The organism is [Clostridium] colinum, from assembly GCF_940677205.1.
Lineage (GTDB): Bacteria > Bacillota > Clostridia > Lachnospirales > CAG-274 > Tyzzerella > Tyzzerella colina.
The window spans coordinates 1,729,448-1,787,118 of record NZ_OW712331.1 but is presented as its reverse complement, the minus strand read 5'-3'; the positions used below and the strand labels follow the sequence as shown (position 1 = coordinate 1,787,118).

The 57,671-nt window shown below is 27.0% G+C and carries 44 protein-coding genes, 6 tRNA genes and 4 rRNA genes (2 of these 54 running past the window's edge); 43 read left to right on the top strand and 11 right to left on the bottom strand.

Translation table 11 applies throughout. From position 1 onward, the window contains the following. The 4 genes in view from NBW53_RS08690 to NBW53_RS08675 are tightly spaced (at most 27 nt apart) and all read right to left on the bottom strand, a layout consistent with a single transcriptional unit that may run on beyond the window. On the bottom strand, positions 1–436 hold the start of the coding sequence (locus NBW53_RS08690) for a siderophore ABC transporter substrate-binding protein (protein ID WP_250277873.1). 551 nt of this gene lie to the left of the window's left edge; 436 of the gene's 987 nt are visible here — the first part of the coding sequence; it begins with the start codon at positions 434–436; the stop codon falls past the left edge of the window. A 27-nt stretch (positions 437–463) separates the two neighbouring features. Beyond that, the gene (locus NBW53_RS08685; protein WP_250277872.1) at positions 464–1,222 is read right to left on the bottom strand and encodes an iron ABC transporter ATP-binding protein; all 759 of its coding nucleotides are present in this window, start codon (positions 1,220–1,222) and stop codon (positions 464–466) included. Beyond that, entirely contained in the window at positions 1,222–2,172 is a 951-nt protein-coding gene (locus NBW53_RS08680; protein WP_250277871.1) for an iron chelate uptake ABC transporter family permease subunit, read from the bottom strand. The genes NBW53_RS08685 and NBW53_RS08680 overlap by 1 nt, the downstream gene beginning before the upstream one ends. A gap of 15 nt (positions 2,173–2,187) precedes the next feature. Further along, positions 2,188–3,144: an ABC transporter permease gene (locus NBW53_RS08675; RefSeq protein ID WP_250277870.1), complete on the bottom strand. Its 957-nt coding sequence runs from the start codon at positions 3,142–3,144 to the stop codon at positions 2,188–2,190. Positions 3,145–3,337: 193 nt separating this feature from the next. On the opposite strand from NBW53_RS08675, the gene NBW53_RS08670 reads away from it, so the two are divergent. The 20 genes from NBW53_RS08670 to treR all read left to right on the top strand — a co-directional run bounded on the left by NBW53_RS08670 (position 3,338) and on the right by treR (position 19,703). Then, positions 3,338–4,705 carry an SCP2 sterol-binding domain-containing protein gene (locus NBW53_RS08670; protein ID WP_250277869.1) on the top strand — a complete coding sequence of 456 codons (1,368 nt, stop codon included), beginning with the start codon at positions 3,338–3,340 and terminating at the stop codon, positions 4,703–4,705. Between the two features lie 17 nt (positions 4,706–4,722). Further along, positions 4,723–5,562, top strand: coding sequence for a diaminopimelate epimerase (dapF, locus tag NBW53_RS08665; RefSeq protein WP_250277868.1), 840 nt, complete (start codon positions 4,723–4,725; stop codon positions 5,560–5,562). Next, positions 5,562–6,062, top strand: coding sequence for a phosphatase PAP2 family protein (locus NBW53_RS08660; protein WP_250277867.1), 501 nt, complete (start codon positions 5,562–5,564; stop codon positions 6,060–6,062). The genes dapF and NBW53_RS08660 overlap by 1 nt, the downstream gene beginning before the upstream one ends. Positions 6,063–6,074: 12 nt before the next feature. Continuing rightward, positions 6,075–6,644 (top strand): RNA polymerase sigma factor, encoded by a 570-nt coding sequence (locus NBW53_RS08655; protein ID WP_250277866.1) that lies wholly within the window; start codon positions 6,075–6,077, stop codon positions 6,642–6,644. Between the two features lie 50 nt (positions 6,645–6,694). Then, entirely contained in the window at positions 6,695–7,498 is an 804-nt protein-coding gene (locus tag NBW53_RS08650; RefSeq protein ID WP_250277865.1) for an anti-sigma factor family protein, read from the top strand. Between the two features lie 176 nt (positions 7,499–7,674). Then, positions 7,675–7,762, top strand: a tRNA-Ser gene (locus NBW53_RS08645). A 109-nt stretch (positions 7,763–7,871) separates the two neighbouring features. Beyond that, positions 7,872–8,084 (top strand): DUF896 domain-containing protein, encoded by a 213-nt coding sequence (locus NBW53_RS08640; RefSeq protein WP_250277864.1) that lies wholly within the window; start codon positions 7,872–7,874, stop codon positions 8,082–8,084. Positions 8,085–8,550: 466 nt separating this feature from the next. Further along, a 16S ribosomal RNA gene (locus NBW53_RS08635) occupies positions 8,551–10,070 on the top strand. Positions 10,071–10,191: 121 nt separating this feature from the next. Next, positions 10,192–10,309: ribosomal RNA gene (rrf, locus tag NBW53_RS08630) — 5S ribosomal RNA — on the top strand. A gap of 7 nt (positions 10,310–10,316) precedes the next feature. Then, positions 10,317–10,390, top strand: a tRNA-Ile gene (locus NBW53_RS08625). Between the two features lie 37 nt (positions 10,391–10,427). Beyond that, positions 10,428–10,500: transfer RNA gene (locus NBW53_RS08620), tRNA-Ala, on the top strand. A 214-nt stretch (positions 10,501–10,714) separates the two neighbouring features. Then, positions 10,715–13,611: ribosomal RNA gene (locus tag NBW53_RS08615) — 23S ribosomal RNA — on the top strand. A 70-nt stretch (positions 13,612–13,681) separates the two neighbouring features. After that, positions 13,682–13,799: ribosomal RNA gene (gene rrf, locus NBW53_RS08610) — 5S ribosomal RNA — on the top strand. The 16S, 23S and 5S rRNA genes sit together here with 5 tRNA genes alongside, the layout of an rRNA operon. 7 nt (positions 13,800–13,806) lie before the next feature. After that, positions 13,807–13,879 (top strand) — tRNA-Thr (locus tag NBW53_RS08605). A gap of 15 nt (positions 13,880–13,894) precedes the next feature. Next, positions 13,895–13,976, top strand: a tRNA-Tyr gene (locus NBW53_RS08600). A 25-nt stretch (positions 13,977–14,001) separates the two neighbouring features. Further along, positions 14,002–14,075, top strand: a tRNA-Met gene (locus NBW53_RS08595). Positions 14,076–14,255: 180 nt separating this feature from the next. Next, on the top strand, positions 14,256–14,720 hold the full coding sequence (gene tnpA, locus NBW53_RS08590; RefSeq protein WP_250277863.1) for an IS200/IS605 family transposase: 465 nt from the start codon (positions 14,256–14,258) through the stop codon (positions 14,718–14,720). Positions 14,721–15,833: 1,113 nt separating this feature from the next. Beyond that, positions 15,834–17,252: a PTS system trehalose-specific EIIBC component gene (gene treP / locus NBW53_RS08585; RefSeq protein WP_250277862.1), complete on the top strand. Its 1,419-nt coding sequence runs from the start codon at positions 15,834–15,836 to the stop codon at positions 17,250–17,252. Between the two features lie 21 nt (positions 17,253–17,273). Continuing rightward, positions 17,274–18,938: an alpha,alpha-phosphotrehalase gene (gene treC / locus NBW53_RS08580; protein ID WP_250277861.1), complete on the top strand. Its 1,665-nt coding sequence runs from the start codon at positions 17,274–17,276 to the stop codon at positions 18,936–18,938. A gap of 48 nt (positions 18,939–18,986) precedes the next feature. Beyond that, positions 18,987–19,703: a trehalose operon repressor gene (gene treR / locus NBW53_RS08575; protein ID WP_250277860.1), complete on the top strand. Its 717-nt coding sequence runs from the start codon at positions 18,987–18,989 to the stop codon at positions 19,701–19,703. Positions 19,704–19,927: 224 nt separating this feature from the next. On the opposite strand, the gene dnaB is transcribed toward treR, so the two are convergent. The 6 genes from dnaB to NBW53_RS08545 form a co-directional block, all read right to left on the bottom strand. After that, complete coding sequence (dnaB, locus tag NBW53_RS08570) at positions 19,928–21,280, bottom strand: replicative DNA helicase (RefSeq protein ID WP_250277859.1); 1,353 nt, start codon at positions 21,278–21,280, stop codon at positions 19,928–19,930. An 8-nt stretch (positions 21,281–21,288) separates the two neighbouring features. Beyond that, positions 21,289–21,738 carry a 50S ribosomal protein L9 gene (gene rplI / locus NBW53_RS08565; RefSeq protein WP_250277858.1) on the bottom strand — a complete coding sequence of 150 codons (450 nt, stop codon included), beginning with the start codon at positions 21,736–21,738 and terminating at the stop codon, positions 21,289–21,291. Beyond that, positions 21,739–23,439 (bottom strand): DHH family phosphoesterase, encoded by a 1,701-nt coding sequence (locus NBW53_RS08560; RefSeq protein ID WP_250277857.1) that lies wholly within the window; start codon positions 23,437–23,439, stop codon positions 21,739–21,741. It abuts the gene before it with no gap. Between the two features lie 54 nt (positions 23,440–23,493). Further along, positions 23,494–23,805 (bottom strand): MazG-like family protein, encoded by a 312-nt coding sequence (locus NBW53_RS08555; RefSeq protein ID WP_250277856.1) that lies wholly within the window; start codon positions 23,803–23,805, stop codon positions 23,494–23,496. A 165-nt stretch (positions 23,806–23,970) separates the two neighbouring features. Continuing rightward, complete coding sequence (locus NBW53_RS08550) at positions 23,971–24,798, bottom strand: YihY/virulence factor BrkB family protein (RefSeq protein ID WP_250277855.1); 828 nt, start codon at positions 24,796–24,798, stop codon at positions 23,971–23,973. A 121-nt stretch (positions 24,799–24,919) separates the two neighbouring features. Further along, positions 24,920–26,107, bottom strand: a complete 1,188-nt coding sequence (locus tag NBW53_RS08545; RefSeq protein ID WP_250277854.1) for a D-alanyl-D-alanine carboxypeptidase family protein — start codon at positions 26,105–26,107, stop codon at positions 24,920–24,922. 216 nt (positions 26,108–26,323) lie between these two features. Between NBW53_RS08545 and alaS the strand changes: the two genes are divergently transcribed. The 15 genes from alaS to NBW53_RS08470 all read left to right on the top strand — a co-directional run bounded on the left by alaS (position 26,324) and on the right by NBW53_RS08470 (position 49,247). Further along, positions 26,324–28,963: an alanine--tRNA ligase gene (gene alaS / locus NBW53_RS08540; protein WP_250277853.1), complete on the top strand. Its 2,640-nt coding sequence runs from the start codon at positions 26,324–26,326 to the stop codon at positions 28,961–28,963. A gap of 391 nt (positions 28,964–29,354) precedes the next feature. Continuing rightward, entirely contained in the window at positions 29,355–30,851 is a 1,497-nt protein-coding gene (locus NBW53_RS08535; RefSeq protein WP_250277852.1) for an amino acid adenylation domain-containing protein, read from the top strand. Between the two features lie 17 nt (positions 30,852–30,868). Next, positions 30,869–31,093 (top strand): acyl carrier protein, encoded by a 225-nt coding sequence (locus NBW53_RS08530; RefSeq protein WP_250277851.1) that lies wholly within the window; start codon positions 30,869–30,871, stop codon positions 31,091–31,093. Positions 31,094–31,095: 2 nt separating this feature from the next. Beyond that, positions 31,096–32,124 carry a hypothetical protein gene (locus tag NBW53_RS08525; RefSeq protein ID WP_250277850.1) on the top strand — a complete coding sequence of 343 codons (1,029 nt, stop codon included), beginning with the start codon at positions 31,096–31,098 and terminating at the stop codon, positions 32,122–32,124. Positions 32,125–32,146: 22 nt separating this feature from the next. After that, on the top strand, positions 32,147–33,628 hold the full coding sequence (locus NBW53_RS08520; protein WP_250277849.1) for a formyltransferase family protein: 1,482 nt from the start codon (positions 32,147–32,149) through the stop codon (positions 33,626–33,628). A gap of 204 nt (positions 33,629–33,832) precedes the next feature. Continuing rightward, a complete protein-coding gene (locus tag NBW53_RS08515) occupies positions 33,833–34,207 on the top strand; it encodes a hypothetical protein (protein WP_250277848.1) in 375 nt (124 codons plus the stop codon). 105 nt (positions 34,208–34,312) lie between these two features. Continuing rightward, positions 34,313–35,194: a 16S rRNA (adenine(1518)-N(6)/adenine(1519)-N(6))-dimethyltransferase RsmA gene (gene rsmA, locus NBW53_RS08510; RefSeq protein ID WP_250279029.1), complete on the top strand. Its 882-nt coding sequence runs from the start codon at positions 34,313–34,315 to the stop codon at positions 35,192–35,194. Between the two features lie 688 nt (positions 35,195–35,882). Further along, on the top strand, positions 35,883–37,601 hold the full coding sequence (locus tag NBW53_RS08505) for a sensor histidine kinase (protein WP_250277847.1): 1,719 nt from the start codon (positions 35,883–35,885) through the stop codon (positions 37,599–37,601). Positions 37,602–37,604: 3 nt separating this feature from the next. Continuing rightward, positions 37,605–39,083 (top strand): response regulator transcription factor, encoded by a 1,479-nt coding sequence (locus tag NBW53_RS08500; protein ID WP_250277846.1) that lies wholly within the window; start codon positions 37,605–37,607, stop codon positions 39,081–39,083. A gap of 229 nt (positions 39,084–39,312) precedes the next feature. After that, the gene (locus tag NBW53_RS08495) at positions 39,313–40,275 is read left to right on the top strand and encodes an ABC transporter permease (protein ID WP_250277845.1); all 963 of its coding nucleotides are present in this window, start codon (positions 39,313–39,315) and stop codon (positions 40,273–40,275) included. Positions 40,276–40,292: 17 nt separating this feature from the next. Next, a complete protein-coding gene (locus tag NBW53_RS08490) occupies positions 40,293–41,246 on the top strand; it encodes a carbohydrate ABC transporter permease (protein WP_250277844.1) in 954 nt (317 codons plus the stop codon). 22 nt (positions 41,247–41,268) lie between these two features. Next, the gene (locus NBW53_RS08485; RefSeq protein WP_250277843.1) at positions 41,269–44,397 is read left to right on the top strand and encodes an alpha-mannosidase; all 3,129 of its coding nucleotides are present in this window, start codon (positions 41,269–41,271) and stop codon (positions 44,395–44,397) included. Between the two features lie 73 nt (positions 44,398–44,470). After that, positions 44,471–45,925: an ABC transporter substrate-binding protein gene (locus tag NBW53_RS08480; RefSeq protein ID WP_250277842.1), complete on the top strand. Its 1,455-nt coding sequence runs from the start codon at positions 44,471–44,473 to the stop codon at positions 45,923–45,925. 82 nt (positions 45,926–46,007) lie between these two features. Beyond that, entirely contained in the window at positions 46,008–48,248 is a 2,241-nt protein-coding gene (locus tag NBW53_RS08475; protein WP_250277841.1) for a glycoside hydrolase family 31 protein, read from the top strand. A 3-nt stretch (positions 48,249–48,251) separates the two neighbouring features. Next, positions 48,252–49,247 carry a glycoside hydrolase family 130 protein gene (locus NBW53_RS08470; RefSeq protein ID WP_250277840.1) on the top strand — a complete coding sequence of 332 codons (996 nt, stop codon included), beginning with the start codon at positions 48,252–48,254 and terminating at the stop codon, positions 49,245–49,247. 279 nt (positions 49,248–49,526) lie between these two features. Here the strand turns inward: NBW53_RS08470 and dpsA are convergent, their stop codons facing one another. Then, a complete protein-coding gene (gene dpsA, locus NBW53_RS08465) occupies positions 49,527–50,381 on the bottom strand; it encodes a dipicolinate synthase subunit DpsA (RefSeq protein ID WP_250277839.1) in 855 nt (284 codons plus the stop codon). A 162-nt stretch (positions 50,382–50,543) separates the two neighbouring features. Between dpsA and nrdR the strand changes: the two genes are divergently transcribed. From nrdR to NBW53_RS08425, 8 genes are all read left to right on the top strand, one after another. Next, positions 50,544–50,996 carry a transcriptional regulator NrdR gene (nrdR, locus tag NBW53_RS08460; protein WP_250277838.1) on the top strand — a complete coding sequence of 151 codons (453 nt, stop codon included), beginning with the start codon at positions 50,544–50,546 and terminating at the stop codon, positions 50,994–50,996. A gap of 144 nt (positions 50,997–51,140) precedes the next feature. After that, positions 51,141–51,383 (top strand): hypothetical protein, encoded by a 243-nt coding sequence (locus NBW53_RS08455; RefSeq protein ID WP_250277837.1) that lies wholly within the window; start codon positions 51,141–51,143, stop codon positions 51,381–51,383. Between the two features lie 129 nt (positions 51,384–51,512). After that, positions 51,513–52,586: a tyrosine-type recombinase/integrase gene (locus tag NBW53_RS08450; RefSeq protein WP_250277836.1), complete on the top strand. Its 1,074-nt coding sequence runs from the start codon at positions 51,513–51,515 to the stop codon at positions 52,584–52,586. After that, positions 52,583–53,179 (top strand): 4'-phosphopantetheinyl transferase family protein, encoded by a 597-nt coding sequence (locus NBW53_RS08445; RefSeq protein ID WP_250277835.1) that lies wholly within the window; start codon positions 52,583–52,585, stop codon positions 53,177–53,179. Before NBW53_RS08450 ends, NBW53_RS08445 begins: the two co-directional genes overlap by 4 nt. A gap of 78 nt (positions 53,180–53,257) precedes the next feature. Then, positions 53,258–54,637 (top strand): aminopeptidase, encoded by a 1,380-nt coding sequence (locus NBW53_RS08440; RefSeq protein ID WP_250277834.1) that lies wholly within the window; start codon positions 53,258–53,260, stop codon positions 54,635–54,637. Positions 54,638–54,848: 211 nt separating this feature from the next. Then, complete coding sequence (locus tag NBW53_RS08435; RefSeq protein ID WP_250277833.1) at positions 54,849–55,436, top strand: hypothetical protein; 588 nt, start codon at positions 54,849–54,851, stop codon at positions 55,434–55,436. A 247-nt stretch (positions 55,437–55,683) separates the two neighbouring features. Then, positions 55,684–56,529, top strand: coding sequence for a BglG family transcription antiterminator LicT (gene licT / locus NBW53_RS08430; RefSeq protein ID WP_250277832.1), 846 nt, complete (start codon positions 55,684–55,686; stop codon positions 56,527–56,529). A gap of 91 nt (positions 56,530–56,620) precedes the next feature. Continuing rightward, on the top strand, positions 56,621–57,671 hold the 5' portion of the coding sequence (locus tag NBW53_RS08425) for a beta-glucoside-specific PTS transporter subunit IIABC (RefSeq protein ID WP_250277831.1). The gene runs 812 nt beyond the window's last position; 1,051 of the gene's 1,863 nt are visible here — the first part of the coding sequence; its start codon is at positions 56,621–56,623; the stop codon falls past the right edge of the window.

The following is a 57,671-nucleotide window of genomic DNA, read 5'->3' as shown; positions in this document are numbered from 1 at the left end:
CAGTAGGAGCTATTTCATTTAATTTATCATAAAAATCTGCCTGTCTACCGCTTATGAATATTACATCTGGTTTAAATGTATAAATGCCTTCTAAATCTGGTTCTTTTAAGCTACCTGCATTTATACTATTTTCATATCCAGTCAAATAAGAAGGAACATTTTTTAACGGTAAAGCAAAGTCAGCTTCTACCCCTAATTTATTCATAGTATCTAATGTAGCCATATCAAATACTACTACTTTTTGAGGATTAGTTTTAACTTTTGTTTCTCCTTTTGAATGAGAAATAACTATTTCTTGTTCTACACTTTCATTTGTATTTTGTGAGTTTGCTTCAGTTGATGTATTGTTTTGTGGTTCACTTTTTTTGAAAAGCTCACAACCAAAAAGGCTAGATGCTAATAAAAATGTTAATGACAATGTTAATAATTTTTTCATATTTATTCTCCTTTATTTTAAATTTATTTATGAATAATATAGACATATATCTTGCCCATCTATATTTTTAACTTTTATATCCATACTATATATTTCTTTTAAAACAGGCTCTTTAATAATTTCTTCTTTTTTACTATTTTTTATTATTTTACCATCTTTCATTGCTATAATATGGTCGGCATATAATGATACAAAATTTATATCGTGTATAACAATTATAATTGTTTTACCCATTTCTTCGGCTAATTTTTTTACATTTTTCATTATTTTTACACAATGATGCATATCAAGATTATTAAGAGGCTCATCTAAAAATATATACTCTGTATCTTGAGCTATAATCATAGATATAAAAGCCATTTGTTTTTGTCCACCAGACAATTCGTCTAAATATCTATCTTGTAAATCTTCTATGCCCATATATTTTATAGCATTATCTATATGTTCTTTGTCTTCTTTTGTTAATTTTCCTTTAGAATAAGGAAACCTACCAAAGCTAACAAGCTCTTTTACAGTAAGCCTAATATTTAAATTATTAGATTGTTTTAATATAGATATTTTTTTTGATAAAGTATTATTATCCCATTTAGAGAGCTCTTTTTCATCTATATAGACTTCACCACTATTTTTAGATAAAGTACGGCTTATTATAGATATTAATGTGCTTTTCCCAGCACCATTAGCACCAATAAAAGCTATAACTTTACCTTTTGGAATATCTAACGAAACATTATCTATAATTGATTTTTCACCATATTTTTTTATTATATTTTTTAATTTTATCATTATTTTTTGGCCTCCTTTAATATTAAATATATAAAGTAAATACCGCCTATAAAGTTTATTATTGTACTAACTGTTGTATTAAAATTAAATACTTTTTCTACTAAAAATTGTCCAAAAACTAATGCAAAAAATCCTATTAATATAGCACAAAATATTCTATATGTATGTTTATATGTTTTCATAAGCTCCCTTGATATACTAGCTACTAATATACCTAAAAAAGTTATAGGACCTGTTAAAGCAGTGCATACAGATATTAAAACACTTGTTATAATAAGATTTTTTAATACAAATCTATTATAATTTATACCAAGATTTATAGAATGGTCTTTCCCAAGAGATATAACATCTAATTTAGTATAGTCTTTTATAGTAATTAAAAATAATACTAATATTATTAGTACACTTATGAAGAGTAAATCTTCATTTATATTAGAAAAACTTGCAAACATTTTACCTTGTAAAACAAAAAATTCGTTTGGATCTAGTATAACTTGCATAAAAGTTGACATACCACCAAAAAGATTACCTATAATCATACCTGTTAGTATTAAAAAATATAAATTTCTATTTTCTTTTAAAAACAAAATAAAAAATAATAGCAGAGAAAATAATATCATAAATCCAATAGATAAAAAATAATTAGTATATCCACTCATCATAGCTAAAGTTTTTGAACCAAAAAAATAAACTATAACTGTTTGTACAAACATATATAAAGAATCTAAACCTAAAACACTAGGTGTCAATATTCTATTGTTAGTTATACTTTGAAAGCTAACAGCCGAATATCCTATACAATAACTAGATATAGCTATTGCTAAAATTTTTGTAGCTCTTTTAGGTAAAAAATAACCTATATTATCTTTATTTATTCCTAAAAATAAAGATAATGAACAAGCAACTAATACTAATATTAGTAATATTAACAGTTTCTTTTTATTAGACATAATATACTTCCTTTATTATTTTTCTTTTTTAAATAATATAAATAAGAAAATAATGCTACCAATAACACTTATTATAGTGCTAACATTTATTTCATACGGGTAAATTATAACCCTTCCTAAAATATCACAGATTAATACAAATATAGCCCCAGTTATTCCTATATCAAAAATGGTATTTTTTATACTATCGCCTTTTGTCATAGAAACTATATTAGGTATAATAAGTCCAACAAATGGAATACTACCAATAGTTACAACTACTAGTGAGCTTATAAAAGAAACTATAATAAGCCCAATAGTTACTATTTTTTGATAGTTTATACCTAAGTTTATTGAAAAATCTTCTCCCATACTTGCTATAGTAAATTTATTAGCATACAAATAAGCAATTATTGCAAAAGGTATACCAAGATAAAGAATTTCATAATTACCTTTTATTACAGTGGAAAAGTTACCCTGTAACCAAGATGATATATTTTGTATAAGTTCATATTTATATGCTATAAAGCTAGTAATAGAAGAAACAACACTACCTAACATCATACCAATAAGAGGAACTATAATATTATTTTTAAATTTAATAGTTTTTAAAATAATCATAAATAAAAAGTTGCCACTTAAAGCTATTATAAATGCTATTATTATTTTAATTAATTTGTGCTCTCCACCAAAAAATAATACAGATATTAAAACTCCAAATTTACACCATTCCATAGTACCAGCAGTAGATGGGGATACAAATTTATTATTTGTTATTGTTTGCATTATAAGCCCAACTATGCTAAGACTAGCACCAGTAATAATAATAGCTAAAAGGCGAGGTAATCTACTAATAGTTATTAAAAATACATCATCTGGATTTTTAAATAATGCACCTATTAGGCTAAAATCTTTCACACCTATTTGTATAGAAACTATGCTTAAGGCTATAAGTAAAAAAATATATGTAAGTTTTTTATAGGTTTGTTTCATAATACCTCCATAAAATAAATAAAACAATTATAAAATTACTTATAGCTAACGCTAGTTAGTTTATCACAACTATATGTATTTGTCAATATAAATTTTATAAAAAAATTAAATTTTTAATCTTTATATATATATCATTATATGGTATAATTAAAATAATTTACAATTTAAGAAAAACTTTAACAGGAGGATTATTATGCAAATAATTTGTATATATTCTGGTGTTTCTCCTTTTGAGCAAAAGCTAGATTATGTTTTTAATATATTTAAAAATACTTTAAATGAAATAGGGGTTAAAGTAAGCACTTTAGATATAACAAAAGTTGATATAGGTTATTTTAATGGTATAAAGCAACCTATAATTGAAAACATATTTAATCATATGAAAAATGCTCAAGGACTTATATTTGCAACAACAGCACAAAGGTTTTCTATTAATGGTGCTATGCAAGTATTTTTAGAGCATATGGACTATAATTTATATAAAGATATTTTAAAAGATAAGCCTTGTACATCTATAATAACATCTTCAGATGGTAGCGAATATATGGCGGGGAATTATATAAACTTATTAATTGGTGCTTTAGGCGGAATAAATATTAACAATATATTAATAGGTAAAGAATATTTAAACAACATAGAAATATCTGATTCTAAAGAAATTATAGAAAAATATGCAGAAGATTTTTATAGAATAGTTAAACAAAATCGTAAATTTTTTATTGCTAATCCTTTTAAAGACAGCTATGTAAAAAAACAAGAAAATTTATTTGATTTTAACAAACAAGATGATATTATAACTATAGAAAGCCTTATGAAAGAAAATGAAAAACCAGTAAGAAATTTAACTGGTGTTCAAGTGGCAGATTTATATAAAAAAGAAATTGATAGTAATTTAGACCGACAAGGTATAAATAATGTACAAAAAAGTAACATTAATGAACTATTAAAGCAATATAAAAATGGGCAAGGATTAAACAATAATATACAACAACCTATTAATAATCAAATTAATCAACAATATTCTAATAATATTAATAACCAGTTTAATACTGAACAACCTATGAATAGTCAATTTAATAATAATCAGCTACAAAAAAATGTGTTAAACCAAGAAGATGATATAAACTATATTGCTAAGCTATTAGGACAAAAATATGAAGAGGAGTCTAACATACAAAAGCAATTAAATGAGTATGTTAAATATAACAATCAAAATGCTACTAATATATCAGCTAGCATAAACAGTTTAAAACAAAGGACACAAAGTTTATATCATTATTTTCAACCACAGCTAGCAAACGGAATAAATATTGTTATGCAAGTTAGTATATCTGGAAAAGAAAATTTTAATGTTTTCTTTACTATAAAAAATGGGGAATGTACTTGTAATGAGGGTATATATCCTTCAGCAGATGTTACTATTATATCAGATAGTATTGTTTGGGAAGAAGTTTTAGAAGGCAAGTGTACTTTACAAAAAGCGTTTATGTTAGGAAGATTAAAAGTTAAAGGAAATTTTGTAATTATAAGCAAATTTGAACAGTTTTTTAAAATTATTTAGTTATTTGGAGGAATTTTATGAAGTTTACTAAAATGCAAGGTTGTGGTAATGATTATGTTTATATAAATTGCTTTGAAGAAAAAATAGATAACCCTAATGAGCTTGCTATAAAAATGAGTAATAGAAATTTTGGAGTAGGCTCAGACGGGCTTATTCTTGTTATGCCATCAAATGTAGCAGATTGTAAAATGAGAATGTTTAATAGTGATGGGTCTGAATCTGAAATGTGCGGAAATGGTATAAGATGTGTAGGAAAGTTTGTTCACGATAAAGATATAGTAAAAAAAGACATAATAACTGTTGAAACATTAGCAGGTATAAAAACTTTAGAATTTTTTAAAGATGAAAATAATAAAGTTTTAGATGTTAAAGTAAATATGGGAGAGCCTATTTTTAGCCCAGAAAAAATACCAGTTATTTCAGATGAAGAAATAGTAAAAAATTTAAAGCTAAAAGCATTAGACAAAGAATTTACATTTACTTGTGTATCTATGGGGAATCCTCACGCTATTACTTTTGTAAATGATTTAGACAACTTTGATGTAGAAAAATATGGAGCTATATTAGAAACAAATCCAGCTTTTCCTAAGCGAGCTAACATAGAATTTGTAGAAGTTATAGATAAAAATCATTTGAAAATGCGTGTTTTTGAAAGAGGTAGCAAAGAAACATTTGCCTGTGGAACAGGAACTTGTGCAACTGTTGTAGCATCTTTTTTAAACGGAAAAAGTGATAGAAAAAATGTATTTGTAAAATTGTTAGGTGGAACATTAAATATATCGTGGAGTGAAGAAGATAATAACGTTTATATGACTGGACCAGCAAGATTTGTTTTTGAAGGAGATTGGCTTTTATAATGCTAAACCAAAAAATATTTAATATACTATTTGATTTTGGTAATAGACATAAAAAATTGACAATTTTTATTACTATATATTCTTGTTATTTATTTTTTATTATGTATTTAATAGGTTATGTATACATTTTTTTAAATTTTGAAAAATTTGGATACAAAACTTTATTAAAATATATATTTGTACCATTAATTACTATAATTATAGCAAAAATACTTAGAAAAAATATAAACTCTAAAAGACCATTTGAAAAAATGAATATAACGAGTTTAGTAGAACACAAAGGAGGAAACTCTATGCCTAGCAATCATTCTGCTAGTGCAATGGTTTTAGCTATGGCGCTTACATATATAAGCCCTAAATATTTTTTATTTTTCATTATATTGGCAATAATAACAGGTATATTTAGAATTATAGCTGGACTACATTATCCTATAGATGTTTTATTTGGATTTTTATTGGGGCTATTGATAGGTATTTTAGGGTTTTTTATCTTATTTTAAAAGAGGTCTTGTATGGATATAGAAATTGTAGAAAAAGTTTTGAAAGGCGATGTAGATGCTTTTTCAAATATTATAGATAAATATGAAAAAATGATTTATAACCTTGCTTATAGAATATTTAACAATGTATCAGATGCAGAAGACATAACTCAGGAGACATTTATAAAAATATATAAAAATCTTTATAAATGTGAAGGAAAACAAAGTATAAAAACTTGGATTTATACAATTGCTTATAATACTTGTATAGACGAAGTTAGAAAAAGAAAAGGTAAAAATAATATATCTCTTGATATGGAAATAGATGGAAAGGATAATAGCTTTTCTTTAGATTTTCCATCTAATGAACCTACACCAGAAAATTATCTTATTCAAAAAGAAGGAATTTTAGAAATAGAACAAGCTATAAATAGTTTAAATGAAGATAATAAAGCTTTAATATTTTTAAGAGACATAAAAGGGTTTAGTTATAATGAAATAAGTGAAATAATGGGACTTAATATAGGTACTGTTAAATCTAAATTAAACCGTGCTAGAAATACTCTTAAAAATATATTAAAAAATAATTGGAACAAATCTTAATAATAACCGTTTAAACTTATATATGTTTTATTTTTTAGGAGGAACAAATAATGGATTGTAGAGAAGTTTGCGATAAAATTTATGAATATATAGAACATCAACTTTCACAAAAAGAAATTATAGAGTTTGAAGAACATATGAAAAATTGCAAACATTGTCAAGAAGAATATTATGACTTAGAAAAAATTATAGTTAGACTTAAAAATATTAAAGATGTGGAACCACCAAAAGATTTAAAATATAAAATATTAGATAATATTAAAAAAGAAAATAAAAATAAATCTAAAATAGTTTATTGGAAAAGATATTCATATGCCGCAGTTACTATAAGTATGCTTTTTGGTGGTATGTATATGTTAAAAAACATAAATAATACTCCTATAAAAAATGATATTTATACTGCTACCAAAACATCTAGAAGTATAACAAATACAGAAACAATTATAGAAGAGAATAATCATATTCCTAATGTTGCAAATGAAGATAATATAAATGAAAATGCAATTTTTAACAATTCTAGAAGTATAGATAATAGTGAAAATAAATATTTGTACGATAAATTTATAAAAAAAGAAAATAACATTAATATATTTAAACACGATATAGCTTTAAATAAAAATGAAGTTTGTAATATATATTTTGAAAATAAAAGCGATAAAAGTATTAATTTATATGTAGAAGATATAGATGGTAATAAAGTTAGTGAAGATACTATAATTAATGGAAATTCTAGTGATAATATTGAGTTTTTTATTTTAGATGAAAATATAGAACAAAATGTATATACAGTTACTATTGACGGAAACGGAAAAGAAATTGAAGGATATTTTAAAATAGAAATTATGACTAAATAATTGTATTTATTATAGATTTATAATATATTAAAAAAGATTATACAAATAATTAGTGTTCATAACATCTATACTATTAGTGAATGTTAAAATAAAAAATAAAAAATTTTAAAAAAAGTATTGACAAATTACAAAATATATAATACAATAAACAAGCAGTATAAATGATGCTTGCTTATGGAGGATTACTCAAGTGGCTGAAGAGGCTCCCCTGCTAAGGGAGTAGGTCGTTAACGCGGCGCGAGGGTTCAAATCCCTTGTCCTCCGTAATTACCCTAAGTTATTACTTAGGGTTTTTTGTTATATATAATTAAAATTAAAGATAAAATAAAAAATAATTGAAACCTTATCTTAAAAATTTTAAGGAGTAAATAAAATGACAAATGATAAACTTATAATTAGAATAAATGAACTTGCTAATAAATCTAAAACAGTTGGTCTTACAGAAGATGAAATTAAAGAAAGAGATGAACTTAGAAAAAAATATATAGAAAATTTTAGATCTAAGTTTAAAACAGAAATATTAGATAATATTTATATAGTTGAAGAAGACGGAACAGAAACAAAACTTACAAAAGAAGATAAATAAATTTTTATATTTATGTATAAAACAAAATTATTTGTAAATAATAAATATTGTACTAATAAAATAAAATTTATTATTTATAAAAAAGTGTTGACAAGGTTAAAAAAATATGGTAGACTAACTAAGTCGCTAAAATAAAGCAAAAATGTAAAAAAAATGAAAAAAGTTCTTGACAATGTAAAAGACAAGTGATAAAATGATAAAGTCGCTAAAACGACAATAAATTGTAAGTCAAGTAAATAAAATAAAAAAAGCTTGACAAAAATGAAAAAAATGTTATAATAGAACAAGTAACTAATAAAATTTATAAAAAATGAGATTAGTTAAAGACATTATAAAAGATTGAACATTGAAAACTAAATAATCAAAAAGTGAATTAGACAACCCGAAAAATTCAAGTGAGAAAAAACACTGAAAAAGAGAAAAAGTCAGAGTAATCTGAGCGAATAAAACTTAAAGTTTAAGGAATTAAAATGAGAGTTTGATCCTGGCTCAGGATGAACGCTGGCGGCGTGCCTAACACATGCAAGTCGAGCGGAGTTTTATGGGAGCTTGCTTTTATAAAACTTAGCGGCGGACGGGTGAGTAACGCGTGGGTAACCTGCCCTATACACAGGGATAACATTGAGAAATTGATGCTAATACCTGATAAGCCAACAAGTAGGCATCTACAAGTTGGAAAAACTGAGGTGGTATAGGAGGGGCCCGCGTCTGATTAGCTAGTTGGTGGGGTAAAGGCCTACCAAGGCGACGATCAGTAGCCGACCTGAGAGGGTGATCGGCCACATTGGAACTGAGACACGGTCCAAACTCCTACGGGAGGCAGCAGTGGGGAATATTGCACAATGGGGGGAACCCTGATGCAGCAACGCCGCGTGAAGGAAGAAGTATTTCGGTATGTAAACTTCTATCGACAGGGAAGAAATAAATGACGGTACCTGAATAAGAAGCACCGGCTAAATACGTGCCAGCAGCCGCGGTAATACGTATGGTGCAAGCGTTATCCGGATTTACTGGGTGTAAAGGGTGAGTAGGCGGTTATGCAAGTCATATGTGAAATTCTGGGGCTCAACCTCAGGGCTGCATAAGAAACTGTGTAACTAGAGTACAGGAGAGGTAAGCGGAATTCCTAGTGTAGTGGTGAAATGCGTAGATATTAGGAAGAACACCGGTGGCGAAGGCGGCTTACTGGACTGAAACTGACGCTGAGTCACGAAAGCGTGGGGAGCGAACAGGATTAGATACCCTGGTAGTCCACGCCGTAAACGATGAGTGCTAGGTGTTGGGAAGAGATTCTCGGTGCCGCAGCAAACGCAATAAGCACTCCACCTGGGGAGTACGACCGCAAGGTTGAAACTCAAAGGAATTGACGGGGACCCGCACAAGCGGTGGAGCATGTGGTTTAATTCGAAGCAACGCGAAGAACCTTACCTAAACTTGACATCCCGATGACAATCTGTGTAATGCAGACTTTCTTCGGAACATCGGTGACAGGTGGTGCATGGTTGTCGTCAGCTCGTGTCGTGAGATGTTGGGTTAAGTCCCGCAACGAGCGCAACCCCTATTCTTAGTAGCCAGCATTTAGGATGGGCACTCTAGGGAGACTGCCGTGGATAACACGGAGGAAGGTGGGGATGACGTCAAATCATCATGCCCCTTATGTTTAGGGCTACACACGTGCTACAATGGCTGTAACAAAGTGAAGCAAGATAGTGATATGGAGCAAAGCACAAAAAAGCAGTCCCAGTTCGGATTGTAGTCTGCAACTCGACTACATGAAGTTGGAATCGCTAGTAATCGCGAATCAGAATGTCGCGGTGAATACGTTCCCGGGTCTTGTACACACCGCCCGTCACACCATGGGAGTTGGAAGCGCCCGAAGCCTGTGACCTAACCGCAAGGGAGGAGCAGTCGAAGGTGAAGCCAGTGACTGGGGTGAAGTCGTAACAAGGTAGCCGTATCGGAAGGTGCGGCTGGATCACCTCCTTTCTAAGGAAAAAGGGAAACTAATTCATTGATTATTTAGTTTTGAGTGTTTAAGTGTTAATTTTATAAAATAAAATTATATATTACCTTTAATAAAAAAGGTAGAATTAAATACTGAAAAATTTACGGTGACGATGCGTTTAGGGGAAACACCCGTTCCCATACCGAACACGAAGGTTAAGACCTAAACGGCTGATGATACTTGGTGGGGGACCGCCTGGGAAAGTAAGTGGTTGCCGTATTAAATATGGGCTTATAGCTCAGCTGGTTAGAGCGCACGCCTGATAAGCGTGAGGTCGATGGTTCGAGTCCATTTAAGCCCACTGGTAAGAAATTTTAATAATGTTTAAAATATAATATGGGGGTGTAGCTCAGTTGGGAGAGCACTTGCCTTGCAAGCAAGGGGTCACGAGTTCGAATCTCGTCATCTCCACTCGGTAACGAAAGTTACCAATTATTATTAATCTTTGTAAAAAGGTTATGTAAATTTGTACTTTGAAAACTGAATAGAAAACACAACGCGATAAAGTTTGAGAAAACGATATCGTGAGCCAGACAAAAATGTTTAAGAGGTAAAAGCAAGAAATAAAAGTTTTTCCGAAAAAAGATTTAAACAATATCTCGGTGAATAAATAAAGAAACCGAAAGGTCAAGCTAATAAGAGCAAAGGGTGAATGCCTTGGCATCAAGAACCGAAGAAGGACGTAGAAAGCTGCGAAAAGCCACGATGAGACGCAAACAGTCAGCGACTCGTGGATATCCGAATGGGGAAACCTAGCAGAGAAAAGCTCTGTTACTGCATACTGAATAAATAGGTATGTAGGGGGAACGTTGTGAACTGAAACATCTAAGTAGCAACAGGAAGAGAAAGAAAAATCGATTTCCTAAGTAGCGGCGAGCGAAAGGGAAGAAGGCCAAACCGACGAGCGTGCTTGTCGGGGTTGAGGACTGCATAATCCATTGACAAAGAATAGTCGAATTGTTTTGGGAAAGCAAACCAAAGAAGGTGAAAGTCCAGTAGACGAAATTTGGAGTCAGGAGGCAGAATCCAGAGTACCACGGGACACGAGAAACCCTGTGGGAAGCCGGGGGGACCACCCCCCAAGCCTAAATATTCCTTGATGACCGATAGTGAAATAGTACTGTGAAGGAAAGGTGAAAAGAACCCCGGGAGGAGTGAAAAAGAACCTGAAACCCTTTGTTTACAAACAGTGGGAGTTACAATAGTAACAACTGCGTACTTTTTGTAGAACGGTCCGGCGAGTTACATTTGCAAGCGAGGTTAATTAGTAAGAAGCTAAGAAGCCGAAGGGAAACCAAGTCTGAAAAGGGCGACAAGTTTGTAGGTGTAGACCCGAAACCGGGTGACCTATCCATGAGCAGGTTGAAGTTACCGTAAAAGGTAATGGAGGACCGAACTCGTATCTGTTGAAAAAGGTTGAGATGACTTGTGGATAGCGGAGAAATTCCAATCGAACCCGGAGATAGCTGGTTCTCCTCGAAATAGCTTTAGGGCTAGCCTTGTGTTAATCTACTGGAGGTAAAGCACTGAATTGGTGCGGGGCCTTCGCGGGTTACCAAATCATATCAAACTAAGAATGCCAGAAAGATGATGCACAGGAGTCAGACTATGTGAGATAAGTTTCATAGTCAAAAGGGAAAGAGCCCAGACCGACAGCTAAGGTCCCAAAGTGTGTGTTAAGTGGAAAAGGATGTGAGAATTCGAAGACAACTAGGATGTTGGCTTAGAAGCAGCCACTCATTTAAAGAGTGCGTAACAGCTCACTAGTCGAGAGTTTTTGCGCCGAAAATGTCCGGGGCTAAAACACACCACCGAAGCTACGGAATTGTACGAATGTACAATTGGTAGAGGAGCAATCTGCAAGGATGAAGCCAAACTGAAAGGAATGGTGGACGAAGCAGAAGAGAGAATGCCGGAATGAGTAGCGAGATATATGTGAGAATCATATAGGTCGAATGTCTAAGGTTTCCAGAGTAAAGCTGATCTGCTCTGGGTAAGTCGGGACCTAAGGCGAGGTCGAAAGACGTAGTCGATGGATAACAGGTTTAAATTCCTGTACTACTAATAATCAGAACTGTGGGGACACAGGAGGATAGGAAAACCGAGGAAAGGAAATACTCGGCTAAGCACAAAGCTGTGGATATGATGCAAATCACATATCTAAAGGTGAAGTGTGATAGGGAGTGAAGAAAAGTAGCGAAGTTTCTGAATCCACACTGTCAAGAAAAGCCGCTATAGTGTTATTAGTACCCGTACCGCAAACCGACACAGGTAGACGAGGAGAAAATCCACAGACCGACGGGAGAAGTGTTGTTAAGGAACTCGGCAAAATGACCCCGTAACTTAGGGAGAAGGGGAGCCTACGAGAGTAGGCCACAGAGAAGAGGCTCAAGCGACTGTTTAGCAAAAACACAGGTCTCTGCTAAACCGAAAGGTGAAGTATAGGGGCTGACACCTGCCCGGTGCTGGAAGGTCAAAAGGAGAGGTTAGGAGCAATCCGAAGCTTTGAATTCAAGCCCCAGTAAACGGCGGCCGTAACTATAACGGTCCTAAGGTAGCGAAATTCCTTGTCAGGTAAGTTCTGACCCGCACGAAAGGTGTAACGATTTGAGCACTGTCTCGACAACACGCCCGGTGAAATTGAAGAACCAGTGAAGATACTGGTTACCCGCAACAGGACGGAAAGACCCCATGGAGCTTTACTGCAGCTTAATATTGGGATTCGGTATTACATGTACAGGATAGGAGGGAGACTGAGAAGCCAGTACGCCAGTATTGGTGGAGTCGATGTTGGGATACCTCTCTTGTAGTATTGGATTTCTAACCTGCTTCTGTGATCCAGAAGAGGGACATTGTTAGGCGGGCAGTTTGACTGGGGCGGTCGCCTCCGAAAGAGTAACGGAGGCGCTCAAAGGTCTTCTCAGAATGATTGGAAACCATTCAAAGAGTGTAAAGGCAGAAGAAGGCTTGACTGCGAGAGCGACGGTTCGAGCAGGTACGAAAGTAGGACTTAGTGATCCGGTGGTAACAAGTGGGAGTGCCATCGCTTAACGGATAAAAGCTACCCTGGGGATAACAGGCTTATCTCCCCCAAGAGTTCACATCGACGGGGAGGTTTGGCACCTCGATGTCGGCTCATCGCATCCTGGGGCTGAAGTAGGTCCCAAGGGTTGGGCTGTTCGCCCATTAAAGCGGTACGCGAGCTGGGTTCAGAACGTCGTGAGACAGTTCGGTCCCTATCCGTTGTGGGCGTAGGAAATTTGAGAGGAGCTGTCCTTAGTACGAGAGGACCGGGATGGACGAACCGCTGGTGTATCTGTTGGTAACCAATGCCACGGCAGAGTAGCCAAGTTTGGAAAGGATAAACGCTGAAGGCATCTAAGCGTGAAGCCAACCTCAAGACTAGATTTCCATTGCCTAGTGCAAGTAAGACCCCTTGAAGACGACGAGGTTGATAGGCCTAAGGTGTAAGTACGGTAACGTATTTAGCTGATAGGTACTAATGGTCGAGTGCTTGTCCAATGATTTTGTTTAATTCTTTTAGTTTGGTTTGTGTTTTCTATCAGTTTTGAGAGTATAAACTCTAAAAATTTACGGTGATGATGCGTTTAGGGGAAACACCCGTTCCCATACCGAACACGAAGGTTAAGACCTAAACGGCTGATGATACTTGGTGGGGGACCGCCTGGGAAAGTAAGTGGTTGCCGTATTAAATAAGCCGATGTGGCTCAATTGGCAGAGCAGCTGACTTGTAATCAGCAGGTTGGGGGTTCGAGTCCCTTCATCGGCTTTGATTTCTTAATAAGGGTGGATTCCCGAGTGGCCAAAGGGGGCAGACTGTAAATCTGTTAGCTAGTCTTTCGAAGGTTCGAATCCTTCTCCACCCACTTTAACACTAAAAACTTATAATGACGCGGGATGGAGCAGCCTGGTAGCTCGTCGGGCTCATAACCCGAAGGTCGTCGGTTCAAATCCGGCTCCCGCAACTATTTTAATTAAACGGTAAAGTTACAAATAACTTTACCGTTTTTTTGTCGCCGAATAGGCTTGATTAAACCACCAGCATAGCTGGTGGTAGGTAAAAACTCTTATAGAAAAGTAAAAACCTCCTATGATAGAATATAATTGGTCTGGCAACCAAAAATAAAATCATAGGAGGTTTTGTGATGAAAGACATAAATAGTTTATTACGTTCTAAATGGAGATGCAAATATCATATAGTATTTGCACCAAAATATAGGAGACAAGAAATATATGGAAAGATAAAAGCAGATATAGAAAAAATATTAAGAATGCTTTGTGAAATGAAAGGGGTTAAAATAATAGAGGCAGAAGCTTGTAAAGACCATATACATATGTTAGTAGAAATACCACCATATTTAAGTGTCTCACAATTTATGGGATATTTAAAAAGTAAAAGTAGCTTAATGATATTTGATAGGCATGCAAACTTAAAGTATAAATATGGGAATAGCCATTTTTGGTGTAGAGGATATTATGTAGATACAGTATGTAGAAATCAAAATGCAATAAAAGAATACATAAAAAATCAATTAGAAGAAGATATAGTAAATGACCAAATAAGTTTAAAAGAATATATAGACCCATTTATGGGTATCCAGAGTAAGTAGGCAAAAAAATAGCCACTTTTAGTGGCAGCCAAGAAATAGTAATGTAATTGTCAGACCATTCAGTGCCTCTTTAGAGGCTTACAACAAAAAAAAGCCCTTATAGGGCTTACCACCCGTTAAACGGGTGGTTTTGATTGTACACAGAATACCATCTGTTCTACAGATGGTTCCAAAAAGGCTGTGCCTATAAGTAGAAAAAATAACCTCCTGTTGTAAAATATATATGGGATATCCCGAAATAAAAAGATGTAGAAGTAATAGAAGCATAAGTTTGTAAAGATAATATACATATGTTAGTAAGTATACTATCCAAATTGAGTATTTGAACATTTATGGGATATTTTATTCAAAATATAGGAGAAAATTATATGGATAAAAATTGTAAATATGATATATTATTAATTATATTACCAAAATTTATATATTTAAAAGTAATTTGATAATATTTGATAGATATATAAGTTTAAAATATAAATAAAGGAATAAAAAAGTAATAGAGTACATAAAAAATTAATTAAAAGAAGATTAAAGTATAAAAACAAACACTTTAAGGAGTTATTTTTATATATAATAAGTAATGTTTATATTAATCTATTATTAATATAAACCACTTAATAATAGGAGGAATGTAATATATAAAATAAAAAATATTTTATGATATAATAAAGTAGGTCAATAATTAAAAATAAAATATCATAGGAGTTTTTATAATGAAATATATATTCTAAGTGGAGATATAAATTATATATAATATAATTTTTAATTTAAATCTTTATAATATATAAATAGATAGTATATATATATAATAATTAAATACTTATTTTTTATTATAATTTAACTAATTTTTATAATTGATAGATTAAAGTCAGGTTTTAAAGCCTGACTTTTTATATGTAAAAATAAAAAATAGAAAATAGGTACTCTTAAATTTAATATATTAAATTATACAAAATAAATAAAAAATAAAAATAAAAACTATATTAATTAGTATAAAATGTATATAAATAATTTTTGTTTATTTTTAAAATATCAAAAATAATAATTATATATTGACAATAATAAAATCATAGTTTATTATTAACATATACGTACAAGTTAAAAAGGAGGATTATTATGAGTAATTATATAGAAGAGTCTAAAAAGCTGTTAGAATATTTAGGTGGTAAAGAAAATATATCGGCAGTTACACATTGTATGACACGTATGAGATTTGTTTTAAAAGATACAGAAAAATCAGATAAAGAAAAAATAGAAAGTTTATCTTGTGTTAAAGGAACGTTTTTGCAAGCAGGACAATTTCAAATAATTATAGGTAATACGGTATCTCAATTTTATAATGATTTTATAAAAGTATCTGGTATAGAGGGTGTCAATAAAGAACAAGTAAAAGATGTAGCAAAATCTAATATGTCTCCTATACAAAAGTTAATGGCAAATTTAGCAGAGATTTTTTCACCTCTTATACCAGCCATTATTGTTGGGGGACTTATATTAGGATTTAGAAATATTATAGGTGATGTAAAGTTTTTTGAAGAAGGTACTAAAAGTTTGATAGAAATATCTCAACTTTGGTCTGGAATTTATAGTTTTTTATGGTTAATAGGTGAAGCTATATTTCATTTTTTACCTGTTGGGATAACTTGGGCTATAACTAAAAAAATGGGTACTACTCAAATTTTAGGTATAGTATTAGGTATAACTTTAGTATCTCCACAACTTTTAAACGCATATAGTGTGGCTACTGCTACAGAAATACCTTTTTGGGATTTTGGATTTGCAAAAGTAGAAATGATAGGTTATCAAGCACAAGTTATACCAGCTATTTTAGCAGGATTTGTTTTAGTATATTTTGAAAGATTTTTTAGAAAAATATCTCCTTCTTCAATATCTATGATTATTGTACCATTTTGTTCTTTAATACCTACAGTCCTTATAGCTCATACTGTTTTAGGGCCAATAGGTTGGAAAATTGGGGATATAATAGCTCAGTTTGTATATGCAGGTTTAACTTCTTCTATTAGTTGGTTGTTTGCAGGCTTATTTGGGTTTGTATATGCACCACTTGTTATAACAGGTTTACACCATATGACAAATGCAATAGATTTACAGTTAATGGCTCAATTTGGTGGTACTATGCTTTGGCCAATGATTGCTTTATCTAATATAGCACAAGGTTCGGCAGTTTTAGCTATGATATTTTTACAAAAAAATAATGAAAAAGAAAAACAAGTTTCTATACCAGGTTGTATATCGGCTTATTTAGGGGTAACAGAACCAGCTTTATTTGGTGTTAATTTAAAATATGGTGTACCTTTTGTATGTGGTATGATAGGCTCTGGCATAGCAGCAATTATTTCTATTACAACAGGAGTTATGGCAAATTCTATAGGTGTAGGCGGATTACCAGGTATATTATCTATACAACCTAAAAGTATGTTAATGTTTTTAATAGCTATGTTAGTAGCAATAATAGTACCGTTTTTATTAACTATTATTGCATATAAGAAAAAATATAAATTAGATAAAAAATAATAAGCATAAGGAGATTTTATAATGGATAATTTTAAAAAAAGTGTAGTTTATCAAATATATCCTAAATCTTTTAATGACTTTAATGGAGATGGAATAGGGGATTTAAAAGGGATTATAGAAAAATTAGATTATTTAAAGGAACTAGGGGTTGATTATATATGGCTAACACCTTTTTATAAATCACCTCAAAAAGATAATGGTTATGATATATCTGATTATTATAACATAGATGAGATTTTTGGAACAATGGAAGATTTTGAAAATCTTGTAAAACAGGCTAAAAATAGAAATATAAATATAATGCTTGATATGGTATTTAACCATACTTCAACAGAGCATCAATGGTTTAAAAAAGCATTATCTGGTGATGAAAAATATAAAAATTTTTATATTTTTAAAAATGGAAAGCAAGACAAACCACCTACCAATTGGATATCTAAATTTGGTGGTAGTGCTTGGGAATATGTAGAAAAATTTGATGAATATTATTTACATTTATTTGATGTTACACAAGGTGATTTAAATTGGGATAATAAAGAAGTTAGAGAAGAGATATTTAAGGTAGTAAATTTTTGGATAGATAAAGGTGTAAAAGGATTTAGATTAGATGTAATAAATTTAATATCTAAACCACAAATTTTTGAAGATGACAACATAGGAGATGGTAGAAAATTTTATACAGATGGCGAAAATATACACAAGTATTTAAAAGAGCTTAACCAAAATACTTTTGGTAAATATGAAGATATAATTACAGTTGGTGAAATGTCATCTACAACTATTGATAATTGTATTAAGTATTCTAATCCAGAAGAAAAAGAGCTATCTATGGTTTTTAATTTTCATCATTTAAAAGTAGATTATAAAGATGGTGATAAATGGACTTTAATGGATTTTGATTTTATGATGTTGAAAAAAATATTTGAAGAATGGCAAGAAGGCATACAAAAAGGAAATGGGTGGAGTGCTACATTTATGTGTAACCACGACCAACCAAGAGCATTATCAAGATTTGGTAATGACAAACAATATTATAAAGAAAGTGCTAAAATGTTAGCTACAACTATCCATATGATGAGAGGCACACCATATATTTATCAAGGTGAAGAAATAGGTATGACTAATCCATATTTTGATAGTATAGATAAATATAGAGATGTAGAAAGTATAAATTATTATAATATATTAAAAGAGCAAGGGGTAGAAGAAGAAACTATATTAGATATATTAAAATCTAAATCTAGGGATAATTCTAGAACACCAATACAATGGAATGATGAAAAAAATGCAGGATTTACTACTGGTACACCTTGGATACCTATCGCCAATAATTATAAATATATAAATGTTAAAAATGCTATTGATGATAAAGATTCTATATTTTATTATTATAAAAAATTAATATCTTTAAGAAAGCAATATGATATTATATCTGAAGGTAGTTTTAAAATGATTTTAAAAGACCATAATAAAATATTTGCATATACTAGAGAATATAAAAATCAACATTTATTAGTTTTAAATAATTTTTATGGTGAAACTATTAATCTTATTTTACAAGAAGATTTAATAAAAAACAAAGATAAATCTAAAATTTTAATATCTAATTATAATGAAGAAAATATACTACAAGAAAATATGATAATAAAACCTTACGAATCTATTGTGTATCTTATAGAAAATTGAGTATTTTAATAATAGTTTAAATATGGTAAAATTCTATTGGGTGATTTTATGAATAATAAATATTTAACTATATATAATGAATTATTAGAAAAAATAAAAACAGGTTATTATAAGCCAAATGATTTGCTACCATCTGAGAGTGAACTTATGAAAATTTACAATGTATCTAGAGATACTATAAGAAAGTCATTAAATATATTAACTCAAGAAGGTTATATACAAAAATCACAGGGAAAAGGTTCTTTTGTTTTAGATATAAATAGATTTACATTTCCAGTATCTGGTGTAGTTAGCTTTAAAGAGATTGGAAAAAAATTAGGTAAAACTTTTGAGACAGATGTTAAACAGCTAGAATGTATAATACCAGATAAATATATCTCAAAAGATTTAAATCTTAAAAAGAATGAAAAAGTATGGAAAATAATTAGAACTAGAAAAATAGGTAAAGAAAGTATTATTTTTGATAAAGATTATATTGTACAAAAATTTGTTAACAATTTAAACTGTGAAATTTGTAAAAACTCACTATATGAATATATAGAAAATGATTTAAATTTAAAAATATCTTATGCAAAAAAGCAAATAACTGTTGAAAAAAGTACAGAAGAAGATGAAAAATATTTAGATTTAAAAGAATATAATATGGTTGTAGTAGTAATAAGCTATACACATTTAGAAGATAATAATGTTTTTCAATATACAGAATCTAGACATAGACCAGATAAATTTGTTTTTGTAGACTTTGCAAGAAGAAATAAAATATAAATAAAAACCTAAATAGAATAAATTAACTTTATTATAATTAAAATTCTATTTAGGTTTTTAATATTATAAATATATATTATAGATTGTAGACAAAATATTTTATAATTAATTTTTTTGTTTTTATGCAAATCATAAAAATTTTAATCACAATAGAGGGCTTTTCCTTGTATTGTGTAAAAAGCTAGATTTTGTGTGAAAAAATTAGATTTATTTATACAGTAACCTTATAAGTCATAATATGTTTTTTCTAGATTAGCAAATTTTGTATATTGGGCAAGCCAACTAAGATATACAGTACCAACAGATCCATTTCTCTGTTTAGCAATAATAACTTCAGCTTGTCCTCTTTTTTCAGTTTCAGGGTTATAATATTCATCTCTGTATAAAAAACAAACAAGGTCGGCGTCTTGCTCTATTGCTCCAGACTCTCTAAGGTCAGACAACATAGGCTTTGGTGGTTTTCTTTGCTCTACGGCTCTACTAAGCTGAGATAAAGCAATAACAGGTACGTCTAGCTCTCTTGCTAATCCTTTTAAAGCACGAGATATAGACGAAATTTCTTGTTGTCTATTTTCATTTTTACCACTACCGCTCATAAGCTGAAGATAGTCTATAACAACAAGACCTAAATTTTGTTCTTTTTTTAGCCTTCTACATTTAGCTCTAAGCTCCGGTATAGTTATAGCCGATTTATCATCTATATATATAGGAGCTTCAGATAAAGAGCTAACGGCTTCTGCTATTTTATACCAATCATCAGACTGTATATCACCTGTTCTAAGTTTTTGTGCATCAACTAAAGCTTCTGTACAAATCATACGGTTTACTAATTGTTCTTTGGACATTTCTAGGCTAAATATAGCAGTTGTAACATTTTTATGTAACGCTGCATATTGGGCAATATTTATAGCAAATGCAGTTTTACCCATAGAAGGCCTTGCGGCTATAAGTATAAAATCTGAATTTTGTAAGCCAGATGTTTTCATATCAAAATCGGCAAATCCAGTTTCTATACCAGTAACTTTACTTTTATTTTTATATAAGTTTTCTATTTTTTCAATAGAAGTTTCTAAAACTTTACTAATAGGTGAAAAATCATCTAAATTATTATTATCACCAATACTTTCTACAATTTTTTCCGCTTTTTCTACTATATTTTCTATTGTTTCTGTGTTATCAAAAGTTAAAGCATTTATGTCTTTAGAAGCTTTTAGTATTTTTCGTCTTATGGATTTTTCTTTTACAATATCTGCATATTGTTTTGTTAAAGCACTTGTAGACACAATGTTGTAAAGTTGTACAATATATTCATAACCACCTACATTGTTAAGCATATTCATAGTTTCAAGCTTATTTTTTAATGTAATAATATCAACAGATTGATTGTTAGAATACATATCTACCATAGCATCAAATAGTATTTTATGCTCAGGACGATAAAAATCATTAGACTTTAAAAGCTCATAAGCTGTAGATAGTCCATCTATATCAAAAATCATACAGCTTATAAGCGCTTGTTCTGCCTCAAAATCGTTAGGTGGTATTTCTGGATTAATATTAGGATTTATATCGGACATAATTATACCTATTTTTGTTCACAAATAGTTACTTTTAATGTAACACTAACTTTTGGGTGTAATTTTACAGTAGCTTCTTTTTCACCTAAAGTTTTTATAGGGCTTGATAAAATAATTTTCTTTTTATCAACTTCTATGCCAGTTTGTTCTTTTAAAGCGATAGCTATTTCTTTGTTTGTAACAGTACCAAAAAGTTTACCGTTACTACCTAATTTTACACTTATTTGAAGATTTTTACTTTCTATTTGTTTACCAATAGCTACAGCGTTGTCATATTCTTCTTGTCTTTTGGCATCTTCAATTTTTTTTATGTTATCCATTTTTGTAAGATTATTTTTATCTGCCAACACTGCTAATTTTTTTGGTAATAAAAAGTTTTTAGCATAACCATCATTGGCATTTATTATTTGGTCTTTTTTACCTACACCTTTTACATCTTCAAGTAATATAACTTTCATTTATTCTTCCTCCTTAAAATATTCATCTATAGCTTCTTTTAGCATATCTATAGCTTGTTCTATTGTAACATTTTCTATTTGAGTTGCAGATATAGACTGATGACCACCGCCACCTAGCTTTTCCATTATAATTTGTACATTTATTTCACCAAAGCTTCTAGCGCTAATAGATATGATATTATCTAACTTACAAAGCACAAAACTAGCATTTATATTGTCTATATTTAAAAGCTCATCACAAGCTTGAGCAACAACTAAAAGAGGATTATCAATATAATCTTCTAAAACAGATATAGCTATATTTTCTCTATATTCTTTCATATTAGTAACAACATTTGCTCTAGCGTTGTAACAATCTAAGCTATTTTTAAATAATTTTTTAACCCTTATAGTATCTGCACCTTTTTTCTTTAAAAATGCTGCTGCCTCAAAAGTTTTAATACCAGTTTTAAAAGCAAAGTTTTTAGTATCTACTATTATTCCGGCAAGTATAGCATCAGCTTCCACTTGTTTTATAGGTATATTTTTATTAATATGCATAAGCATTTCTGTTATAAGCTCACAAGTAGAAGAGGCATAAGGCTCGTGATATGTTAAAACGGCATTTTCTATATAATCTACACCTTTTCTATGGTGGTCAAAAACTACAATTTTTTTAGCTTTATCTATAAGTTCAGGACATTCACAAAGATATGCTTTATATACATCTACTATTATAAGTAAAGTTTTTCTATTAACTAGCTTTAAAGCTTCTTCTGATGATATAAATACGTCTTTATATTTTTCATCTGCAGAAATTCTGTCATATAAATATGATACAGAAGAGGTAATATCGTTTAAAACTATTTTACATTTTTTTTCTAAAGCGGATACAATAGAATAAACGCCTATCCCTGCTCCCATACAGTCTAAATCTGTATATCTATGTCCCATAATAAGAACATTAGAGGCATCTTCTATAAGCTCAGTTAATGCGTATGCTTTAACCCTTGCTCGCACTCTTGAATTTCTGTTACCTTCTTTAGCATGACCACCAAAAAATTGATAGTTTTCACCAGATTTAATTACCACTTGGTCTCCTCCACGGCTAAGGGCAAGGTCTATAGATACTCTAGCGTATTCCATATTTTCATCTAAATTTTCTCCGTTTGTACCTATACCTATTGATAATGTAACGGGTATAGTATTTCCCATATCTATTTCTCTAATACTGTCTAATATATTAAATCGTTCTTCTTTAAGCTCATCTAGGCTTTGTTGAGATAATATAAGTATATATTTATCTTTTTCAAATTTTTTTACAACGCCTCCTAAGTCTTTTGCCATTTTTTTAATTTTTCTATCTACAATAGCAAGGATAAGAGGGTGTCTAAATTCTTCTAAAGAGTCTAAAACTTCGTCATAGTTATCAATTACAATTAAACCTACTGTTGTTTTATATTCATCTAATATTTTTATTTCAGTAAAAAATAAATCATAATTTTGTTCAGATTTTCTTACAATTATGTTATACCCTTTTTGATTAATGACACATTGTTGTTCTTCTTTATCAAAGTTAAAATTTTCTATTAAACTTTTAATATTACATTTTTCATCAACATAAGGTAAAATATTTTTTTCAAAAGTACAATTATATGAAATAAAAACGCCATCTGGTGCTATTTTTAAAACACTAAAAGGTATATTATCAAAATTTTTCATAATAAATCCTCTCTATAAAATCTTTATGAAAGATTAAGAACACAATTTTTCATATTATAATTTATTAAAATATCTTAAAAGCTCTTTAACATCTTCATTAAAAATATCTGTTTCATCTAAAACACCTATTTTTAGTTTTTTATTAATTTTTAAAAGTAAAGTTTCTGGGCTTATACCTAATTTTTTAGCTAATATATATATTAATATAGTTAAATCTGCAAATATTTCTATTTTATCTGCCTCTGTGCTATCTGGTTGTATAAAGCTATTGTGTAAATCAGAAACACCTGCTAAAATTTGCCCTTTTAATATTTCTATCATTTTAATATTTTTTGTAATATCTAACTGATTATCAAAATTTATCATAATATCCCCTCATAAAATACTATTTATTAGTCATAATAATATTTTACTAGTTTATGTATATTTTATCAAATATTATAAAAAACAAAAAATACCAAAATATATAACTTTTTAGCTTTTAGTAATATGTTTTTTTATTTTAGCACATTTTATTTCATTTTTCAACATTTATCTATTTTTAAATAGGCTAGATTTTTCTAAAATAGAATTTATTTGTCCACCTAATAAAAGTATTAAAGATACCATATTTATCCATATAACTAGTACAAATATACTACCTATACTACCATATATTTTAGAGTATCTAGAAAAGTTATTTATATATATATTAAACCCTTTAGATAATATAAGCCAACCTAAAACAGTTATTATAGCTCCAGGTAATATATTTTTTAATGAAACCTTTTTTGATATGGATATTTTATATATAACCAAAACCATAACAAGTAATATAGCACTAATAAATATATATAAAAATATACTATTTAGAAAATAAGGAATAAACTCTAATGGAGTATATTTTATTATAAGTTCTCCAATATAATCACTAAATATAAAAAGAAGTAAAGAACAGTTTACTAAAATAGCAAATATAAAAACTAACATAACACTTGTTCCTCTTTTTAAGATGAAGCTTCTAGTGTCATCTTGTTCGTATGCTCTGTTAAGCCCTTGTATTATAGAATTAAAACCAGTAGAAGCACTATATATTGTTACTAAAAAGCTAGTAGATAATAAGCTAACACTTTTTGTTTGGATAACTTCCTGAACAAATACCATTAAAATATTTTCTATTGGTTTAGGTAAAGTTTTACCAAACTCTATAATATATTTGCCTATATCAAGGTTAGAAAAACCTAATAAGGTCATAAGAAATATTATAAAAGGAAATATTGCTATAAGTAGTTTATATGTTAAAGCATTTGCCATTAACATAAGTTCATTTTCTGTTGTTTTTTTTATTAAAATTTTTATAAAGTCTAAAAATTTATTCATAACCTTCTCCTATTTTAAACAAAAGATAAAGTCTCTTATTATTTTAATTATATCATAATTATATGCAAATTAAAAGAAAGTATAAATTGATATTAACAAATTTACACTTTCTTTTGTATTTTTATATTACCCAATCAATCATAAGTTTTTTAAAAATATCATTTAAAGAGGCTTTTTTAATATCTTCTTCTGCCAAAATATCTATTCTTCCTATTTCGTTATTTTCATAGGTGTAGATAGCTTCTCCTATTTTTGTACCTTTAGTAATAGGTGCTTTTATGCCTTCTATCATTTGTATATCTTTTTTTATATCCGTTGAGGCTCCTTTTTTTATTACAAAGCTTGCAGGTTTTTCTAACACACCGTTTACTGTTGGTTTTTCACCTTTATATACATTTGTATAACCAATACTTTTACCTTCGTCATCACATTTTATAACTTGATAATTTGCAAAGCCATAGTCAAACATTTTTGCTACTTCTTGAAATCTAACTTTAGGGTCTGGAGCAGCCATAACAACTGCTATAAGAGAAAGACCGTCTCTTTCTGCACTTCCAGATAGACAATATAAGGCTTTTTTAGTAGAGCCTGTTTTTAAGCCAGTTGCACCATCATACATTTTTAAAAGTTTATTTGTGTTTGTAAGTCCAAATTCTGTTTCACCTTTTTGTGTTTTATGTGTAATAGTATCTTGCCATTTTGTTGTAAATTCTTTTATATCTGGATATTTTGTCATAAGCTCTTTACTTATTATAGCTATATCTCTAGCACTCATATAATGATTTGTTGTATCTGTATCAAGGCCACAAGCGTTTTCAAAATTGGTATTTTCCATACCAAGCTCTTTAGCCTTTTTGTTCATAAGCTTTACAAATTCTTCCTCCGAGCCAGATATATATTCGGCCATTGCTACTGCAGCATCATTAGCAGAGGCAATAGCTATAGATTTTGTTAGTGTTTTTACATCTTGTTTTTCCATAGGCTCTAAAAATATTTGTGAGCCCCCCATACTAGATGCATATTCACTAGTTGTTACTATATCATCCCATTTAATTTTACCTTGTTCTATAGCTTCATATATTAAATAAAGTGTCATTACTTTTGTAACACTAGCCGGAGATAGCCTTTCATCTGGATTTAGTTCGTATAGCACTTTTCCAGTTGTAGCTTCTATAAGAATTGCAGACTTAGCCGATATGTCTAAAGCGCTTTGTTGTTCTTTAGTTTGTTCTGTAGCAAGGGTTATAAAATTATTAGTATTAAATGTAAATATTAATAGCAATAAAAAGATTAATATTTTTTTATTCATAGTAATAACCTCCATAAAAATTACCTATAAATTTATGTTTTACTAAAATTTCATTTTTATTCATAATATAATTAAGTTTTAGTAATAAATAATTTTAAATCACTTATTTTAAATATGATAATATTTTTATAAATATGAATAATAAAATTTACAATAAGTTGACATATATAGGTGTATTTTATATAATTAATATAATATAATTTTATGGAGGAATTTATGAAAAATTTAGGTGTAAATGAAATTAGAAAAAAATATTTAGACTTTTTTCAACAAAAAGGCCATTTAAAAATGAATAGTTTTTCATTAGTGCCACAAAATGATAAAAGTTTGTTACTTATAAATTCTGGTATGGCACCTTTAAAGCCATACTTTACAGGTCAACAAATACCACCAAATAGAAGAGTTACAACTTGTCAAAAATGTATAAGAACAGGTGATATAGAAAACGTAGGAAAAACTGCAAGACATGGTACATTTTTTGAAATGCTTGGGAATTTTTCTTTTGGAGATTATTTTAAAGAAGAGGCTATCCCTTGGGCTTGGGAATTTTTTACAAAAGTTTTAGAGCTTCCAGAAGATAAGCTTTATGTATCTGTGTATCAAGATGATGATGAAGCTTTTGAAATATGGAATAAAAAAGTTGGAATACCAGCAAATAAAATAGTTCGCCTTGGAAAAGAAGATAACTTTTGGGAACACGGAACAGGACCTTGTGGCCCTTGTTCAGAAATATATTTTGATAAAGGCGAGCAATATGGCTGTGATAATCCTAATTGTTATGTTGGTTGTGATTGTGACAGATATATGGAAATATGGAATTTAGTTTTCACACAGTTTAACAGAGAAGAAGATGGAACATATACAAATCTTGCAAATCCTAATATAGATACAGGTATGGGGCTTGAAAGAATAGCAACTGTTATGCAAAGTGTAAATTCTATCTTTGATGTAGACACAGTAAAAGCTATTAGAGATAAAGTTTGTCAATTAGCTAATTGTAAATACGGCGAAGACAATAAAAAAGATATATCTATAAGAGTTATAACAGACCATATTAGGTCAGTTACATTTATGACAGCAGACGGTGTATTACCTTCTAATGAAGGGCGAGGATATGTACTTAGACGTCTTTTAAGAAGAGCTGCAAGACATGGTAAAATATTAGGCATAGATGATTTATTTTTAGCAGATTTAAGCAAAACAGTTATAGAAACATCTAAAGAGGCATATCAAGAGCTAGAAGAAAAGAAAGATTATATATATAAAATATTAACTGTAGAAGAAGAAAGATTTTATGCTACAATAGATACTGGTATGGAGCTTTTAAAACAAAAAATAAACGAATTAAAAGCTACTAATACAAAAACATTAAAAGGTGAAGATGCTTTTAAACTTTACGACACATATGGTTTTCCTTTTGACCTTATGAAAGAAATATTGGAAGAGGAAAATATGACATTAGATGAAGACGAGTTTTTAAAAGAAATGGAAAAACAAAAAAATAAGGCTCGTTCTGCTAGAGAAGAAGACACTTATATGGGAGCAAAAGAAACTATTTTCCATAAACTAGACCCATCTATGAAAAGTGAGTTTTTAGGATATGAAAATAATAGTATTAAAGATAGTAAAGTTTTAGCTATTATATGTGAAGATGAAATAGTAGAAGTAGCTAAAGAAGGACAAAAAGTAGTAATAGTTGTTGATAAAACGCCTTTTTATGCCGAAATGGGTGGACAAGTTGGTGATAAAGGTACTATACAAAATGATAACCTTTTAATAGAAATAAATGATACTACAAACTTTGGAGGCAATAAAATTTTACACTATGGTATTGTAAAAAAAGGCGAAGTAAAAGTAAATGATAGTGTTGTTTTAAAAATAGATGAAGAAGAAAGATTATCTACTGCTAGAAATCATACAGCAACTCATATATTACACAAGGCTTTAAAAGAAATTTTAGGCAATCATATAGAACAAGCAGGTTCTTTAGTTTCTAAAAGCCGTTTACGTTTTGACTTTACACATTTTGAGGCATTAACAAAAGATGAAATATTAAAAATAGAAAAAACTGTTAATATGTATATTTTAAAAGGTCTTGAAGTATGTATTAAAGAAACAGACATAGAAACAGCTAAAAAAGAAGGAGCAACAGCACTTTTTGGAGAAAAATATGGAGATATCGTTAGAGTTGTAAATGTTGGAGATTATTCTATCGAGCTTTGTGGAGGAACACATATTAAAAATTCTGCTCAAATAGGAAGCTTTAAAATAATATCTGAAAGTGGTGTTGCAGCTGGTGTAAGACGTATAGAGGCAATAACAGGGCTTAGTGCTTTAGATTTTTATGAAGAAAGAGAAAATATAATATTTAATATTTGTGAAAACTTAAAAGCTAATCCTAAAAATGTAGTTGCTAAATCTTTAGCTATAACAGAAGAAAACAAAAAACTTTTAAAAGAAATTGAAAGCTTAAAAGCTAAATTATCTTTTGGGTTATTAGATGAAATATTAAACCAAAAACAAAACATAAATGGAATAGATGTTTTAGTAACTAAAGTATCTAATATGGATATGGATACACTTAGAAATCTTGGTGATAAAATAAAAGAAAAATTATCAGATTATGCAATACTTTTATGTAGTGATAACAATGACAAGGTTAATTTTATAGCTATGTGTAGCGATAGTGCTATAAAAAATAATCTTAAATCTGGAGATATAGTAAAAGTAGCTGCTAATATTTGTGGTGGAGGCGGAGGAGGACGTCCTAATATGGCTCAAGCCGGAGGAAAAGACCCTTCTAAAATAGATGAAGCTATAAAAGCAACACTAGATTTTATAAAAGAAAAAATATAATATTTATGAGAAAATAACCGTGAAAAAAATAATTTTAGCTATATTAATTGCTATTAGTTTATTGTGATACTATTATACTAGTAATAAAATTTTATGTAAATTGGATAGATGATTATAAATTATTAAAATTTTTTAAAAAATAAAGATAATTATTAAATAGATAGTTGGTAATATATAATGTAATGTTTAGATTTAAAAATTAATAATTAATGTTTTAATAATTTTTATGACTTAATTTTGTGAAAAATTTATTAAAGGCATATTAGAAGTTTAAAAAATTATAAATAAAAGAAAAATTTAGAAATAATATTAGTAATATATATTGCCAATATTATTTCTAAATATAAAACTATTCAAATATATTTAATAAACTTAGAAAAGGTGATTTGTTATGAAAAATATAATTGAATACTTAGAAAATAGTATAAAAAAATATAGTAATAAAATTTGTATAAAACAAGATAGTGAGCAAATTACATTTAATGATTTAAGAAATAAAGCAAGAAAATTAGGTTCTTTAATAGGTAGAAAAAATTTATTTAAATCTCCAATAGTAGTTTTTATGGATAAAAGTATAAATGCTATTGTAAGTTTTTTAGGAGTAGCATATAGTGGTAATTTTTATATACCAATAGATATTGAAATGCCCTCTAATAGAATAAAAAAAATATTAAATACTTTAAATTCTAAAGTTATAGTAACAACTAAAGATAATTTTGAGAATATTAAATGCATTTCTGGAGAATATGATATAATATATATCGAGGATATAATAAATGAAATTGAAGATGAAGAATTATTAGAATATATTCAAAGCAAATGTATAGATACAGATTTACTATATGTATTATTTACATCTGGTTCAACAGGAGAGCCTAAAGGGGTAACTATTTCTCACAAATCTGTCATTGATTATATTGAGTGGGTTACTAAAACATTTAAAATTAGTGATAATGATATTTTTGGAAATCAAGCTCCTTTTTATTTTGATAATTCAATATTAGATATTTATTGTACTATAAAATGTGGTTCTACATTAGATTTAATACCTAAAAAATTATTTTCATTTCCTATAGAACTTTTAAATTATATTGAAAATAGAAAAATAAATACTATATTTTGGGTACCTACTGCTTTAATATATGTTGCAAATCTTAAAGCTTTAGATAAAGTAAATGTAACTACACTAAATAAAATACTATTTTGTGGGGAAGTTATGCCCAATAAGCATTTAAATTTATGGAGAAATAAATTTAAAGACTGCTTATTTGCCAATTTGTATGGACCAACAGAAATAACAGATGTATGTACTTATTATATTATAGATAGACCTTTTTCAGATAATGAACCTTTACCTATAGGAATACCGTGTGAAAATACAGATATTTTTATACTAAATGAAGATAATGAGTTAATTAATAATAGTTTTGAAATAGGAGAACTCTATATTAGAGGGACATCATTATCTTTTGGATATTATAATAATATAGATAAAACAAATGAAAATTTTATTCAAAATCCTTTAAATAGTTCATATAGAGAAATAGTATATAAAACAGGTGATTTGGTAAAATATAATGAATATAATGAATTATTGTTTGTTTGTAGAAAAGATTCTCAAATTAAGCATAGAGGATTTAGAATAGAATTAGGAGAAATAGAAGCTATTATAAACTCTGTTGAAGAAATAAAACAATGTTGTTGTTTATATGATGATGAACGTAAAAAAATTGTATTGTTTTACAGTAGTGATATAGATATTAATAATAGTACATTTAAGGATATTCTGCCAGAATATATGATACCTAATAAATTTATAAAATTAGATAATTTCCCATTAACTTTAAATGGAAAAATAAATAGATTAGAATTAAAACAATATTTTTAAAGAGGAGAAAAGCTGGTATGAAAGATAGAGTCAAAAAAATTTTAGAAGAAATAAATTCAGATATAAATGAAAATATAAATCTTGTTGAAGAAGGAATATTAGATTCTTTTGATATTATAAATATTATATCTACATTAGAAGATGAATTTAATATATCAGTTGATGCAGAAGATATAGTTAAAGAAAATTTTGAAAGTGTAGAAGATATAGTTAATTTAGTTGAAAGGTTAAACATTAAATAGATATGAAAAATACTATTGAAATTAGATTTTGTAATGAAAATGATATTCTAAATGTAATGAACTTTATTAAAGATAATTGGAATGAAAATCATATATTAGCAAATAATAAATTTGTTATGGAATATGAACATTTTTGGAATAATAAATTTAATTATGTTATAGCCTATGATAATTTAAATAATAAAATTTGTGGAATATGTGGAATAATACCATACACTAAAAATTATAATATTGATATATCTGCTGGTATATGGAGAGCTATAAAAACAAGTAATTTTTTAACTGGAACAAATATTTTAAAATTTATTCAAGAAAATACTAAATGTAGAAGTTTTTTATGTTGTGGTATAAATAAAGATACTATAAAGTTAAGAGAATATCTTGGGCATAAAATAGGTAAATTAAATCATTACTATAGATTAAATAATAAATCGGAGTATAGTATATGTATAGTTAACAATAAAAATATTATGCCTATAAAACAAAAAGATGAACTATATTTATTTGAAATATTTGAAATAAATGATATAAAAAATAAATTTGATATATATAAGTATAAAGATAGAATTACATTTAAAGATTGGGACTATATAGAACATAGATATTTTAAACATTTTAAATATAAATATAAATTTTTATGTATAGGGAAAAATGAGAATTTTATTAATTCTATTATTATAGCAAAAGAAATTATATTTGATAAAAATACAAAAGTTCTAAGAATAATAGACTTTATCGGAAATGAAAGTGATTTACCTAAAATATCACATCAATTAAACGATATTTTAGTTTCAAATGGTTATGAATATATAGATTTTTATTGTTATGGTATATCTAATGATATTTTTTATAAAATGGGATTTAATATAAGAGATGATGAAGATACAAATGTAATACCTAATTATTTTGAACCATTTGAGCAAAAAAATATTGATATATATTTTTCTATATATGTGGATAAAAATTATAAAAGTTTACCTATTTATATATTTAAAGGTGATGCAGATCAAGATAGACCAAATAAAATATAAAATTTAAGAGAGATGATATTTTATGGATTCCAATAATTTTAATTGTATAATAGTAGGAAATGGTATTCTTACTAAGTTATGCATAGAAATTTTAATTAAAAAATTTTTTAATATAATTTTAGTAGTAACATCTAATGAAGATGTCAAAGATTTTTGTAAATCTAAAAATATAAATATAGTTAGTGATAAGGATATAAATATTATAAAAGAATATGATTTTGATTACTTATTTAGTATAGTATATTTAAATATAATACCAGAAGATATTATTAATATAGCAAGAATAAAAGCTATTAATTACCATGATTCTTTATTGCCATCTTATGCTGGAGTTAATTCTACATCTTGGGCTATAATAAATAAAGAACAATATCATGGAATAACGTGGCATACAATGACTAAAGAATTAGATAAAGGAGCTATTTTATTACAAAAGCCAATAAAAATAGACAAAAAAGAAACTGCTTATTCTCTAAATTTAAAGTGTTTATATTCAGGGTTTAATGAATTTAAACACTTAGTTAATGATATTCTTAATAATAATTTAAAAGAAGTAAATCAAGATTTTACCTTAAGAAGTTATTTTGGAAAATATAAAAAACCTTTATATTGTGGAATCATAAATATAACTGATTATAATGATGTTAATCAAGTAGATTGTCTTATTAGAGGGTTAAATTTTGAAAAAATTAATAATATATTAGCTACTGCTAAAATTTGTATAAATAATAATTTTTATATAATAGATTCATATTATTTACAAAATGAAGATAATTTTGAAAATAATAATTATAAAATAATTTTAACTTTTAATAATAATTATATAATTATAGACAAAATAAGAGATATTTATGGAAATATTATAGAGTTAGATAAAGAATTTAAATTTGATAAATTTAAAAAATTATATGTACAAAATATAAATGAAAAAAATAATCTATTAAGTATAGGGAATTATTTTGAACAAATATGTAAATATGAAAGTTATTGGGTTCAAAAATTTAATAAAATAAAAAATATAAAAAATGAAATTTTAGAAGTAAATGATGAAATTTACATACAAATTAAAGAAATAATAAATTCTCAAAATTTAATAATAGAAGATAAAATAATTTTAGCTATAATTTTAGTAAATAAACTAATTTTTAAAAATAACACTATTTGTATAGGGTATGATATAAATTTTTCTAATTATAATAACTTATATTCAAACGTAGTTCCTTTTATTATTGAATTTGATAATAGTAAAATAAATATAAATGAAATTATATGTAAAATCAAAAAAGAAAAAGAAATGATTAAAGAAAATATAACATACTGTAAAGATATATTTTTTAGATATAAAGAGATATCTAAAAAACATGATAAATTTGAAATTAATATATGTAAAGATATTAGAAATATAAGCGGTAATTTTAATATTTTGATAAAACATGATAAATTTGAAATTATAAATTTTAATACTAATAATTTTATATCAAAAATCATTAATAAAATATTATAGAAAAAATAATTTATCTTAATATATTTCTTATTAATTGATTAAATTCTAAATTAGAATAATAATTAATTATAAAATATTGATCATTAGTATCTTAAATATATTAATAATAAATAGTATGTTTTATATAAGATATACTTACAATTAAAGTTATATATTCATAAATAATTATTTATAAAAGAAAATAAAATTTAGGAGAAAATAACCGTGAAAAAAATAATTTTAGCTATATTAATTGTTTTATCTGTTTATTTAGTTGGTTGTGAAAAAGAAGAAGTTAATAATAAAACTATAAATATGACAGAAGAAGACAAAGTTGCTTTATTTAATCTTATGGAAGAAAATATTGTTGGAGAATATGAAAGCGAAAATGGAGAAGTTTTTCAAGTTACCCCAGAAGGAAAGTTTTTATATGAAAACAATAAAGGTTTAGTTTCTTTAAAATACAATCTTATAGATGCTACAAAAGTGGAAGTTGTAGGTGCAGATGGTAAGGCAAAAACAGAAAATATTTATTTTGAAGATATGGGCGATAAATTTAAGCTAGAGTATAACAAAAAAACATATTATAGAGATAAATAAATATTAGTAACAATTATAGAATTAAAATTATACAAATTATAAAAACAATTAGCCACTTCTTAAAATAGAGGTGGCTAAAATTAAATAAAGTTTGGAGAGATTAACATTAATAATAAAGAAGATAATAAAACGTTAGCTTTTAAAACAAAAGAAATTATAAATAAATATGATTTTGCTTTTAAGAAAAACTTTGGACAAAATTTTTTAATAGATAAGCTTGTTTTAGATAAAATAGTGACTTCTGCCAACATATCTAGTGAAGATATAGTTATAGAAATAGGCCCAGGTATAGGTACTCTTACAGCTTGTCTTGCTAAAAATGCTAAAAAAGTTATAGCAGTAGAGATAGATAAAACACTTATTCCAATTTTGGAGGATACATTATCTAATTTTAATAATATTGAGATTATAAACGAAGATATATTAAAAGTAGATATAAATAAAATAGCAGAAGAAAATAAAAATTCTAAAATAAAAGTGGTAGCTAATTTACCTTATTATATTACAACACCAATTATAATGAATATATTGGAAAATAGGCTACCAATAGATAGTATAACTGTTATGATACAAAAAGAAGTGGCTTATAGAATGGAAGCAAAGCCGGGAACTAAAGATTATGGGGCTTTATCTGTTATTGTTCAGTATTTTTGTGAGCCTTATCTTGTTGCTAATGTTCCTAGAAACTGTTTTATGCCAAGACCTAATGTAGATTCGGCGGTAATAAGGCTTACAACATTAGATAAACCACCAGTAGATGTAGAAAATTTAGAATTATTTTTCTATGTTATAAAAGTTGCTTTTTCTCAAAGAAGAAAAACTTTATTAAACTGTATATTTAATGCAGAAAATTTTAAATTTGATAAAGAACAAATAACAAAAATATTAGAGGAAGCTTCTTTTGATGTAAATATTAGAGGAGAACGTCTTAATATAGAAGATTTTGCAAATCTTACAAGAGTAATAGAATCACACTTAAAAAATTGAAAATAAATGTAATAATTTTTATAGAAAAAGTTATCATTAATAAAATTTTCCTATCATATAATATTAATACACCAAAGATTAACTATATGAGAGGAGAATTTTATGAAAAACTTTTTTTATTTGACTTTATCTGTTATAGGTTGTTATCAGTTAGGTTATCTTATAGGTAAAATAATATTTTAAAATCTAAATTAGGTTGTAGACAAAGTCTACAACCTTTCAAAAAAATAACAAGATTATTTTTTTGAGGTACTGTATGAAAAAAGCAAGTTTTTATCCTGTAAGGGGCTAAAGCCAGCCCCCTAAAAACCTAACTTTGCGTATACGTAGGCAAAGCTACGTATACGATTAAAGATGAGAATGAAGAGTTCTCATGCTTTCAGCTTTTTTGTGTTAGTTCTATTTTGTCTACAACCTAAGACTATCAGTATAGATAGCCTAAAAGTGTATAAAATTATAAATATATAAAAATATCCATATTGAAAAGTTATTTAATATGGGTATTTTTATATATTTATATTAATTGTATATATAATTAAATAATAAAAATTGATAAATATAGTAATATATAAAAAAATATTTTAAAAATTTCTAAACTATATAGTAAATTTTACTATGTAATTTGACAAAAATAGTAAATAAAGTGTATAATATAGTTATTTTATAGATTTTATGAAGGGGCTTAATTATGAAAAAAAGAACAATTTTTTATAAAAAATTGATGATAAGCTATAATGTAATTATATTTAGCTTTATTCTTATTATAAATATAGTACTATTTAAAAATATACAAAAAAAAGACAATATATATAATCAGCAAATAAATAGACGAATGGTAAATAATGTAGTAAAAACTTTTAAAGATGCTGAAGCCCTTATAAGTGGATTTATGTTTGAACTATATAGTGATAATAAAATAATTGAAGATACAATATTTTTTTTAAATAATGATTTAAATACATATACAAAAAATAAATTAGATAAATTTTGTAAAAGTAATGATAGTTATTATAAGGGCATAGAATATGCAATTAAAAATTGTTTTTCTAGAAGTAATTTAATAGAAAGTATAGAGTTAGTATCTTATAATAATAATATATCTTATTTATTTGATAGGCAAATAAAGATAAAAGAGAGATATTTTTCTAATATTTCAGATGAAAAATTTTTACAAAGTGTAGAAGAAGAAGAGCAAGAGATATTATATATAAGAGATATAAATAATCCTTTAAATTTAAAAAAAGAAGGTATTATTATATTTAAATTAGATAAATTAGAAATAGATAAAATTATAGAAAGTTATGATAAATCATTTAGAATTTTAATTTTACAGAAAAATGGATTGATTTTATATGATTCTAAAAGTAATTATTTAAAAGAACAATCAAATTTTTTAGATGTAACAAAAATTTTAAATGCAAATAAAAATAATATAATAACAGAAAATATATCAAATGATTTAATTGTTTTAGGAACGTTTGAAAATATAAATTGGATTTTAAAATATAGACAGTTAATTTTTTATATTATTATAGTAAATTTATTATTTTTAGTAGCTTCTCAAATATTTATATTTAATCGTTTAAAAAATTTAAACAATAGATTAAGTATTATTTTAGATACAATGAAAAGTATAAATATAGATGATAAGCTAAAAAGAATACCACTTAATGTTCAAAAAGAAAAAGATGAGATATCTATTATATGTGAAAATTTTAATAAAATGTGTGATAATCTAGAAGAATACATAGATAAATATTATATAGCACAAATAAATGAAAAAAAGGCCGAAATGAAAACATTACAAAGTAGTATAAATCCACATTTTTTATATAATACTTTAGAGTCTATAAGAATGAAAGCAATAATAAATAATGATAAAGAAGTAGCTAAAATGATATATATATTAGCACATATTTTTAGAAGTCAGCTAAAAGAAAAGGATATAATAACTATAAAAAGTGAGCTAGAATATTGTAATAAATTTTTGGAGCTTTATAAGTTTAGATATGAAAATAAAATAATATATAATGTAAAATGTGAAGAAGAATTATTAAATAAAGAAATAATAAAATTTATTTTACAACCATTAATAGAGAACTATTTTGTTCACGGAATAAGGCTAGAAAAAGATGATAACAAAATATCTATAAAAATAAGTCATACAAAAGAATTTATAAATATAACAATAGAAGATAACGGAAAAGGTATATCAAAGGATAAGCTAGAAATATTAAAACAAAAAATAGAAAACAAGGAAAATGACCAACAAATGGTAGGAATTTTAAATGTAAACCAAAGAATAAAAATAAAATATGGTGATAAATACGGTCTATATTTAGAAAGTGAAGAAGAAAAAGGAACAAAAATAACTATAAAATTACCGTATGTTAACGAAAGGGGCTAAAATATGTATAAAACGATTATAGTAGATGATGAAAATCTTATAAGAGAAGGGCTTAAAAATATTATCGATTGGGAAAGCTTAAATATAACTATTTTAGATACGGCTCAAAATGGAAAAGAAGCTTTAGAAATTTTTAAGAAAAATCCAGTAGATATTATAATAACAGACATTAATATGCCTCTTGTAAATGGAATAGACTTATTAAAACAAATAAAGTATATAGATAAAAATGTAAAGTTTATTATACTTAGTGGATATGAAGATTTTACTTATGCAAAAGAGGCCATATCTATTGGTGTTGAAGCATATATATTAAAGCCTATAGATGAAGAAGAACTGTTAAAAGTATTAAAAGATATAGTAACTAAATTAGATGAATATAAAAATATTAAAAATATAAATATTAAAAAAGATATTATTTTAAAAAATATATTAAATAAAAAATCAACTAAAAAAGATTTAATAGATAGTAAAGAAAAAATAAATATAAAATTAGATGATAGCTTATATGTAGTAAGTACGTTATTAATAAAACAAGGTATTAATAGCATAAACTTTAAATATATAGAAAAAACAGAAGTTTTATATGACGATTATGGTAATTTAATACTTATAAATAGCTTTGATAAAAATACAGATTTAAATGAAATAAAAAAATTTTATGAAGACATATTAGAAGATATAAGAAATAAATATAATTATGATATTTTAATATCTGTTGGAAGAATAGTAGATGATATTAATATGTTAAATAAAAGTTTTAAAATTAGTAATTTAGTTAGAAAAAATATTTTAATATCTGGATTTAACAAATGCTTAACAGAAGAAGATTTATTACATAGTAGAGATATTCAGTTTGAAAATGAAATAAATGAGATAAGTAGACTAATAATAAATAATGATATAGAAGCAGTTAATAAGTATATAGATGATTTATTAGATAATCAAGGGTTAACACCAAAAAATATTTATAATTTTGCTACAAAAATTTTAATATTATATGATAATTTAAAAACAAGATTTAAAATAGATAACGAGGATAATTTAGGAGATAGTATAATAAATGTATTAAATTTAACTAAACTAGAAGAAATAAAAAAATATATAAAAGAAAAATTAGTTTATTTAATTGAATATATAGCAGATGAAAATATAAAATTAAGCCCTATTGTAAGGCGAATTGTAAAATGTGTAAATGAAAATTATAATAAAGATTTAAGTCTTAAAACTTTAGCATTAGAATATAATGTAAATACATCTTATTTAGGTCAGGTGTTTACAAAAGAAATAGGGATACAATTTTCAGATTATCTTAATAAAGTAAGAAACTCTGTTGCTAAAGATTTAATATTAAATACGAACAAGAAGATTAGCGATATATCAAAAGAGGTTGGATATTTAGATACAAGTTATTTTTATAGAAAATTTAAAAAATATTATGGAGTTACACCAGCCACTTTAAGAGAACTACAAAATTATTAACAGTAAAATTGCACAAAAAAAATTATTAAAATGAATATGCATAATATACAAAAGACAAAGTGGTATATTGTGCATATTTTTTTATTATTATTTTTATATAAAAATATATTATAATAACATAAAATTTGTACAATGAAACTAAAAAAAGTCAACTATTAATTAGCATTTAACTATGGTATTGTTTATATAAATAGATATTGAGTAAAAAAATTAATGAGGAGGGTATAAAATGGAAAATAGAAAAGGCAAAAAGCCAAAAGATAAAAATAAATCTTTTTTTAAAACGTTAAATAAAAATAAAGAATTATTATTTTTAACTTTACCAGGGACAATATGGTTTTTAATATTTGCATATTTACCAATGTTTGGTGTTTTAATAGCATTTAAAAACTGGAGTGTTCACGGAGGCTTTTTAGAAAGCTTAATAAAAAGTGAGTGGGTATGGTTTGATAATTTTAAGTTTTTATTCTCATCAAGTGATGCGTGGCTTATAACACGTAATACTATTTTATATAATTTAGTATTTATAGTATTAGGGATAGTTTTACCAGTAACTTTAGCAATATTATTAAAAGAGTTACATAACAAAAAATTGTCTAAATATTTCCAAACTTCTATGTTTTTACCTTATTTTTTATCCTGGGTAGTAGTTAGCTATTGTCTATATGCATTTTTAAGCCCAGACAAAGGATATATAAACAGTATAAGACAAAGTCTTGGTATGGATAGTGTATCGTGGTATACTGAGTCTAAATATTGGCCTTTTATAATAATTTTTATGAGCCAATGGAAAGGGATAGGATACGGTACGGTAGTTTATTTAGCGTCTATATGTGGTATAGACAAAAGCTATTATGAGGCAGCTCTTGTAGATGGAGCTAGCAAATGGCAACAAATAAAAAGTATAACATTACCATTATTAAAACCAGTCCTTATTATAATGTTTATTAACGCAGTAGGTGGTATGTTTAGGTCAGATTTTGGTTTATTCTACCAATTACCAAAAGATTCGGGAGCTTTATATCCTGTTACAAATGTTATAGACACATATGTATATAGAGGATTAATGAATTTAGGTAACATAGGTATGAGTTCTGCAGCTGGTTTATATCAATCTCTTGTAGGTTTAGTTTTAATACTTATAACAAATGGTATTGTTAGAAAAGTAGACAGTGAAAATGCATTCTTTTAAGATGGGAGGGAAACTTTATGTTATCAAATAAAATACAAAAAAAAAGTAAGAAAGCAAAAGAAGTTGAGTCTGAAAGCAAATTTAACCAAGTGAGTAAGCCAGTAAATTTTTTGCTAAATATATTGTTTTTCTTGTTGGCAGCAGCTTGTATTTTACCATTTTTATTTGTTGTTATAATTTCTTTAACTAGCGAAGAGTCATTAAGATTAAACGGATATAGGTTTATACCAGATGAATTAAGCTTTGAAGCTTATAAACATATTTTATCGTCTGGTAGTGATATATTAAGAGCTTATGGTGTAAGTATTATTGTAACAATAAGTGGTACTTTGTTAGGACTTTTAATAATGTCTACTTATGCTTATGCTTTATCTAGAAAAAGTTTTTCATATAAAGGTTTTTTTACAAAACTTATTTTTATACCAATGTTATTTTCAGGTGGTATGGTATCATCTTATTTAGTTATGGTAAACTTTTTAAATTTAAAAGATAGTATATTAGCTTTAATATTACCTCTTTGTGTAAGCTCATTTAACATAATAATACTTAGAACATTTTTTAAAACATCTGTGCCAGAGGCAGTTATAGAATCGGCTAGGATAGATGGTGCAAGTGAATTAAAGTTATTTGTAAAAATAGTTTTACCTATTGCTATACCTGGCATTGCAACAATAGGATTATTTTTAACATTAGCATATTGGAACGATTGGTTTAACGCTATGCTATATATAGAAAACCCAAATTTAATACCACTTCAATATATGCTTATAAAAATAGAAACTTCTATGGAATTTTTAGTAAAAAATGCATCTAGTATAGGTACAAGTGCAATAGAGGCTTCTAAAAATATGCCAACAGAAACTTTAAAAATGGCAATAGTTGTTATAACTACATTACCTATTATGTTTGCTTATCCATTTTTCCAAAAATATTTTGTAAATGGGCTAACAATAGGTGCTGTTAAAGAATAAGAAAGAGAAAAGGAGAAAAAATATGTATTATTTATTAGAAAGAATTAACAAAACTTGCGAAAATATAGCTAAAAATGTATATAGTCAAGAAATACCTTTAGAAAATTATAAATATATTGATGGTAATTATCATAACATTGATAATATAAAAAAGGTTGATGAAAATGAATTTAGAGAGTTTAAAACAGGAGATTTATGGGGCGGTAGAGATAAACATGGTTGGTTTAAATGTAGCGTAGAAGTGCCTAAAGAGTTTGAAGGAAAAACTATTGCTTTAAATTTTCATACATTTACTGAAGGTTGGGACGCAACTAACCCACAATTTATATTGTATGTAAATGGAGAACATATACAAGGGTTAGATATTAACCATAAAGAAGTAATATTATCTCATAATGCAGTTGCAGGAACTAAATATGAAATAGATTTACACGCATATGCGGGTATGTTGGCAGATAAATTAGCTACATTACACGGTAAACTTGTAGTTATAGATATGGATTCTAGAGAATTATATTTTAATTTAAAAGTACCAGCAGATGTATGTAAAGAGCTAGACGCAAACGATAAAAGAAGAATAGATATGATTACAGTTTTAACAGAGGCTTGTAACATAGTAGACCTTAGACAACCAAAAAGTGAACTATATAATGAAAGTGTTAAAAAAGCAAATAAATTTTTAAATGAAAAATTTTATGGAGAGCTTTGTGGTCATGAAGATTGTATTGCTACTTGTGTAGGTCATACTCATATAGACGTTGCTTGGCTTTGGACTGTTGCTCAAACAAGAGAAAAAGTGGCAAGAAGCTTTTCAACTGTTTTAAAACTTATGGAAGAATATCCAGAATATATATTTATGTCTTCACAACCACAATTATATAAATTTTTAAAAGAAGATTATCCAAAAGTATATGAAAAAGTTAAAGAAAAAGTTAAACAAGGTGTTTGGGAACCAGAAGGAGCTATGTGGCTTGAGGCAGACTGTAACGTTACATCTGGTGAATCTTTAGTAAGACAAATTTTACATGGTAAAAGATTTTTTAAAGAAGAATTTAATGTAGATAACCAAATTTTATGGTTACCAGATGTTTTTGGTTATTCGGCAGCATTACCTCAAATACTTAAAAAGTCGGGTATAAATTATTTTATGACTACAAAAATATCTTGGAACCAGTTTAATAAAATACCTAACGATACATTTATGTGGAAAGGTATTGACGGAACAGAGATATTTACACATTTTATAACAGCTACAAATCCAGGAGAACCTAAAACATCATTTAATACAACTTATAATGGCCACATACAAGCAGATGCCGTTATGGGAGCGTGGAGAAGATACCAAAACAAAAATATTAATGATGATGTATTAATCTCTTTTGGTTGGGGAGATGGTGGCGGTGGTGCTACTTTAGAAATGCTTGAAAATGCAAGAAGATTTGCAAAAGGTATACCTGGTGCTCCAAAAGTAAAAATGGGTACATCTTTAGACTATTTTAAAAGATTAGAAAATAAAGTAAAAGATAATGATAAGCTAAAAAAATGGAATGGAGAACTTTATCTTGAATATCATAGAGGTACTTACACATCTATGGCTAGAAATAAAAGAGATAACAGAAAATGTGAAAATCTTTATACTTCGCTAGAAAAATTAAGTGCTTTAAATATGATTTTTGGAGAAGAATATCCACAACAAGAGATAAATAAATCATGGGAAACTATATTATTAAATCAATTCCACGATATTATACCAGGGTCTTCTATTAAAGAAGTGTATGATGTTACAGAGGTAGAATATAAAGAGCTTTTAGAAAAAGGTAATAATATCTTAGAAGATAATATTAGAAAAATTTCTTCTAAAATAAACTTAGAGGATAAGAGTGTTGTTGTAAATAATACATTAAGCTTTGAAAGAAGTGATATTGCCACATTTGATATTCCAGAAGGATTTAAAAATGTAACAGTATTAGATGAAAATAACAATAAAATTAATTGTCAAATGACAAGAGATAATAAAGTTATATTCTTTGCTAAAAATATACCAGCTAATGGATATAAAACATTTAAGCTTGTAGATGAAGAAAGTGAAAAAATTGTATTAGATTGCAGCAAATCAAACATAGAAAATGACTTTTTCAAAATTGTTTTAGACGAAAAAGCAAATATTAAATCATTTGTGCATAAAAAGTCTAACAGAGAGTTATTAAAACAAGGTAGAGTAGGTAATGAGCTACAAGCTTTTGAAGATAAACCTATGTGCTTTGACAACTGGGATATTGACATTTATTATAAAGAAAAAATGTGGCTTGTAGATGATTTACAAAGTGCAGAAATAATAGAAAATGGTCCAGTTAGAGCAACTTTAAAAATAGAAAGAAAGTTTTTAACATCTACAATAACTCAATATATGCATATTTATAAAGATATTGAAAGAGTAGATTTTGAAAATGTTGTTGATTGGAAAGAAAAAGATGTATTATTAAAAGTATGTTTTCCAATAGATATTAACACAAATGAAGCTACTTATGAAATACAATATGGTAATATAAAAAGACCTACACATAATAATACAACTTGGGATATAGCTAGATTTGAAGTTTGTGGACATAAATGGGCAGATTTATCTGAAGAGGGATTTGGTGTATCTATGTTAAATGACTCTAAATATGGCCACGATATTGTAGAAGGAGATATGAGACTTACTCTTATTAAATCTACTTGCGACCCTAACCCAGATGCAGATAAAGAGATACATTACTATACTTATTCTATTTATCCTCACATAGGTGATTGGAGAGAAGCAAACACAACTATGCAAGCGTATAATTTAAATAACCCATTAGTTACAGTTGTAGAAGATGCACATAATGGTAGCTTAGGAAAAGAATTTAGCTTTATAAACATAGATAAAGAAAACGTAATGATAGAAGTTATTAAAAAAGCAGAAGATACACAAGATTTAATAGTTAGAGTTTATGAGTATCATAATAAAAGAACTAATGCTACATTAAATCTATTTAAAGATATAGAAAAAGTTTTTGAAACTGACCTTATGGAAAATAATATTAAAGAATTTGATTTTAACGAAAAGCAATTTACATTTGAAATTAAACCTTATGAAATTAAAACATTTAAAATTAAATTAAAATAGTTTTAATATAAAAAGTACAAAATGGTAATATAACTTACCATTTTGTACAAAAATAAGAAAAGGAGTGTTTAATATGTTGTATAAAAAAATGAAAAAACTTGTGGCTTTAGCTTTAACAGTAGCTATTGGGGCAACTACATTAACAGGTTGTGGTGGTAGTAAACAAAGTTCGGCTAATGCTTCTAATGGAGATGTTGTAACTTTAAAATACTATACAATAGGTGCAGAGCCTAAAGATAAACAAGTAGTATTAGAAGAGGCTAATAAATATCTAGCAGAAAAAATTGGTGTAAACCTTGATATGACATATATTGATTTTGGTGATTACACTCAAAAACTTGGTATAATAATTAATTCAGGCGAACAATTTGACTTAGCTTTTACTTGTTCTTGGGCAGGAGATTATCTTGGTAATGCTAGAAAGGGTGCATTTTTAGATTTAACACCTTATTTAGAAACAACAGGAAAAGATATGTATGAAGCTATAGATGAAAGATTTTGGGAGGGTGCTTCAATAGATGGTAAAATATATGCAGTTCCTAACCAAAAAGAAATTTCTACTCTTCCTATGTGGGTTTTTACTAAAGAATATGTAGATAAATATAATATTCCTTACCAAGACCTTCATACTCTTGAAGATTTAGAACCTTGGTTAAAAGTTATTAAAGAAAATGAACCAGATGTAGTACCTTTATATATTACAAAAGGATTTTCACCACCACAATATTTTGATTTTATTGTAAGTCCAGTTGGTGTAGAGATTGGTGATGAAACCTTAACTGTTAAAAATATCTTTGACACTGAAAAAATGGAAAGCACTTTAAAAACTTTAAGAAAATATTATCAAGCAGGCTATATAAACGGTGATTCAGCTACAGCTAAAGATGATAAATCTATAAAAAGACTTGTAACAAAAGGTGATGGTCAACCTTATGCAGAAGTTTTATGGAGCAAAGATTTAGGGTATGAAGTAGTATCTAGTCCTATTATGGACGGTATAGTAACAAATGATTCTACAACAGGGTCTATGATAGCTATTTCTAACAATTCTAAAAATAAAGAAAAAGCAGTAGAATTTTTAAACCTTTTAAATACAGACTCATATATTAGAAACTTATTAAACTATGGTATAGAAGGAGTTCACTATACAAGAGTATCAGACAAAGTTATTAAATTAGACCCAGAAAAATCTAAAGCATACTCTATCCCATATTTTGCAGGTGGAAACTTATTTATAACAGATACTTTAGATAACGAACCAGCAAACAAATGGGAACAATTTAAAGTATTTAATGATAATTCACAATCTTCACCATTATTAGGGTTTAAATTTGATACTACACCAGTAACAAATGAACTTGCGGCTATAAATAATGTTATGGAAGAGTTTAAAGCTACCATTTATAGCGGGTCCGTAGATATTGATGAATATTTAGCTAAGCTAAAAGATAAATTAAAAGCACAAAAAATAGATAAAGTTATTGAGGAAGCTCAAAGACAATTAGATGAATGGAAAAATGCTCAATAATTAAGTTTATAATAATACCACCATTTTAATTTTGGTGGTATTATTTGTAAAATTAACATTTTTATATTAAGGAGATTTTAATATGGAACAATTAAAATATCGTGAAATATTAAATCAACAGTTTAAATCATATACTGGCAAGCCTATTAAATTTAAAAAATATGATATATACGAAAATAACGTATATATAGATTTTACTAACTGTATGATTACATTATCTTTTTATGAAGAAGGTATAGTGAAAATATTTATATCGGATAAATATGAACAAGCTAAACCAACAGGGGCAGTTTGTTATAATAAAATTTATAAGGATATAAGTTTAGATATAGAAGAAAATAATATTATAATAAAATGTGAAGAAGGCTATGTTTATTTAGATAAATATACAACAGAAATAACATTTTTAGATTTAAATAAAAATATTATTTGTAAAGATTTTCAACCAAGCTTTATAGATGAAAATGGACATATATTTGTAACCAAACAAAATGATGCACTTGCTTATTATGGGTTTGGAGAAAAAGGCGGAGAGCTTAATAAAAAAGGGTGTTATATAGAAAATTATAATACAGATGATCCAGAAACAGATGATAATTCTATAATGTATTATAAAACTATACCTTTTTATGTAGCATTAAAGCAAAATAGTACATATGGTATATTTTTTGATAATAGCTTTAGAAGTTATTTTGATATGGGAAAAAGCTATAAAGATAGAATTTTCTTTGGAGCTAATGGTGGTCAGATACAATATTATTTTATATTTGGAAAAAACATAAAATATGTAATTAGAAGATATACTTTATTAACAGGTAGAATGGATATGCCACCTTTATGGAGCTTAGGATATCAACAATGTAGATTTAGTTATTTTTCTAAACAAGAGGTAGAAGAATTAATAAATACTTTTGAAAGAAAAGATATACCAATAGATGTAGTTTATTTAGACATAGATTATATGGATGGGTTTAGAGTAATGACCTTTAAATCTCCAGAATTTGATGGAATAGGGGATACTATATCTAGCTTTAAGGAAAAAGGGATAAAAACAATAACAATATTAGACCCAGGGGTTAAGGTAGATGAAAATTATGGTGTATATAAAAGAGGGTTAGAAGGCGGACATTTTACTAAAACATTAGATGGTAAAGTTTTTGTTGGGGCAGTTTGGCCTAATGATAGTGCTTTTCCAGATTTTTCTAATGAACAATGTAGAAAATGGTGGAAAGATGAATTAAAACAATTTATTAATAAATACAGCATAGATGGAATATGGAATGATATGAACGAGCCTTGTGTGTTTAACAATGATTATAAAACTATGTTAGAAAGTTGCTTGCATAACAGTGATTATGGAGTTATTGAGCATAAAGAATTTCACAATAGATACGGGTTTGAAATGAGCCGAGCATCTTGTGAGGCACAAAAAGAGCTAGCGCCTAATAAAAGAGGATTTTCTATGACAAGAGCCACATATGCAGGGGGACAAAGATATTCTTCTGTATGGACAGGAGATAATATGAGCCTTTGGCAACAGCTTAGAATGTCTATTACAATGAATTGTAACCTTGGGGTTAGTGGATTTTCTTTTGTAGGTAATGATGTATCTGGCTTTGGGTTAGATAGCACAGAAGAGCTATTTATAAGGTGGAACCAGCTAGGAACATTTTTACCGATATTTAGAAATCATTCTAATATGTATACAAGAAGACAAGAGCCGTGGGCTTTTGGCAAAAGAGCAGAAGATATAGCTAAAAAATTTATAAAACTTAGATATGAGCTTATGCCTTATTTATATAATTTATATTATCAATCACATAAGCTAGGGCTTCCTATATTTAGACCTATGGTTATGGAATTTGAAAAAGATATAAATGTTTTAGATTTAAAAGAACAATTTATGTTTGGAAACTTTATGCTAATTGCTCCAGTTGTATATGAAGGGGAAAAAAGAAAACTTGTGTATTTACCAAAAGGTAATTGGTATAACTATTTTACAAATAAAAAGTTTGAAGGTGGAAAATTTTATAATTTACAATGTGAGTTAGAAGAAATTTTAGTATTTGTAAAAGAAGGAGCAATAATACCAATTTATGAAAAAGAATATAAAAATACTAAATATAGACCTAATGAAGTAACATTTAAGGTGTATGGAGATAACGCTAAAACATTATATTATTATGATGATGGCGAAACTAATGATTATTTAGAAGATAAATATAATTTATGTGAAATAAAATTTGAAAATAATGAACATAATATTAATTATATACATAAATCTATTTCAGAAGAAAAATTTAAATTTAAAAAGGAGATTTAAAAAATGACAAAAATAATTGGAAAATCATTACCAAATATACCATGGCAAGAAAAACCAGAAGGATATACAATGCCCGTATGGAGATATAGCCAAAATCCTATAATAGGAAGAAGAGCAATACCTTCTTCTAATAGTGTATTTAATAGTGCCGTAGTACCATTTAAAGATGGATTTGCAGGTGTTTTTAGATGTGATAGTAAATCTATTAGTATGGATATATTTGCAGGGTTTAGTAAAGATGGTATAAATTGGGAAATAAATCATCAGCCTATTAAATTTGAAGGTGAAGACGAAGAAATCTTAAAAAGGGAATATAGATATGACCCACGTGTATGTTATATAGACGAAGACAGTAAATATTATATCACGTGGTGTAACGGTTATCACGGGCCAACAATTGGCTTAGCTTATACAACAGATTTTAAAACATTTCATCAATTAGAAAATGCCTTTTTACCATATAATAGAAATGGAGTATTATTTCCACGTAAAATAAATGGCAACTATGCAATGGTTAGTAGACCAAGTGATACAGGACATACACCTTTTGGGGACATATTCTTTAGCCAAAGTCCAGATTTAACATATTGGGGTAAACATAGATTTGTTATGGGTACAGTTCCAGGAGATACAAGTGCGTGGCAAATAACAAAAATAGGCCCAGGCCCAACACCTATAGAAACAGATGAAGGTTGGTTACTTATCTATCACGGGGTTATAAACACTTGTAATGGATTTGTTTATCGTATGGGTTGTGTTTTATTATATATAGATGAACCGTGGAAAGTGAAAATGCGTTCTAAAGATTATATTTTAGGACCAGAAGAATTGTATGAATGCGTAGGAGATGTACCAAACGTTACTTTCCCTTGTGCAACCTTGACAGATGCGGATACAGGTAGAATATGTATATATTATGGTTGTGCCGATTCTGTTACAGGTATTGCGTTTACAACAGTTGATGAACTTATTAATCATATGAAAAATAATCCTTTATAAAATAATTAGGATATATAAAACTATTTAAATTGAAGGTTGTAGACTTTGTCTACAACCTTCAGACTGTAGACAGAATATTTTATTATTAATTTTTTTATTTTTATGCTTTGCATAAAAATTCTAATCACAATACTGGGCTTTGCCTTGTATTGTGTAAAAAGCTAGATTTATAGGGGCTTTAGCCCTTGTGCGAATAAATCAGCTTTTTTTCATACAGTATCTCAAAAAATAATAAGATTATTTTTTTGAGAGGTTATAGACTTTGTCTACAACCTTTAACTATATATCATTTTTTATATATTCAATTATTTTATCTTTTAATATTTTACCAGCAGTATATGGTGCAACTCTAGCAGGTAAACCAGGACAATATATAGCCTTTAAATTTAAAGTTCTTGCAAACGTATAGTCTACTCCACCAGGAGCTTGTGCTAAATCTATTATTACAGTATCTTTATTAATTTTTGATAATATATTTTTATCTAATATCTCATAAGGTATAGTATTAAAAATAAAGTCATATTTATCTATTTTACCAGTTATATCATATAAATTAATAGGATTTAAACCATATGCATTTATATACGCTAAATCTTGAGGTTTTCTATATGTTACATCTATATTAGCCCCTATACCTTTTAGCATATTAGCTAAAATTTTTCCACATCTTCCATAGCCTAAAACTAAACATTTACTATCAAATATTGTTTTAAAGCTTTCTTGCATAGCTGTTTGTATTGCTCCTTCAGCAGTTGGAATAGCATTTAATATAGCGATAGAATCATCTTCAAAAAAATCAAATACTTTTATATTATTATTTTCTAAAAAATTAATTCTATCTTTACCAATAACTCCGCCAAAGAATATTTTAATATTATTATTAATAACTTTTTCAAGCAATACATCAATATTTAAAATTTCATTATCAACATTAAATACTGTGTTATTATCTTTTGTAAAAGGGATAGGAACTATTAAAATATCTATTTTTTTTAAAAATTCATCTAAACTTTTTATATTATTTTCACTTTCAATGTGCTTGTTATTATATACATATACTAAAAGATTTTCATCAATTAACATTTCATATAAAAATTTATATCTAAAATCTCCACCCAATATACCAAGTACCATTTTAACATCTCCTTTCTTATCTATATTATGCATAATTGTTAAAAAGCTTTACAATTAAGATGATATATTTTATCAATATTTGTAAGTAAAAACTATTGTTTTTATAAAATATATGATATAATATTAATATACAAAATATGGATTTTAAGGAGAAATTATAAAATGAAATGTCCTTTTTGCTATAATGAAGATACTAAAGTTATAGATACTAGGAGTATGGAAGATAATACTATTATTAAACGAAGAAGACTTTGTGAAAAATGTAATGAAAGATTTAATACATATGAAAAATTAGATATGATACCAATATCTGTTGTTAAAAGAGATATGACAAGAGAAAGGTTTGAATCGGATAAACTTTTAAAAGGTGTTTTGTTAGCGTGTAATAAAAGACCTATATCTACTAATGACATAGAACAAATAGTTAAAGAAATAGAAAATAAAATATACACTAGCAATAAAAAAGAAATAAACAGTAAAGACATAGGCGAAATGGTTATGGAAAAGTTAAAAACTTTAGACCCAATAGCATATGTAAGGTTTGCATCTGTATACAAAGAGTTTAAAGATATAGATTCTTTTATGGAAGAAGTGGGAAAGGTGTTTAAAAGATAAAAATATATTAAAATAAATATTTTTATAAAGTTATGTTATATTTAATTTGTAAGGCTAAATATATCATATTTTACCTGTATACATACCCATACTATATAGTGTATAATATATATGTAACTTAAAATTAGGGGGTGGTTATAGGTTATGCGACAAACTAAAAAAGTGCTTACAGAAAAAGAAGAAATATATGAAGTATACTGCAATATGTGTGGCAAAGCGATACAAAAAGATAAGTTTGGCAAATTTTGCGAATATTTATCCGTAGATAAACAATGGGGATATTTATCTAGCCTAGATGGGCAAAAGCATAGCTTCGATTTGTGTGATAGTTGTTATAAAGACATAGTTAGTAAATTTAAAATAAAAGTATTAGATGATGAATATTAAAAAAATAGGTAATAATAGTAAAAATTATACTAATAGCATTTTAATAAATTTTAGTTGATTTTTACTATTATTATGTATATTTTTAATGGTAAATATTTCATACAAAATAAAATTAGAAAAGGTGTTATTATGAAATATAGTGAAGAATTAGAAGTACAACTTATAGATAGATTAAAAATTATTTTAAAAGAATTACCAGATATTTGCTCAGATTTTTTTATATCTATTGCACAAACTACATCTATAAAAACTAGATTAGGATATGCATATGATTTAAGGATTTTTTTTGATTTTTTATGTGAAAATGTAAAATATTTTAGAGCTAAAAACATTTTAGACATAGAAGCTAAAGATTTAGAACAAGTTAGTTATAAAGATATAGACAGATTTTTAGATTATATATCATATCATCAACGAGAAAACATAACAAAATTAGGTAAAACAATATCTATTAGCCGTATAAACAATGAAAAAGCTAAAGCAAGAAAGCTGTCTGCTATTAGGCGTATGTTTTATTATTTTTATAAAGTAGGGGAAATAAGCTCAAACCCAGCAGAGCTTGTAGATATACCAAAAATACATCAAAAAAATATTATATATTTAGATAAAGAAGAAATAGAAACATTATTAAATGCAGTAGAAAATGGTACAAAACTTACAAAAAGCCAACAAAAATATCATAACTATACTAAAAAAAGAGACTTTGCAATAATTTGCCTTTTATTAGGTACAGGTATGCGTGTTTCAGAGTGTGTTGGAATAAATATTGATGATGTAGATTTTTATACAAAGGGTATAAAAGTTTTAAGAAAAGGTGGAAATGAAAGTATTTTATATTTTGGAGAAGAAGTGTACGAAGCTCTTAGTGATTATTTAGATGAAAGAGAGGGAGTAGAGGCAATAGAAGGACACGAAGAGGCTTTATTTTTATCTATGCAAAGAAAAAGAATAAATATTAGAACAGTTCAAAACTTAGTTAAAAAATATTCTAAAATAGCAACACCTTTAAAAAATATATCTCCTCATAAGCTTAGAAGTACATATGGAACGGCACTTTATGAAAAAACAGAAGATATATATCTTGTAGCAGATGCTCTAGGTCATGCAGACATAAATACAACTAAAAAACACTATGCTAAAATGCATGAAAAAAGAAGAAAGCAAGCAGCACTTGTAACAAAGCTTAGAGATGATAAAGAATGAAATATATTAATACTTGTATAGTAAAAAAGTTTGATATAGGTGAATTTAATATACCGCTTCCTAATTTTTATACTACTTATAAAGAAGAAACAAAAATATCATATTTATTGTTAAACTATATGTACTATAAAATATATAATAAATTTTTAGATGTGAAAAAAATATATAGAGATGAAAATGGTAAGCCTAAGTTTTTAAATGAAGACATATATTTTAATATTAGTCATTCTAAAAACTATGTGGCTTGTTCTTTAGCTCCAGTTAATATAGGTATAGATATAGAAGAAGATAGAAGTATAAAAAATAAAATATTAAACAAAATTATTAATATAGATGATAAAGATATGAAACCAATACAAATTTGGAATATAAAAGAAGCGTATAGTAAATATTTAGGTATAGGCTTAAAATTAAAGTTTTGTAAAATATCAATAGATGAAATTAAAAAAAATGTTAATTTAAGTAGTTCTAAATACAATATAGAAAATAGTATATTATATTTTAGTTTATGTTATAATAAAGATGAAAACTTATCTAATAGTTTAACATTTTTAAATAAAGATAAATTAATTGATTTTTATAAATTGACATAATATAACTTTGTTGATAAAATTATAAAAATAAAATTTTGTTTTTATAATATTTTGATTTATAGAAAGGGTGTGTTATTTATGGAAAGAGAAAATCTTTGGAAAGTTTATGATGAAAAACAACTAGATGAACTTGAAAAAATTAACTCTAAGTATAAAGAAATGTTAGACATAGGAAAAACAGAACGAGAATGTGTTGAGCTTACTATAAATCTAGCTAAAAAATCAGGATATAAAAATTTAAAAGATATTATAAAAGATAATATTAAATTAAAAACTGGTGATAAAGTATACTGTGTGTGTATGGATAAGGCTATTATTTTATATCAAATAGGAGAAGAACCTATAGAAAACGGTATGAATATATTAGGAGCACATATAGATTCACCTCGTATAGATGTTAAACAAAACCCTATTTATGAAGATAGTGAACTTGTATATTTAGATACACATTATTATGGTGGTATAAAAAAATATCAATGGGTAGCAATGCCTCTTGCTATACACGGTGTTGTTGTAAAAAAAGATGGAACAAAAGTTAATATAAATATTGGAGAAAAAGATGAAGACCCTGTTTTTGTAATAACAGATTTATTAGCCCATTTATCTAGAGAGCAAATGGACAAAAAGGCAAGAACTGTTGTGGAAGGGGAAAACCTAGACCTTTTGATAGCAAATAAGCCTTTAAAAGGTGAAGAAAAAGACGCTGTAAAGGCAAATGTTTTAAAGCTTTTAAAAGATAGTTATAATATAGAAGAAGAAGACTTTTTATCAGCAGAGTTAGAGATTGTTCCAGCAGGTAAAGCCAGAGATTGTGGAATAGATAAAAGTATGATTATGGCTTATGGACAAGATGACAGAGTATGTGCTTTTACATCTTTAATGGCTATGCTTGAAGATAAACCAGTTAAAAGAACATCTTGTTGTATATTAGTTGATAAAGAGGAGATAGGTAGCGTTGGAGCTACTGGTATGCACGGAAAATTTTTTGAAAATAGCTTAGCAGAGGTTATGGACAGAATGGGAGAATATTCTGAATTAAAACTTAGACGTACTTTAGAAAATTCTAAAATGTTATCTTCAGATGTTAGTGCGGCTTATGACCCATTATATGCTAGTGCTTATGAAAAGAAAAATTCGGCATATTTTGCTAAAGGTCTTGTATTTAATAAATTTACAGGCTCTGGTGGAAAAGGTGGGTCTAATGATGCTAATCCAGAATATATAGCACATTTAAGAAATATTATGGATAAAAATAATGTTAATTTTCAAACAGCAGAGCTTGGTAAAGTAGACCTTGGAGGCGGCGGAACAATAGCCTATATACTTGCAAACTATGGTATGCAGGTTATAGATAGTGGCATAGCAGTATTATGTATGCACGCTCCTTGGGAGGTAACGAGTAAAGCAGACATATATGAAGCTGTAAGAGGATATAGAGTATTTTTAGATGAAGTTTAAAATTATTTTATAAGGCAAACGAAAAAGAGTATATTTTAACCTAAAATATGATAAATAAATTTGTCATAAAAATTAATTGGGTTTAAAATATACTTTTTTTATAGAAAAATAGATTATAAAATAATTTAAATTTATTTTTAATACTTAAATATTAATATTTAAATAAAAGATAACATATAATATACAATCTTTATAATGGTGGTTATTAAATATGAGAAAAAAAGCATATTATAGAAGAAGTACAAAATATAAAAAAGATTATAAAAAATTAAAGTATATGTTATTTTGCATAGTTATAATAGTAATGTTAGTATTATTTTTTACTAAGTTTAATAATAGACATAAACTAAATGTATCATTAAATAATTTAGCTTCTTTTAAAATATCATCAGAAAATATAATACAATTACAAGAAGTAGCTAAAAAATATAATTTAGATTTTGCAGAGATGATTACATATTATGGGATAGAAAATAATTTTTTTGATAATAAAGATTTAAACATATCGAGTATTGAGCAAGATTTTATTATTAATTATGATAGTATAAAAAATAAATATAAAAAGAAAAGCATAGACCCATACTATAATTTAATAAAAAACATATTACAAGATATAAAAAGTTTTCCTATACCTTTAGAGCATAGCAAAAATTATATATATGGAGATAGTTATGGAGCAGAGCGAACATACGGTGGAAAAAGGAAACATACAGGTACAGATATTATGGATAGGGAAAATATGGTAGGTAGAATACCTATAATAAGTATGACAGATGGAATTATAGAAAACATAGGTTGATAAGCAGATATAATAAGACGTAAATAAGTAAATAAATCAATATAAAATTGTACAATATGTATAAATAATATTATTATTTTTATATAATTTTATTATAGACATTGTATATTTTTTATGTTAATATAATAATACAAATAAGGAGATATTACAAAGGTTTGTTACTGGATATAATATCGTCAGGCAAGACCTATGATACTAATTTTATTTTAGTGCCATAGGTCTTTTTTGTTATTTTAGGAGGATTTTGATGAGAATAACTAAAATATTAAACAATAATCTAGTTTTAGCAAAAGATAATAAAAATGAAGATATTATTGTAAAAGGTAAAGGGATAGGGTTTCATTTTAAAAAAGGAGAAGAAATAAATCCCTTACAAATAGAAAAAATATTTTATCCAGAAAATACACAAAATAGCGTAGAAATTCAAAAATACTTATTATCTATACCCTATGATATTTTAGATTTTGTACATAAATATATTGATAATGTAAAGAATAAGTTTAATTTAAAATTAAATAATAGCATTTATATATCTTTAAGCGACCATATTTTTGGAACTATAAATAGATTTAAAAAAGGTATAAATTTAAAAAATGTTTTGCTTATGGATATTAAACAGTTTTATACTAAAGAATATGAAATAAGTATAGATATGTTAGAAAAAATAAATGAAATATTTAATGTAAATTTACAAGAAGATGAAGCCGGATTTATAGCACTACATTTTGTAAATGCTCAAGAAGGAAATGAAAAAAATGATAATTATAAAATATTAAATATAATAAATGACATTCAAGAGATAGTAAAAAAATATTATAAAGAAATTATTTTTGATGAAAATAGTTTTTATTATCAAAGATTTTTAACACATTTAAAATATTTTGCACAACGATATTTACATAAAGAGCTTAAATATGATAATGATAAAAAATTATTTGATATTATTTGTAAACAATATAAAGAGGCCTATGGTTGTGTAAAAATGATTTATATTATGATGCAAGAAAATTATGGATATGAACTTAGTGAAGAAGAAATGATGTATTTAACAATACATATACAAACAAATGTAGAAAAATCTACAAAAATATAAATACAATTACAATGGTTTGTTACTGAGATATATTATATTATCAGGCAAGACCTTTATATAATATTTTATTATTTAAAGGAGGTAATTTGTTATGAAAAAAGACTATAAGCAAATAGCAGAAAATTTAATTAGTTTGATGGGAGGTAAAAATAATATTTTAAAAGTATTTCATTGTATGACAAGGCTTAGATTTTATGTAAAAGATAAAAGTCTAATAAAAGAAGATGAAATAAAGAAAATAAAAGAAGTTTCTGGTATAAATTGGCATAAAGACCAATTTCAAGTTATAGTAGGTAACGAAGTAAATGCTGTTTATGAGGCACTTATAGAAAAAGGTTTACCTAGTGATGATAATAGTAGTATAGATTTTTCACAAGATAAAAATGTTTTTTCAAAAATAATAGAAGCTATTACAGGTTGTATGACACCTATGATACCTGCACTTACAGCAGCTGGTATGATAAAGGTTGTATTAACACTTCTTACAACTTTTAACCTTGTAAAGACAGATAGTAGTACATATCAAGTTATATCATTTGTTGGTGATGTTGCATTTTATTTTATGCCATTTTTAATAGCAGCTAATGCGGCAAAAGTATTTAGAGTAAATCAGTCGCTTGCACTTATTGTTGCTGGTATATTTTTACACCCAAATTTTACACAGATGATAGCTTCTGATGCACCAATTACATTATTTTCTATACCTATAAGTAAAACAATTTATGCTTATTCTGTAATACCAATTATTATGATGGTTTGGATTATGTCGTATATAGTTAAGTTTGTAGATAAAATAACACCTAAAATGGTTAAATTAATATTACATCCTACTTTAGTAATATTAATTAGTGCACCAATAGCATTAATTATTATAGGGCCTTTAGGAGGAATTATTGGTAATGGATTAGCTATACTTATAAACTTTTTATCTGCAAAACTTGGATTTGTAATAGTAGGTATTTTATCGGCAGTATTTCCATTTGTTGTTATGACTGGTATGCATCACGCACTTACACCAGTTGGATTAAATGCTATTGCAACAGGTGGGTCTGATAGTTTAATATTTGTATCTCAAGTATGTTCAAATATTGCTCAAAGTGGGGCTTCTTTTGCAGTTGGGTTTAAATCAAAAAATCAAGATA

Coding starts and splice junctions, on each gene's coding strand:
- NBW53_RS08685 (WP_250277872.1), bottom strand. CDS start 1,222: ATGATAAAATTAAAAAATATAATAAAAAAATATGGTGAAAAATCAATT.
- NBW53_RS08680 (WP_250277871.1), bottom strand. CDS start 2,172: ATGTCTAATAAAAAGAAACTGTTAATATTACTAATATTAGTATTAGTT.
- NBW53_RS08675 (WP_250277870.1), bottom strand. CDS start 3,144: ATGAAACAAACCTATAAAAAACTTACATATATTTTTTTACTTATAGCC.
- NBW53_RS08670 (WP_250277869.1), top strand. CDS start 3,338: ATGCAAATAATTTGTATATATTCTGGTGTTTCTCCTTTTGAGCAAAAG.
- dapF (WP_250277868.1), top strand. CDS start 4,723: ATGAAGTTTACTAAAATGCAAGGTTGTGGTAATGATTATGTTTATATA.
- NBW53_RS08660 (WP_250277867.1), top strand. CDS start 5,562: ATGCTAAACCAAAAAATATTTAATATACTATTTGATTTTGGTAATAGA.
- NBW53_RS08655 (WP_250277866.1), top strand. CDS start 6,075: ATGGATATAGAAATTGTAGAAAAAGTTTTGAAAGGCGATGTAGATGCT.
- NBW53_RS08650 (WP_250277865.1), top strand. CDS start 6,695: ATGGATTGTAGAGAAGTTTGCGATAAAATTTATGAATATATAGAACAT.
- NBW53_RS08640 (WP_250277864.1), top strand. CDS start 7,872: ATGACAAATGATAAACTTATAATTAGAATAAATGAACTTGCTAATAAA.
- tnpA (WP_250277863.1), top strand. CDS start 14,256: ATGAAAGACATAAATAGTTTATTACGTTCTAAATGGAGATGCAAATAT.
- treP (WP_250277862.1), top strand. CDS start 15,834: ATGAGTAATTATATAGAAGAGTCTAAAAAGCTGTTAGAATATTTAGGT.
- treC (WP_250277861.1), top strand. CDS start 17,274: ATGGATAATTTTAAAAAAAGTGTAGTTTATCAAATATATCCTAAATCT.
- treR (WP_250277860.1), top strand. CDS start 18,987: ATGAATAATAAATATTTAACTATATATAATGAATTATTAGAAAAAATA.
- dnaB (WP_250277859.1), bottom strand. CDS start 21,280: ATGTCCGATATAAATCCTAATATTAATCCAGAAATACCACCTAACGAT.
- rplI (WP_250277858.1), bottom strand. CDS start 21,738: ATGAAAGTTATATTACTTGAAGATGTAAAAGGTGTAGGTAAAAAAGAC.
- NBW53_RS08560 (WP_250277857.1), bottom strand. CDS start 23,439: ATGAAAAATTTTGATAATATACCTTTTAGTGTTTTAAAAATAGCACCA.
- NBW53_RS08555 (WP_250277856.1), bottom strand. CDS start 23,805: ATGATAAATTTTGATAATCAGTTAGATATTACAAAAAATATTAAAATG.
- NBW53_RS08550 (WP_250277855.1), bottom strand. CDS start 24,798: ATGAATAAATTTTTAGACTTTATAAAAATTTTAATAAAAAAAACAACA.
- NBW53_RS08545 (WP_250277854.1), bottom strand. CDS start 26,107: ATGAATAAAAAAATATTAATCTTTTTATTGCTATTAATATTTACATTT.
- alaS (WP_250277853.1), top strand. CDS start 26,324: ATGAAAAATTTAGGTGTAAATGAAATTAGAAAAAAATATTTAGACTTT.
- NBW53_RS08535 (WP_250277852.1), top strand. CDS start 29,355: ATGAAAAATATAATTGAATACTTAGAAAATAGTATAAAAAAATATAGT.
- NBW53_RS08530 (WP_250277851.1), top strand. CDS start 30,869: ATGAAAGATAGAGTCAAAAAAATTTTAGAAGAAATAAATTCAGATATA.
- NBW53_RS08525 (WP_250277850.1), top strand. CDS start 31,096: ATGAAAAATACTATTGAAATTAGATTTTGTAATGAAAATGATATTCTA.
- NBW53_RS08520 (WP_250277849.1), top strand. CDS start 32,147: ATGGATTCCAATAATTTTAATTGTATAATAGTAGGAAATGGTATTCTT.
- NBW53_RS08505 (WP_250277847.1), top strand. CDS start 35,883: ATGAAAAAAAGAACAATTTTTTATAAAAAATTGATGATAAGCTATAAT.
- NBW53_RS08500 (WP_250277846.1), top strand. CDS start 37,605: ATGTATAAAACGATTATAGTAGATGATGAAAATCTTATAAGAGAAGGG.
- NBW53_RS08495 (WP_250277845.1), top strand. CDS start 39,313: ATGGAAAATAGAAAAGGCAAAAAGCCAAAAGATAAAAATAAATCTTTT.
- NBW53_RS08490 (WP_250277844.1), top strand. CDS start 40,293: ATGTTATCAAATAAAATACAAAAAAAAAGTAAGAAAGCAAAAGAAGTT.
- NBW53_RS08485 (WP_250277843.1), top strand. CDS start 41,269: ATGTATTATTTATTAGAAAGAATTAACAAAACTTGCGAAAATATAGCT.
- NBW53_RS08480 (WP_250277842.1), top strand. CDS start 44,471: ATGTTGTATAAAAAAATGAAAAAACTTGTGGCTTTAGCTTTAACAGTA.
- NBW53_RS08475 (WP_250277841.1), top strand. CDS start 46,008: ATGGAACAATTAAAATATCGTGAAATATTAAATCAACAGTTTAAATCA.
- NBW53_RS08470 (WP_250277840.1), top strand. CDS start 48,252: ATGACAAAAATAATTGGAAAATCATTACCAAATATACCATGGCAAGAA.
- dpsA (WP_250277839.1), bottom strand. CDS start 50,381: ATGGTACTTGGTATATTGGGTGGAGATTTTAGATATAAATTTTTATAT.
- nrdR (WP_250277838.1), top strand. CDS start 50,544: ATGAAATGTCCTTTTTGCTATAATGAAGATACTAAAGTTATAGATACT.
- NBW53_RS08455 (WP_250277837.1), top strand. CDS start 51,141: ATGCGACAAACTAAAAAAGTGCTTACAGAAAAAGAAGAAATATATGAA.
- NBW53_RS08450 (WP_250277836.1), top strand. CDS start 51,513: ATGAAATATAGTGAAGAATTAGAAGTACAACTTATAGATAGATTAAAA.
- NBW53_RS08445 (WP_250277835.1), top strand. CDS start 52,583: ATGAAATATATTAATACTTGTATAGTAAAAAAGTTTGATATAGGTGAA.
- NBW53_RS08440 (WP_250277834.1), top strand. CDS start 53,258: ATGGAAAGAGAAAATCTTTGGAAAGTTTATGATGAAAAACAACTAGAT.
- NBW53_RS08435 (WP_250277833.1), top strand. CDS start 54,849: ATGAGAAAAAAAGCATATTATAGAAGAAGTACAAAATATAAAAAAGAT.
- licT (WP_250277832.1), top strand. CDS start 55,684: ATGAGAATAACTAAAATATTAAACAATAATCTAGTTTTAGCAAAAGAT.